Genomic DNA, 50,572 nt, shown 5'->3' with positions numbered 1-50,572 from the left:
GCTCGAGGAAGAAGGCATTGGCCGTACCAAAGATTGGGTGCTGCGTCGCACCGACAGCGAAGGCGTGCAACGCGACGGTGAAGACAGCTGGCACGGATTTGGCGACATGGCGCCAGGCTTCAACATGCTGGACCCGATCAAGGCGACCATCATTACCCCCGGCCTGGACATCGAAGGGCGCTTCGATACCACCGGCATTCCGGCCTCGATCGTATCGAAATACCTAGCCGAGCATGGCGTCGTGGTCGAGAAGACAGGTCTCTACAGCTTCTTCATTCTGTTCACCATCGGCATCACCAAGGGCCGCTGGAATACCCTTGTTGCAGCCCTTCAGCAGTTCAAAGACGACTACGACCGCAACCAACCCCTGTGGCGCGTGATGCCAGAATTTTGCTCCAAGCATCCGCGATATGAGGGCATGGGATTGCGCGATCTCAGCCAGCACGTTCACGCGCTTTATGCGAAATACGATGTCGCCCGCCTCTCGACGGAAATTTACCTGTCAGATCACCATCCGGCGATGACGCCCTCGGAAGCGTTCTCGCACATTGCGCGGCGCACGACGCAGCGGGTGGCAATCGACGACCTGCAAGGGCGGATTACGACAAGCCTGGTAACACCCTATCCGCCCGGGATCCCGCTTTTGATCCCGGGTGAAACGTTCAACGCCAAGATCGTCGACTACCTGCGCTTCAACCGTGAATTCGCACGCGAATGTCCCGGCTTCGAAACCGACATCCACGGCCTGGTCACGGAAATCGATGAAGACGGCGAGATCTGCCACTATGCAGACTGCGTGGCCGTCTGAACAGGCCCAGGCCTTCTGCTTTAATGAACAGGATACCCCCGGGCCGAGCCGTTGAGGTTTCAAATACTAGATGTATTCAACCTTACGATGGTGGACGGGACCTGCTTCCGGAACATGCATATTACTTAGCCGCAGGGTGCGGCCGCAGAACTCGGGTGATCATGTTCAGCTTTGGGCGGCGGTGACCCCGCCGCCGGGAAGGCGGGGCATAGCGCCCCTGCCAAGACTCAGCGCGCCGACAACAGTTCAGGCACGGACAGCAGGATGAATTCGTTGTCCGCTGCCTTGCCGATCTCGCGCCCGCCTGAGAAGGGAAGGTTGTTGTCATTGGCGACTAGGATATGCGTGTCGTCGACCCGAGCCACGTCCTCGATGGTGAAGAAGGGAAAGGTGAAGTTGCCCTTGGCAGGCTTCAGCCCTTCCAGGGCTTTGCTGTCGGGATCCGCAATATCCAGCAGGTTGACATGGCCAATGCGGCGGATGAAGCCATCGGCATCACGACTGGCGGTATCGATCAACACCACATTCTTGACGCGGGCGGCCTGCGGATAACAGGCGGACTGATCCGATGCACCCTCGGCGCAGGCGCGCGAGGCATCTCCCTCGCCATTGTCCCGCTCGATCACCAGGGCACGGCTGTTGTCGATGAAGTTGAAATCGCCGATGGCGGTTGCGCCTTCGGACAGGCGGAAGCGGAAGCTGTCGCCCGTCCAGTCCTGCGTCGCCGTGTCAAAGGTGATCACGCGCAAGAAATCACCCTCGGGCTGGCCGTCCCCACCCAGCAACGGCTTTTCCAGCATGGCCCACAGCATGCCAGTGCCAGGTTGCAGCGCCATGCCTTCATAGCCGCCGGAACGCTGCACGCGGAAATCCGTGCCCGGCTGGGCCGGCACGACAACGCCGGGCGTGTCAGGGCCTGCCAATGCCTCACCATCCAGCATAGTTTTGTGGACCGACAAGACACGACCGTCCCGCGCAACGCGCAGGATGAAGGGGCCGAATTCATCGCCGATCCACACCTCGTCGTTCAGATACTGGATGCTCTCGGGATCGAAGTCGGCACCAGTCAGATAGCGGCTGTCCGTCCCTTCGTTGGCAATGCGGAACGGCACCTTGCGGTCAGGATCGCGCAGGAACACGGTTTCCTGGCGTTGGACCCGGCCGGTGGTGAAATCGGGCTGCATCCGGTGGAAGAACAGCATCGCGTCCGGACTGTTGATCTTGCTGCCAAAGCCGTTATCCGTCAGCACAAACCAACTGCCATCCCTGTCCCGGTTCATGGCAAGTCCCGACATGCCCTGCACCGGCTGGCCGATAAAGGGCAGCGATACGCCCGTTTTGTGCCCGCCGTAGGCCTTGCCCACATCGCCCTCGACCGTCATGGGGTCTTCATTCCGCTGCTTGCCAGTGAACTTGCCCGCTACCCACAGATCTTGCGGCGCGTCAGTTGGCGGCGTCACCATTGTAAAGGCGGGCAGTATGGCGTGGCCCGCCAAAGTCGCGGGAAACACCTCTTCGGCCAAGGCAGGGGTGGCGGCAGAGCAGGCCAGGAGGGCAAGAATAAGGCGCATGGTCGTAGTCCTTCGTTTCGTCACGAAGCCGACCGGTTAAGGCGCGAAGATGACAACCATGCAGCAGGGATGTGGCAACCAGATGACGCCGCTCTGCCGCGCTCGACGAGGCGCTACGCTGGTTGAGGGCTCCGCACCTCGTCGGAAACTCCCTCGCGCCCGCCGACGCGCCCCCGGGCAACGAGTTTTCTATGGTGCCTGACCGATAGAGGCTCGGCAATATTCCGGGTGAGGCGACAACCACTACTTCGGAAACATATCTTCATGTGGCAATACGCCGGCCATGGTGGTTGTCGCCTAACACCCGACCACTGATCGCCCAAAAAGCTCAGCCAGATCCTTGAGATCCATTTCGAACGCTTCGAGAGCGGGCAGAAGATGTTCGGCCACGACGTCCTTCAGCCGCTCGCGCCAAGTCGCTTCGCGACTGATGAACGCCAGCAGATCGGAAATGTCGTTGCGTTCGGCCATCCCCACCCTCGACATCGGACTGCTATCTTCCAGCCGAGAGGCTGCCGCCCGAGCCTCCTGCGAATTGCAAATGAGCGTGTTACAATTCCTCAGCGCCGCTAATGCCCTTCTGGAGCTGGTTTTGAAGCGGTGAAAGTCGTTTTCGATCTTCAGAATCTGGGAGCGATGATGTTGCCGGACGAGAGCTTCTTCGATCCCGATGGCGACAAGGTTAAAGTCGAACACGCCTTTGTAGGACCGGCGACTTGCTCCCACAACTCGTTCCCGTTTGACCCACCTAAACCAGGCTGCCCCAAAATCTGCCGCACTTACCCAAGCACCCGTAACTGGGGCAGATTTCCGGGCATGATCGTTGCGTCTTCGACAAGGTCATATTGGCCAAGCCAAGCTCATGGAGCCGTGTATCCTGAGCAGTCACGTTCGCTTAACTGATCTCCAGGATACTGCTCCATCCTTCAGCCCGGCGCGCGTTTCAAGCAGCATTTCCTTTGAAGATTTCGCGATTGCTCTTGTCGATGAGATCGAACCCCGGTTCACCCCTCCCGGACTTTGGCCTAATCGCATTCAATACCCATTCAGGTGGAAAAACCAGCCGACACTGGCTACCCCTGTCCTGGATGTTCAAACGACAAGGAAAGAATGATGAAGCCGATGACCAAGACTGAGCTGCTTGCCACTCTGGCCGAAAAGTCTGGCATTGCGAGAAAGGATGTTTCTTCTATCCTTGATGCGCTGTCCGAGGTTGCGACTTCGATCGTGGCCGAAGGCGGCGCCCTCACCCTTCCCGGCTTGGGCAAGCTCTCCTGTCGGGATCGTCCCGAGCGACAGGTCCGCAATCCGTCAACAGGCGAGGCGATGACAAAGCCTGCCGATCGCGTCGTAAAGTTTACGGTGGCTAAGGCTCTGAAGGACAGCGTCAACTCTTAATCGCTGCCGACCCCGGACATGGCTTGCTCCCGCATGCAGTGGGGGCAAGCCGAAAAAGACAATGGGTCCATTCGGGCCCGTCCCGCGCAACCCAAGATGATTGCCAATAGGCATTGATGAATATCAACGGGTGTTATGGAATACCCGAAATATGACTTGCATCCTTCCGATTGTCATGCGGCCGATATTCCCTACCGAATTACAGCCCTGCAATGCAGGTCGGTGTAGTTCTTTTGCCCGGTACACCCGTTAATTCAGTACGTTGAACCCGACCGGTCGTTTACCCTGCCGCTTACCAACCACGCGGCAGTTGGCAGCTGCCCTGTCTACGCCAAGTCGCATGATCTCAACATAGCCGGAATCTTCCAAGCCAAAGCCACAATGTTTGTTCCAGATCATTCGACGGCGGACAGAGCATGAGGCATGGTTATGGAAAGCACCTTGACGACTGTCACCCAGAGGCTTGGCTGGCGCTGATCACGCCCCACTATCGCGAACCTTATACAACCGCTTCGCCGCGTTTTGCAGATGCACCCCCGCAGCGCGGGCCGCGCCTTCGGCGTCGCTTGCGGCAATCGCGTCATAGATGGCGCGATGCTCGCACTGAACCGCATCCTGCATCCCAGACATATGGTAGCGCGTATTACTGCGCGTGGCCCGGATGACGCGGCGCACCCCATAATCAAGGTGGCTGCACAGCGACACGAAATAGGGGTTGTGCGTCGCCGCAACGATCGCCTGGTGAAAGGCGAAATCCTCGTCATCGCCCAGCCGGTCGCTGGCGATAGCATATTCCATACCCAGAAGCTCGCGCCGGATATGTTTGAGATCGGCCTCGGTCCGATGGACCGCGGCGCTGCCCGCGGCGGCGACCTCGACCGCCATCAAAAGCTCCATCACCTGCGCAAGCGACTCGTCCTGCTCGAGGTCAACGGGATGCAGACGGAAGGCCCGGGCCTCGGCCTTGGCGGTCACATAGACGCCTGATCCGGCTCGCGCCTCGACCAGACCGGCCGACTTCAGATGCGACAACGCCTCACGCACGACCGGGCGCGAGACGGCATATTCCGCGCTGAGGTCGCGTTCGCTGGGCAGCCGCGCGCCCGGGGCGAACTCGCCCGCCCGCACCCGCGCGGCAAGGCGTGCCGCTAGATCATCGGGCAGGTCGCGGGCCTGCCGTCCCATTGCAGCCTTGTCCAGAGTTTCTTCCTTCAGGTGCCCGGCGCGTCAGCGGTTGAATTGGTCAGGCCAGTTTATCTCAGCCAAATATACATAATTCAAGAATTTCGGGTGCGTAGAGATACTGACGTGTCCAACCTTCTCGTTATAACAAATAACATCATTGACTGGACTGACCAATTTGTGGAATTGTCTGCTGCATCAAACGCGCATGCCGATGGAGGTGAAGCATGTCTGCTCAAGCCCTGGCAGCGCGTTCGGACCGTTCGACGCAAGGCAAGCCATCGTGCAGATAACATTTGATTTCGCAGGCAAGACCCTGCTTCTGACCGGCGCAAATGGCGGCATCGGTCGCGAGATTGCGGCGCTGTTTGCCGATGCGGGCGCTAACCTGGTGCTGGCCGACCGTGACCGGGGCGAACTGGCAAGCTTTGCGGCCGGTCTTGGCGGGGCAGGCGGCAAGCATGTGCAGGTGCTGGATGCGGCCGATCCGGCCTCGGCGCAGGCCTTGGTCGATGCGGCGTGCGCGACATTCGGGACAGTGGACTATGTCGTGCCCTCGGCCGGGATCTATCTGGCCGAACCCTTTGCCCGGATGACTGATGACCAATGGCGAAGGACGCTGTCGATCAACCTTGACGGGGTGTTCTACCTGCTTGGCCGGGTACAGGGCGTATTGACCGACCGCTCGGCCATCGTCAACTTGACCTCGCTGGCCGGCCATCGCGGGGCGTTCACCAATGCGCATTACGCGGCCTCGAAAGGGGCGCTGACCTCGTTGACGCGCAGCCTTGCGCGCGAGCTTGGGCCGCGCACGCGGGTCAATGCCGTCGCCCCCGGCATCATCGAGACGCCGATGACGCGCGAGCTGCTGCAGACGCGCGCCGACAGTTCCATTGCCCAGACACCGCTGGCCCGGCTGGGCCACCCTGCCGAAGTCGCGCGGGTCGTGGCCTTCCTCTGCTCTGACGCGGCCTCGTTCATCACCGGCGAGACTGTTCATGTGAACGGCGGCATCTACATGCTCTAGGCCGCACAGCCGGGCTTGAACCAGAAGGATAAACCCATGCCGGGATTGCTGAAAGACAGGCTCGTGCTGGTGACCGGCGCGGGACGCGGCCTTGGGGCGGCGATCGCGCGCGGAATGGCGCAGGCGGGCGCGGCGGTCATCTTGGCCGACCTGAACCCCGAAGGCATCGCTGCCGAAGTCGAAGCCCTGCGCACCGAGGGCCATGACGCCAGGGCCGAGGTCCTGAATGTCACCGACCGCGCCGCCACGGCCGCCTTAGCCGCGCGCATCCTGAAAGGCGATGGTGGGCTTGACGTGCTAGTCAACAACGCCGGTGTCGCCGGGCGGGCCAGCTTTGACGACCCCGCCGTGACCGAGGTCTGGGACCGGGTGATCGGCGTGAACCTTGAAGGCACGTTCAACACCTCGCAGGCCTTCGTGCCCGCGCTGATCGCGAAAAAGGGCAATGTGGTGCACTTGTCCTCGGTCGCGGGCTTCGTCGCCGGCGGCTCGACCGCCGGATATGTCGTGTCAAAAGGCGCGGTGCGATCGTTAACACAGGTGATGGCGCGCGATCTGGCGCCGCATGGCGTGCGCGTCAACGCCGTCGCCCCTGGCATCATGATGAGCGAGATGGCCGTGGCGCAACTCAACCGCCCCGGTGGGGCGGATTGGTTCATGAACCGCGTGATGATGAAGCGCATCGGCGAGACGCGCGAGATCGTCGATCCGGTCGTCTTCCTTGCCTCGGACATGGCCAGTTTCATCACCGGTGCCGTGCTGCCGGTCGATGGCGGCTTCCTGGCCGCCTGATCCTCCTTTCTAATCCGGACCCCTGACATGCCCATCCTGACCGACCTGACCCCCGCCGCACCCTGGCGCGAGATCATAGCCACACCCGAGGATCGCGCCGCGCTGGATCCCGGAACCGGCCTGACCATGCTGGCGCAGATGCACCTGATCCGCGCATTCGAGGAAAAAGTGCTGGAGCTTGCAGGTCAGGGACTGGTGCATGGCCCCGCGCATTCCGCCATTGGTCAGGAGGGCGGCGCTGTGGGATCAGCGTTGGCGATGCGCCCGACCGATCAGGTCAACGGCTCGCACCGCGCGCATCACCAGTTCCTGGCGAAGGCGCTGGCCTATGTCAGCGCCGAGATCGATCCGACAAAACCCTTCGGCGACGACCTGCGCGAACTGGCCAGCCGGACCCTGGCCGAAATTCTGGGTCTGGCCGATGGGTTCTGCAAGGGACGCGGCGGTTCGATGCACCTGCGCTGGGGAGACAGCGGCAACCTTGGCACCAACGCCATCGTGGGCGGCGGCGTCCCGATGGCGGCGGGGGCCGCCTGGGCGCACAAGCGGGCGGGCACGGGCGACGTGGTCTATACCTATTTCGGCGACGGCGCGGTCAACATCGGCTCGGTGCTGGAAACGATGAACCTGGCCGCCGCATGGAAGCTGCCGATCTGCTTCTTCATCGAAAACAATCGTTACGCGGTTTCTACCAATGTCGATGAGGTGACGGCCGAGACGCGCCTGTCCGCGCGCGGCCTGGCCTTCGGCATCCCATCGTTCAAGGTTGACGGGATGGATGCCCTGTCGGTCCATCTGGCCGCGCAACAGGCGAACGAGATCATGCGCGCAGGCAACGGTCCTACCATCATCGAGGCCGATCTTTATCGCTTCTTCCATCAGAACGGACCGCTGCCCGGTTCCGCCTTCGGCTATCGCAGCAAGGAGGAAGAGGCTGAATGGCGCGGACGTGACCCGCTGAACGCCATGGCCCGCGATCTTCAACAGCGCCAGATCATCGGCGAGGATGCGGTAACGCGGCTGCGCGCCAACTGCCAGCAGATGATGGAAGAAATCGCCGCGACCATGATCGAGACGGTCGAGGGCAGGAAGCGCATCCTTCCCGCCCTCTGGCCAGAGGAAAGCTTCCGCGACCACGGCCTGCGCGGCGATCTGTCCGAGATGACGGGCGCGCGCTATGCGGAACAGGCAACATTCACCGGCGCCATGACTGACGACGCAAAGTTCATCGACGTGGTGGCCGATGTCATGGAACGCCGCATGGCCCAGGACGACCGCATCGTCGTCATGGGCGAGGATGTGCACCGCCTGAAAGGCGGCACCAACGGCGCAACGCGGGGCCTGTCGGCACGCTTTCCCGATCGCTGCCTTGGCACGCCCATCTCCGAGAACGCCTTTACCGGCCTGGCCGCCGGTATGGCTGCGGATGGCCGCGTGCGGCCGGTGATTGAATTCATGTATCCCGATTTTATGTGGGTCGCGGCCGACCAGGTCTTCAACCAGATCGGCAAGTTCCGCCACATGTTCGGCGGCGACAGCGCGATGCCGCTGGTGCTGCGCACCAAAGTCGCCATGGGAACGGGCTATGGCTCGCAGCACTCGATGGACCCGGCAGGGATCTTTGCGACCGCGCCCGGCTGGCGGATCGTCGCACCTGCGACGCCCTTCGACTATGTCGGGCTGATGAACTCGGCGCTGCGCTGCGACGACCCGGTGCTGGTGATCGAACATGTCGATCTTTACAATTCCAAGGGCACGGCGCCCACGGATGACCTGGATTATTGCATTCCCCTAGGCAAGGCACGGATGGTGCGCGAGGGCGGCAAGCTGACGATCCTGACCTATCTGGCCATGGTCGAGAAGACCCGCAAGGTGGTCGAGGAACTGAGCGTCGATGCCGAGATCATCGACCTGCGGTCCCTGGATCGCGCGGGCCTTGACTGGGAGATGATCGAAGCCTCGGTACGCAAGACGAACAATGTGCTGATCGTCGAACAGGGCGCCATCGGGACATCCTATGGCGGCTTTCTTGCGGATGAATTGCAGCGCCGCGTCTTCGACTATCTGGATCAGCCCATCGCCCGCGTGCATGGCGGAGAGGCCTCGCCCTCGATCTCGAAGGTGCTGGAAGGCGCGGCCTGCGCCCGTCCGCAGGATATCGAGGCAGGCATCCGCGCCATCATGGCCGATCAGGGCCTGCCGCTGGCATAAGGGAACACGGACATGGCAATCGACATCACCCTGCCCTCGCTCTCGGCAGGCATGGAAGACGCGGTCATCGCGAAATGGCTGGTCGCTGCGGGCGATCCGATCAGCAAGGGCCAAGCCATAGCCGAGGTGGAAACCGACAAGGCCACAATGGAGCTTGAGGCCGAGGCCGACGGCATCCTTGGCCGCATCGACATTGCGGACGGGCAGCGCGCCGATGTGGGCCAGGTCATCGCGGTCGTGCTGGCCGATGGTGAAACCCTGCCTTCCGTGGGCGCCTTTGCCCCTGCTCGCGCGGCGACCCCGAGGACACTTACGGAAGATCCGGTGACCACTGCAACGGCAGCCGCCCCTTCGACAACCGGGCGCAAGCATGCCGCATCACCCCTGGCGCGGCGGTTGGCGGCCAAGGCAGGACTGGATCTTCAAGCCGTCACCGGCAGCGGCCCGCGCGGCCGCATCGTCAAGCTGGACGTGCAGCGCCTGCTAGCCGCGACCTCTGCCCCGGTTGCGGCACCCGCCCCCGCAGTCCAACCGCAGCCGCAGCCGCAAGCCGTCCCGCCCGGCATTGGCCCGCATGAGGCGCAGTCCCTGTCGAACATGCGCCGCACCATCGCCCGGCGCCTGGTCGAGGCGAAAACCTCGATCCCGCATTTCTACCTGTCGGTGGATTGCGAACTGGACGCGCTGCTGGCGCTGCGCGCCCAGGTGAACAAGGGCCGCGACAAGGCCGAACGCATCTCGATCAACGATTTCGTCATCAAGGCCGCCGCCCGCGCGCTGCGCAAGGTGCCTGCCGCCAACGTAGTGTGGAACGGGGACGAGATCCTGCAACTGGCCGATATCGACATATCGGTCGCCGTGGCGACGGATGGCGGGCTGATCACGCCGATCCTGCGCGGCGCCGACCGGATGAGCCTTGGCACGCTTTCCGCCGAGATGAAGGCTCTTGCCGCCCGCGCGCATCAGGGCAAGTTGCGCCCCGAGGAATATCAGGGTGGCGGCTTTTCGGTCTCGAACCTGGGGATGTACGGGGTCCAGACCTTTTCGGCGATCATCAACCCGCCGCAAAGCTGCATCCTTGCCGTGGGCGCGTCCCTGCGCCGTCCGGTCGGGCGCGGCGACCAGATCGTGCTGGCCGATGTGATGTCGGTAACGCTGTCGGTTGATCACCGGTCGGTGGACGGGGCGCTTGGGGCGCAGGTTCTGGCCGCCTTCAAGGACGGCATCGAAAACCCGATGAGTCTGCTGGTATAGGACCTTTAGTGGAGAACTGACATGGAACTGCAAGATCCCGGCCTGCTTCGGCAGGCAGCATTGGTGGGTGGCGAGTGGATCGAGGCAAATGGCGCGGGCATTGCAGTCACCAATCCCTCGACCGGCGCGCTGATCGGGTATGTCCCGCGTCTTGGACAAGCGGAAACCGCCCGCGCCATCGCCGCCGCCGAAACCGCGCAGAAGCTGTGGGCCAGGCGCACCGCCAAGGACCGCGCCGACACCCTCCGCGGCTGGTTCAACCTGATGATCCGGCACAAGGAAGATCTGGGCCGCATCCTGACCGCCGAACAGGGCAAGCCCTTGGCCGAGGCCGTGGGAGAGATCGCCTATGGCGCAAGCTTCATCGAATGGTTCGCCGAAGAAGCCCGGCGTGTTTATGGCGACACCATCCCCGGACATCAGCCGGACAAGCGCATCCTGGTGATGAAGCAGCCCATCGGCGTGGTCGCGGCGATCACGCCCTGGAACTTTCCCAACGCGATGATCACCCGCAAGGCCGGCCCGGCCTTTGCCGCTGGCTGCGCGATGGTGCTGAAACCGGCCTCACAGACGCCCTTCTCTGCTATCGCGCTGGCGGTTTTGGCGGAACGTGCGGGCCTGCCCTCAGGGCTGTTCAGCGTCATCACCGGATCGGCCGCGCAGATCGGCGCCGAGATGACCGCGAACCCCGTCGTGCGCAAGCTGACCTTCACCGGCTCAACCGAGATCGGGATCGAGCTTTACGCCCAAAGCGCCAAGACCATCAAGAAACTGGGGTTGGAGCTGGGCGGGAACGCGCCCTTCATCGTCTTTGACGACGCTGATCTGGACGCCGCCGTCGAAGGCGCGCTGATCGCCAAGTTCCGCAACAACGGCCAGACCTGCGTTTGCGCGAACCGCATCTATGTGCAGGACGGCGTCTATGACGCCTTCTCCGAAAAGCTGACGGCTGCAGTGGCCAGGCTGAAGACCGGAGACGGTTTTACCCAAGGGGTGAACCTTGGGCCGCTGATCGACCAGGCGGCGGTCGAGAAGGTCAAGGAACATATCGCCGATGCGGTGGCGAAAGGCGCGAAGGTCGCGCTTGGTGGCCAGCCGCATGCGCTTGGCGGAACCTTCTTCCAGGCGACCGTGCTGACCGATGTGACGTCCGACATGGCCGTTGCCCGCGAAGAAACCTTTGGTCCCATCGCGCCCCTGTTCCGCTTTGCGCATGAGGATGAGGTGATTGCCCAAGCCAATGACACCGAGTTCGGGCTTGCGTCTTACTTCTATGCCCGCGATCTGGCGCGCGTCTTCCGCGTTTCCGAGGCGCTCGAATATGGCATGGTAGGCGTCAACACCGGCCTGATCTCGACCGCCGAGGCGCCGTTCGGCGGGGTCAAGCTGTCCGGCCTGGGGCGCGAAGGCTCGCATTTCGGAATGGATGATTTCATCGAGCTTAAATACGTCTGCCTTGGCATCGCCTGAGCGTGAAGCGGCCCTGCCCTTTGAGGACAGGGCAACGCTCTCTGAAAACTTTATGCCGGACCAACTGAAAAGCCCCGCCATCGGCGGGGCTTCTGCCTGTCCATGCGCGGGGTGTCAGATCATCATGGTGGTGACGGTCATGGTCGTGAGATAAGCCTCGATCCCCTCGGACCCACCTTCCGAGCCGAAGCCCGAATCGCGCACACCGCCGAAGGGCGTCTCGGGCAAAGCCAGGGCGAAATGGTTCACACCCAGCATGCCGGTGCGCAGTTCCGTCTGGACCCGATGAGCCGTCGTCATCGACGAGGTAAACAGATACGACCCCAACCCGACCGGCAGGCGGTTCGCCTCGGCCAATGCCTCGTCCAGCGAGTTCACGCGGATGACCAGCGCCAAAGGGCCAAAGGGCTCCTCGTTCATCGCCAGCATGTCGGCTGTCATGCCCGACAGGATCGTCGGCTCATAGAAATAGCCGCTGTCTCCGATCCGCGCACCCCCAGTTTCAACCTTGGCACCCTTGCTGACCGCGTCATCCACCATGTCCATCACGGTCCCCAAGCCGCTGGCCGAGGTCAGCGGACCCATCTGGGTGCCGTCCTGCGTGCCCTTGCCGACTTTCAGTTCGCGCGCCTCTTCAGCAAAGCGGCGGACGAATTCATCATGGATCGAGTCATCGACGATGAAGCGCGTGGGAGAGACGCAGACTTGGCCGCAGTTGCGGAATTTCCACTGAACAGCCAGCGGGATGAGGTGGGCCAGATCGGCATCAGCCGCGATGATGACCGCGCCATGACCGCCCAGTTCCATGGTGACCTTTTTCAGCGCCTCCCCCGCCTGCGCGGCAACGATCCGGCCTACCCGGGTCGAACCCGTCAGCGAGACCTTGTGGATCTCCGGCGCCTTGATCAGCGTGTCGGACAGCTCCGATGTCGCGCCCCAGATGACCGAGATCGCCTTTGCGGGCAGACCGGCCTCCAGCAGCGCCTTGCCGATCAGCCATGCGGTGCCAGGCGTGTCCGAGGCCGGCTTGATGACCACCGGGCAGCCTGCACCCAGCGCGGGGGCAACCTTCTGCATGGTGTTCCATGCGGGAAAGTTCCACGGCGTAAACGCGGCGACCGGCCCGACCGGATGCTTCAACACCTGAATCTGGATATTCGGTGCGCGCGAGGGAACAATGCGGCCATAGACACGGCGGCCTTCCTCGGCGAACCAGTCCAGCAGATCGGCCGAACCCAGCCATTCGCCGCGTGCCTCGGCCAGGGGCTTGCCCTGCTCCATCGACATGACGCGGGCGGCGCTATCGGCCTGCGCACGCATGATGTCCGCAGCGCGGCGCATGATCTTCGATCGTTCCAGCGCCGAAAGCGCAGCCCATTCGACCCCCCCCTGTTCTGCGGCGCGGGCCGCCTCGAGCGCCTCGGCGCGACCGGCGCGCGGCGCGATGGTCAGCTCGCTGCCATCCGAGGGATCGGTCAGGCGCTGGGTTCCGGCCGAGCCTTCGCTACGCTCCTCTCCTCCGACGATAAGGGTTAGGTTGGGATACATCAGCTTCTCCTGCATGAATTCGGCGGCGTTCAACGCGCCGGACGGTTGCCTTCCAGAACCAGATCGGCCCCCTTGGCGGCCAGCATCATCACCGCCGCCTGTGTATTGCCCGAGACCATCTCGGGCATGACTGAGGCGTCGATCACTCGCAGGCCAGAGATCCCGTGCACGCGCAGTTCGGGATCGACCACCGCCATCGGATCGGTGCCCATGCGGCAGGTTCCCGCAGCGTGATAGATGGTCTGGCCATTCGCTCGGGCGAATTCCAGCCAGTCGGCATCAGTCTTGCAATCTGGTCCGGGGCTCATCTCGGCCACGCGGAAGGCGTCCATTGGGGCCTGCGCGATGATCCTGCGCGCCAGCTTCATGCCATCGACCATTGCGCGGCGGTCCTCCTCATGATCCAGGAAGTTCGGCACGATCGCCGGCTGGACGTCCAAGTCGGGCGACACTGCGTGGATCGAGCCACGCGACTGCGGGCGCAGTTGCGTCACGCCCAGTGTCATGCCAGGGAACTTGTCCAGCTTGCGCTCTGCCGCATTGGCATAGCTTGCGTGCATGAAGAAGAACTGCACGTCCGGCCGATCCAGATCCTCGCGCGAGCGCAGGAAGCCATGGGTAAGGCCAGTGCCATATGTCAGCACGCCGCGCCGCTTGAGCGCGTATTTCAGCACCTCCCCCACCAACCGGGGACCCCGCGTCAGTTCGTTCAGGGTGACGGGCTGCGAGACGCGCCAGTTCATCCGAGTGCAGAAATGGTCAAGATAGTTTTCCCCGACGCCGGGCAGTGCATGGACCGGCTGGATGCCCGCCGCCGCCAGGCGCGCCGGATCACCGATCCCCGCAAGTTCCAGCAGGTGCGGCGTCTGGATCGAACCTGCGGCCAGGATCACCTCGCCCGCGCGGACCTGGTGGCTCTGGCCCTGGTGGGTCAGCACGACGCCGGTGGCCTGCCTGCCTTCCAGCAGAAGGCGGGTCACCCGCGCGCCGGTCAGCACGATCAGGTTCGACCGCTTGCGGGCGGGGGCCAGCCAGGCGCGGTCGGCGGAATAGCGTTCTCCACCCGCCTGGTTCACCTGATACCAGCCGACGCCCTCTTGGCTTTTTCCATTGTAATCGGGGTTGAACACCTGACCCTGCGCCTCGGCCGCTGCAATGAAGGCGCGGCCGATGTCGTTTTGCTCGACCACCTCATTGATGGGCAGCGGGCCATCACGGCCGCGCAAGCCGTCGGGGTCGGGCTTGTCCCAACGCTCGATCGCCTTGAAATAGGGTAGCACTCCCTGCCAGTTCCAGCCGGTCGCGCCACGTTCCTGCCACAGATCGTAATCCTGCGGCTGGCCACGGACATAGATCATGCCGTTGATCAGCGTCGAGCCGCCCAATCCCTTGCCGCGCGGAATGGCGATGCGGCGGTGGTTGGTCGCAGCTTCCTCGGTGCTCCAGAAACCCCAGTTATAGCGCCTGTTCACCAGCAGCTTGTAGAACCCTGCCGGAACGCGGATCCACGGAGAACGCGCTTCGCCCCCTGCCTCGCAGAGCAGCACCTTGTTGCGGCCCGAACGGGACAGGGCCTCGGCCAGGATGCAGCCTGCGGTCCCACCGCCGACAATGATGAAATCGAACCGCGCATCCTGCGGAAGGGCGTTTGCCATCTTTTTGACTCCGTGGCCTTGTTCTTACGCGTCGGGGACAGACGTCACGCCCATGTGCCGGGCCATCAGGCGGATCTGCTGGCGCAGCATCGGGCGGCCGAAATGGATCCTCGCGCCCGCTGCACGCGCGGCCGCCAAAAGGGGCGTGACCTCGGGCTCCATGATCGCCTCGGCGACGATCTGGTTGCGGTGGAAGGCTAAGTCCGACAGGGGCAGCGCGTCATCGGCGCGCAGGCCAAGCGAGGTTGCGTTGACGATCAGGTCGCGGCGCGCGGTCTCTGGCGCACCGGGGGCAATGCGGATCGAAGGGTATTTGGCCATCACCCGTTCCGCCAGATCGCGCGCCTTGTCCTGCGAGCGGTTGACGATGGTCAGGTGCGCCACCCCGGCCTCGGCCAGGGCGAAGGCGATCGCCGCCCCTGCCCCGCCCGCGCCCAGCAGACAGACATCCATGCCAGCCACGTCGATCCCGTTCACCTCGAGTCCGCTGACGAAGCCCTTGCCGTCCAGCATCGCGCCGATCAGCCGCCCATCGGGATCGCGGCGGATCGCGTTAACCGCGCCGATGGCTGCGGCATCCCCGACTGTGTCGTCGCACAGCGCCAGCACATCGGTCTTGTGCGGAACGGTGACGATCAGCCCGCCAAGGTTCTCCAGACCGCGCAGCATGTTGATGAATTGCGAAAGGTTCTGGGGCAGCACATGGAAGGGCACCAGTACCCCGTCATGGCCGACCGAGGCAAAGACATTGTTCATCTCCTCCGGGGTCTTCACATGCGAAATGGGGTTGGCGATGATGCCGTAAAGCCTGGTATGTCCGGTAATCATGGCGGCCCTCAGGTCATGTAAAGACCGCCAGCCACGTCGATGGTCTGGCCGGTCACAAAGCTGGATTCGGTCGAGGTCAGCCATAGCGCGACATCCGCCACCTCTGCCGGCTCGCCAAGGCGGGCCATGGGCGTCAGCTTGACCTGCTCGGCATTCACCTCGGGCGCGACTCCGGCAACCATGGGGGTCGCGATGCGGCCCGGCGCGAGGGCGTTCACCCGGATCGCATAGGGGCCGAGTTCCGCCGCCAGATGCTTGGTGAAACCGATAATTGCTGATTTCGTCGCCGCATAATGGCAGGCAACGATGGGCGAATAAGTCTTGCCCGCCACCGAAGAGGTGTTGACGATCCAGCCCCGCCGCGCGGCAATCATGCCGGGCGTCAGCGCGCGGATGGTGTTGAAGCTGCCGGTTAGGTTCACATCGACGACGCGGCGCCATTCTTCGGGCGCCATCTGCCAGACCTTGTGCGCGACGCCGTCATGCTTGGGCGAGATGCCCGCATTGTTGATGACGGTGTCGAACTCGAGTCCTGTGGCCGCAATCGCCGCGAGCAGCGCGTCATAGTCCGACACGTCGCAGGCCATCGGCACGGCGCGGCCACGGCCAAGGGCGTTCAGCGCCGCGCAGGCAGCGGCCACGTCATCGGGGTTCAGGTCGCAAATGCCAACGGTCGCGCCGCGCTCCACAAAAGCCTGCGCAATGGCCCGCCCGATGCCGCGCGCAGCGCCGGTGACCAGGACATTGCGGCCCTGATGCGACGGGCGGAAGCGGATCGTCTCGGGGGTGATTTCGGTCAGTTCCATAGATCAGATTCCTAGATAGGCGCGGCGGACATGGTCGTTCTTCAGCAGTGCCTCGGAGGTGTCGGCCAGAACGACCTGCCCGTTTTCAAGCACATAGCCCCGGTTCGCGACCTTCAACGTTGTGAAGACGTTCTGTTCGACGAGCAGCACAGTCGTGCCGGTGGCCGCGATCTGGCGCACCACGTCGAAAACCTGCGACACGACGATGGGCGCCAGTCCCAGCGAAGGCTCGTCGAACATCAGGATGCGGGGCTTGGCCATCATGCCGCGCGCGATTGCCACCATTTGCTGTTCGCCCCCCGAGAGCGAGGCCGCATTCTGGTCAAGGCGTTCGCGGACGCGCGGGAACAGCGCCAGCACCTCCTCTAGTCGCTGTTCCTGATGCTCGCGGGCGGCCTTGCGATAGGTGCCCATCTGTAGGTTTTCCCGCACGGTCATGTCGGGGAACAACTGTCGTCCCTCGGGGACCAGGATGATGCCCCGGTCCACGACCTCATGCCCAGGAAGGCGGGTGATGTCTTCGCCAAGGAAACAGATCTTACCCGCACGGGGCTTGATCTGACCGACGATGGTGCGCAGCGTGGTCGTCTTGCCGGCGCCGTTGGCGCCGACGATGGTGACGATTTCACCCTCTTTCACCTCAAGGCTAACGTCCTGAAGGATCGTGGTCGGACCATAGCCCGCATCGATGTTCTCAAGCGTGAGCATGGGCAAACTCCTTGCCAAGATAGGCTTCCACAACATGGGGATCGCGCACGACATCCTGCGGACGGCCCTCGGCGATCACTTCGCCCGAGGCCAGCACGATGACGCGGTCCGACAGCGACATGACCGCCTGCATGACATGTTCGATGGCGATGATCGAAACGCCCGTGTCACGGATCGACAGCATCAGGTCGATGGCGCGACGCACGTCCGTCTGATTGATCCCGGCCATCACCTCGTCCAGCAGCAGCACGCGCGGCTGCATCGCCATGACTCGCGCCACCTCGAGCCGCTTGAGGCCGCCGATGGTGAGCCCGCGCGCCTCGGCGTTCAGCAGCGGGCCAAGGCCCATGCGCCACGCGGTTTCGCGGGCGGCTTCCCGCGCGTCCCTCTCGTCGTGGTGGCGATAGAAGGCGCCGACCATGATGTTTTCCTCGACCGTCATGGCCGCGAAGGGCTGAACGATCTGGAAGGTCCGGCCCATGCCCAGGGCCGCGAAATCAGCGGGGTTGGTGGGCTGATGGAACTGGCCATCGACGCCGCGCAGGCTGACCTTGCCTTCGTCAGGTGTCATAAAACCCGAGATCATGTTGAACAGCGTCGTCTTGCCCGCGCCGTTCGGGCCGATCAGGCCCAGCACCTCGCCTTCGCGCAGAGTGAAGTTCACGTCTCGGGTGACATGGAGTCCGCCAAAGCGCTTGTTCAGGTTCTCGACCTTCAGGATGTCCTGGCCGATGCCGGGACGGTCGGGGTCGGGGGCTGCGACGGCATTGGCAGGGGCGACGATCGGGCCGGTCTCGGTCTGGCCCGGCTCAACGGCGGCTTTTCCGCCGTTGCGGGCAAAGCGCCTGATGGCGCCCATGATGCCGTTCGGCATGAACAGCACAAAGGCGATCAAAACGATGCCATAGACAAAACCGTGAAGGCCAAGTGCGGACGCCCCCAGCGAGGCGCGCGCCCATTCGGTGATCGGCACCAGCAGTGCCGCACCCAGCAGCGGACCCGCCACCGTGCCGATGCCGCCGATCAGCGCAAACATCGCGATCTGGATCGAGAAGGCCAGCGAGAACATCGCGGCAGGCTCGATGTAGGTCAGATACATCGCGTGGAACGTGCCCAGCATCGCGCAAAGCGCCGAGGAAATCGCAACTGCGACCAGCCGGACCCGCACGGTCCGCACGCCCGCCGCGCGGGCCGCCGATTCGCGTTCGCGCGTCGCGACCAGATAGAAGCCAAGGCGCGACCGGCGGATTGCCCAGGCCACGGCCAGCGTGATCAGCAGCATGCCGAACACGATCAGCAGCGACGGCCAGCGCTCGCGGAAGACCATCCAGGTCCAGCCCAGACGCAGGTCGATCATCATGCCCGTGGCGCCGCCAGTCATGTCCTTGAAGTGCAGCGAAAGGACGCGGATTACTTCAAGAAAGGCGATCGAGGCCAGCGTATAGAACGGACCCTTCAGCCGGAAACAGGGATAGGAAATCACCATGCCGACCACGGCGGCAACCGCCGCGCCGACGAACATGCCGATCCAGGGCGTGACGCCCAGGTTGAACAGGATCACTCCGGTATAGCCGCCGATGCCATAGAACACCGCATGGCCCAGCGACAACTGGCCGGCAAAGCCGCCGACGATGTTCCAGGCCGTCGACAGCGCGGCGAACAGGCAGATGGTGATGAAGACATGCGACACGAAGGCGTTGTCGATGCCCAGCGGGATCAGAAGAAGCGAGGCCAGAAGCACCCCGAAGGCGACCTGCGGCCAGCCGATACTGCGGGTATTCATGCCGGTCTGGCTGTGGATGTCGCTGATGCTCATGTCGTTTCCTCAGGACAGATGCGAAAGGGTCATCCGCTTGCCGAACAGACCGGAAGGCTTCAGGATGAGGATGAGAAGGAAGATGCCAAAGACCACGGCCTCGCGCAGGTCCGAGCCGATGTAGAAGCCCGAAAGCGAATCCACGAGGCCGATGACCAGGGCGCCGAAGAACGCCCCCGGGATCGATCCCAGACCACCCAGGACCACGACCACAAAGGCTGTCAGCACGAAATACGTCCCGATATTGGACGAGGTCGGGTAAAGCGGCGCGATCAGCACGGCGGCCAGTCCCACGCAGGCCGCCCCAAGGCCGAAGCTGAGGATATAGATGCGCGGTACGTTGACGCCCATCAGTTCGGCTGCGACGCGGTGCTGTGCCACGGCGCGGATGGCGCGGCCGGTCTGGCTGTTCTTCAGGAACAGTTGCAGTGCAGCGACCAGGATGATGGCGGCAATGAAGATGTAAAGCTGGCCGGACAGGACGCGCACGGGGCCGATCTCAATCGGAGTGCGCAGGCCGAAGTTCGGCGTGTTGGCGATATCCGCGCCGAAGATCAGCAGGGCAAGGTTTATCATCGCGGTCGAAAGACCGACGGTCGCAAAGATCTGGACGTGATCGTCCTCGGCCGACATCAGGGGCTGGATCAGCACCCTCTGGGTCAGGGCGCCCAGAAGAAACATCATCGGGACGACGATGATGACGGATGCATAGGGATGAAGCCCCAGCCGCGTGGTTATCAGCCAGGTCACGAACATGCCCGCCATCAGGAATTCGCCGTGGGCGAAGTTCACCACTTTGACAATGCCGAAGATCAGCGTCAGGCCGATGGCGACAATTGCGAACAGCCCGCCAAGCATGAGGCCGTTCAAAAGGACTTGCAGAAAGGTCGTCATTACAGGCTTCCCCCGGAAAGGGGGGCGGCTGGAAGGGGCCGCCCCGGCATCATCATTCGGCGAAGCGCATTTCCGCGACCGCGGCGCCTTCGGGATAGACCGTGACCAGCTTGCCGTCCTGCCACTGCATACCCATCATGCTGGCCCGTTCGTTCTGGTTGGTTTCGTCGAACTTGATGCCATAGCCTGCGGCAGTCGTGCCCTCGGCCACGTCGATGGCCTTGACGGCAGCGACGATCTGGTCGGGTTCGAAACCCTCGCTCTTGTCCAGCGCCTCAAGCACGGCCTTGGCGCCGACATAGTTGTTCAGCGAATGGCCCGAGCGCGGCTCGGTCCCGTATTTCGCCTTGTAGGCCTCGACAAACTTGTCCAGGCCCGGGGTTGCCTCCTGGTTCACCTCGAACTGGGTGAAGTCCACGTCATAGACGCCCTCGATCACGTCATGGCCCACCGCATCCGCCGTCGGCTGCATTGAATAACCGCCGCCGCCGCCGATGATCGCCAGCGGCTTGTAGCCCGCCTCGTTCGCCTGCTGGAGAAACAGGACCGAGTCATTCTGGTACGAGGTCTGCAGGACCACATCGACGCCCTTCTCGCGCAGCTCCAGCACCAGCGAGGACATGTCGACGGTGTTTGCCGGATAGCCCGACTTCAGCACCACGTTTAGGCCGGCATCCTTGGCATGCGCATCCTGGTGGCCGGCGACCGAGGTGCCGTAGGACGAATCTTCATAGATGATGCCGATCTTCAGATCCTTCGGATCCTTGCCAAGGCCCGGGGCGATGGCGTTGGCCAGCATCTCGATTGAGTCCTTGCCCATGTTGGCCGCCGTGGGGTTGGTGCGGAACAGGTAGGTCAGGCCACGGCCCGTCACCTCGTCGGCGACCGCGCCCAGTTCGAAATAGGGCACCCCTGCCAGTTCGCTGACCTGCGAGGCCGCAATTACGCGGGCCGAGGAATAGGTGCCGAAGATCGCCTTCACGCCCACCAGCGAGATCAGGCGGCGCGCTTCGCCAGTCGCCTGGTTGTTGTCCACCGCATCGCCGCGCTCAAGCACGACCTGCTCGCCCTGGATACCGCCGGCGGCGTTGATCTCGTCCACGGCCAGTTCCAGGCCGCGGGCGCTTTCCTCGCCCAGCAGAGCCAGCGGGCCGCTGATCGGGTAAAGCGAGCCGAACTTGACATCGGCGAAAGAGGGCGATGCAAGGGCAAGACCCACGGCCGCGCTTGTCAGGAATTTCGTCAGTTTCATTACTCTCTCCCTGGTTTGGTTCAGTAGTCCAGCGCCTGCTTGCCGGTGAAGCTGGTGACAGGCGGATAGGCGCGTTCGTCGGTCACGACGTCGATGACGGTCAGGACATTGGACGAAAGCGCCGTTTCAAGCGCGGCCGGAAGATCGGCCGGGTTGTCGATGCGGATCCCCTCAACGCCGCAGGCACGGGCGATCGCCGCGTGATCCACAGGCTGGAAATGCACCACATCGGTATGCGCGCCAAACAGCGTCAGCTCGGCATGTTTCTGATAACCGAGGATCTGGTTGTTCAGCACCACGACCACGACCGGTAGGTTCATCCGCTTCGAGGTCTCGATCTCACCCCAGACATGGGCAAAGCCCCCGTCGCCGGTCAGGCAAACGACCGGCGCGTCGGGCTGAGCGGCCTTGGCGCCAAGGGCATAGGGTAGGCCCCAGCCAAGACCCGCCAAGCCGCGCGGCGTCAGCACGCGCTGACCCGCCTTGCGGATGGTGATACCGTCGGCCACCCAGATCGAGGAATAGGACGCATCCGCCACCACAATCGCTTCGGACGGGATCAGCCTGTCGATCTCGGCCACGACGCGCTCGGGGCGCAGGGGGCTTGCATCCGATGCGCGGCGTTCGTCACGCACGGCTGCTCCCTTGGCCAGACCTTCGGCGATCTGTGCCTCGACGCCCGGACGGGCAGCGGCCCGCGCCGACAGGTCGGTGCCCTTCAACGCGGCCACCAGTGCCTCAAGCCCAAGACGCGCGTCGCCCACAAGGCGCAACGCCTCATAGTTGCGGCCGACCTCGTTGCCATCGATATCCAACTGGATAAAGCGCGCTCCTTCCGGGTAGAGCTTCCAGCTATCGGTGCCATTCTGGTTGGTGCGGTTGCCGACCAGCAGGACCACGTCGGCCTCGCGCACCATGGGCGAAAGCTCGGCCGCGCGGGCGCCGGGACCCATGAAATAGCCCGCGATGCCCAGCGTCAGCGGATGGGTTTCATCAACCGAACCCTTGCCCATGACTGTGGTCGCAACCGGGAAGCCCAAGTCCTGCAATTCCGCCAGCGCGGCATAGGCGCGCGCACTGTGGACGCCGCCACCGGCGATGACCAGCGGCCGTTCGGCCCCTGCCAGCAGGTTTGCAGCTTGGTCCACGCGCGCGGGATCGGGTGCGACCGGATCCAGCGGATAGCGGCCCAGCGACGCCTGGCGTGGCGTCCTGTTCACCCCTTCGCTCAGCTCGTCCAGGATATCCAGGGGCACCAGCAGCACGGCCGGACCCGCGCGCCCAGTCGCGGCGGCGGCAAAGGCCAGATCGACGTAATCCTCGATCCGCGAGATCTCGGTCACCCGGCGCACCCATTTGGCCACGCCACTGAACAGGGCCAAATGGTCAAGTTCCTGAAAGGCGTTCTTGTCGGTGTGCAGGCGGCTGACGTCCTGGACGATGGCGACAACCGGGATCGAGGCCTTCAGGGCTTCGGCCAGGCCCGGCACCAGCAGCGTTGCCGCTGGGCCATTCTGCGCGGTGACGACCGCCACCTGGCCCGAGACACGGGCAAAGGCATCGGCCATGGCCGCTCCGCCGTTCTCGGTTCGGTAGCCGACCTGGCGGATGCCATAGTCGGGCGCGGCCAGGAAGAAGGCCGAGGGGATCGACTGGCCGAAGACCTGCGTCACGCCATGGCGCTCCAGCGCTCCTGCCAGAAGATGGGCGCCGCTCCGGTTCGAACGATGTGCTGCGTCTTTCATTATCTTATTCCTCGGTACAGGCGGAGGTTTTCAGGATGATCTTGCCGGTATGGGCCGACGCCTCGAGATGGGCATGCGCGGCCTGCACATCGGTCAGGTCAAAGACGGAATCGATGGCCGGTCGGGCGCCCTTTTCCATGATCAGCGGGATGACCTCGGCCTCGACCGCGCGGGCCAGCGCGGCCTTCATCGGGATCGGCCGCGCCCGCAGGGTCGAGCCGCTCAGCGTCAGCCGCTTGAACAGCAATGGCCCCATGTCCATGTCCGCGCGCGCGCCCTGCTGGAAGGCGATCTGCGCGATGCGGCCGTCGTCGGCCACCAGCTCAAGGTTGCGTTGCATGTAGCTGCCGCCGACCATGTCCACGACCACCTCGGGGCCGCGGCCATCGGTAAGGGCACGGCCCTCGGCCACGAAATCCTGCGTGCGGTAGTTGATAGAGGCCGACGCGCCAAGCGCGACCGAGGCCGCGCATTTCTCGTCCGAGCCGCAGGTGGTGATCATCCGCGCGCCGATCGCGCGGGCCAGCAGCGTCGCGGTGACGCCGATGCCCGAGGTGCCGCCATGCAGCAGCACAGTTTCGCCCGCCTTCAGGTTGGCACGCTGAAACAGGTTGCTCCAGACGGTGAAATAGGTCTCGGGGATGCCGGCGGCCTCGATCATCGACAAGCCGGCCGGGACGGGGATGCAGACATCGGCTTGGACCACGGCTTCCTCGGCATAAGCGCCGCCCGCGACCAACGCCATTACGCGGTCGCCGGGCTGAAAGCGGGTCACGTCGGGGGCGGTCTCGACCACCTCGCCCGCCAGTTCCAGTCCCAGCACATCGGTCACGCCAGGCGGCGGCGGGTAGTTGCCGGAGCGCTGCATGGCGTCCGGGCGGTTCACCCCGGCCGCGTGAACGCGTACGCGCATCTCGCCCGACTTCAGCGCGGGCAAATCTCGTCGCACCAGTTCAAGCACCTCGGGACCGCCTGCGCGGGGCGCAATGACGGACAAAGTCCCGGCTTCAAACATTTTCCTCAACCTCCCCAGGGAAAAAGCATCACCTTCAGCGCCGCGCCCTTTCGGGCTAGCGCGAACCCATCCTCGGCCTGCCCCAGCGGCAGCCGGTGGGTAATCATCCGGGCGTAAAGCGCGGGGTCCGCGGCCAGGCACGCGATCGCCTCGGCGAAGCCCCGCGGTGTCGAATCATGCGCGCCGCGCAACTGTTTCTTGCCGCGCACAAGCTGGTTCAGGTCCAGCGACAGCGGCTCGGCATGGATGCCGACAACGGTCAGCACGCCCCCCGGACGCAGAATTGCAAGCCCCTCGGCCACGCTGGCCGGACGCCCCGTCGCCTCAAGCACGACATCCGGCGCGACGTTGAAATGGTCCTGCACGGCCTCGGCCAGCTTGACCTGCGCCAGATCGGCAACCGCCGAAATGCCCATGTCGCGGGCCAGCGCCAGCCGTGCATCGTCGCGAAAGCCCGCCAGCAGCACATTGGCGCCGCGGGCACTGGCAACCAGCGCAATCCCCATGCCAATGGGTCCGGGACCAAGGACGACCACCCGGTCTCCTGGCGCGACCTCTGCCACATCGACCGCGTTGATCGAAACTGCCAGCGGTTCGGTCAATGCCGCCACGTCCAGCGGCAGGCCCGCGGGCAGCGGCAGCGCGTTCGCCGCTGGCATCCGCACGCTTTCAGCAAAGCCCCCGTCGCGGTGCAGGCCGATGATGCGGCGTGCCTCGCATCCGCCCGGACGCCCGGCGCGGCAGGTGGCACATGCGCCGCAGGTCACCGTGGGCCAACAGACAATGCTGTCCCCTACGGAAACTTCGGTAACATCAGGGGCAATGGATGCGACGATTCCGGAAAATTCATGCCCCAGCGTCAGGGGCAGAAAGGGCGCCATGAATCCATAGGACGGATCCCAGGCATGGGCATGCAGATCGCTGCCGCAAATCCCGACTGCGTGCACATCCACCCGGATCTCGCCAGCGGCGAGCAGTTCTGGCAGGTCAATGCTGACCAGTTCGGCCCCAGGGCCGGGTATGTTTTTGCGCAGCGCAAGCATGTAACCCTCCATTGGTGCAACTGCCTCCTCACAGCTAGCCTGCACCATTAGTTATCGTTATAAGCCACATGTTATAACGGCAAGTCAAATGCAATCCGCCTTCCTGGCGGCAACCGAGCAGAGGGAAGTTTGGAACCAACAGCAAGCGAGTGGATAAAACCTATCCAAAGGCAGAGCCTCAGCGAGCGTGCCTATACCAGCCTACGCGAGGCGCTGATGGAGGGCCGGATGAAGCCGGGGGACGAATTGCCCCTGCGGCCGATCTCGAAAAGCTTCGGGATTAGCGCGACCCCAATGCGAGAGGCCCTGCTGCGCCTGGTCACGGAACATGCGCTGGAGATGGACGGGCGCGGCCGGATCTCGGTTCCGCATCTGACGCGCGCGACATTGATCGAGGTTCGCAAGATCCGCGGCTTCCTGGAGGGCAACGCCGCACGCCAAGCCGCCATCGCCGCCTCGCCCGAGGCGGTTGACGCGCTGGAACAGCTCCATGTCGATCTTGGCGCGGCCCAGGACGAGGGCGACTTTTCCCGCGCCATCGGCCTGAACACCAAGTTCCACCTGAAGCTGTGCGAGATCGCGGGCCTGCCCGTGACCCATGAGGTGGTGTCGAACCTTTGGGTCCGCTGCGGGCCGCTGTTGTCGCATCTATACGACGCGGGCCTGCCGCCGAACTGGGACCCACACCCTCATCTGCGCATCGTCAAGGCAATTCGCAGCAAGGATCCCGAAGGCGCCTATGAAGCGTTGAACATGGACATCGAAGGGGGCGGCGCGGGGCTTCTGGCCCATGTCTGCGACTAGGCGCCAGCCGGGACGCATCCTGCGGCCTTCAAGCCGCATGGATCGGTGACGAAAAGCGCAGGCCGACCGAAATGCCCGCGCATCCACCCCGCCGCTATCCACGCAGCGTGTCGGCGATCATCCCCAGCGGATGGCGCAGGCCCTTGTCACTGAACCGCTCGGCCTGGCAGCGGCAGGAAAACCCCGAGGCAAGGACCGGCGCCCCGCCTTCGACATGATCGCGCCATGACATGTCGTAAAGTTTGCGCGACATGGCCTGATGGCGTTCCTGATGCCCGAAAAGCCCCGCCATGCCGCAGCAGCCCGAGGCGGCAGGCGCGGCCTTCATCCCGATAGCCGCAAAGACCTGCGCCCAGAGCGCGCCTGCGTTCGGCAGCGCGGTCTGTTCGGTGCAGTGCGACAGGATCCGCGCCGCGGCTTTGCCTTGCACCCGCACCTGCGGGAAACGCCTCCCCGCCGCAATCTCGGCCGCCAGGAATTCCTGTCCCAGCATCACAGGCGGCGGTGTCAAGCCGGCCTTGGGATAATCCTGGCGCAGCATCATGACAAAGGCCGGATCCAGCCCGATCATCGGCAGGCCGGTCGCGGCGCCCTTTTGCAGCGCCGCGACCTGCCGCCCGGCCATGCGCCGAAAAGCGGATTCCGCACCCATGTTCTGCGCGGCCTTGCCTGCGGGCCGCATCGCCACCAGCAACGGGTGATAGCCAAGGGCGCTGAAGCCCGCGATGGCATCCTGCGCGACCTTGGCATCGAACAAGGCGGTGAACCAGTCCTGCCACAGCAGCACCGCGTTCCCGGGCAGCGGTCGGTCCAGATCGGCCAGCCGCACGCGATGCGCGGCAGCGACCGGGCGGGCCAGATGGGCGGGCATGTCAACGGTCTTCAACGCGCGCTCGGCCAGCCGCCGTGCCAGCGGCCAGACAGGTCGCAGCAGCGGGGAAAGGGTGACAGCCAGCGGGCTGAGCCGTTCTGCCGCCAGCACCAGCCGATCAGACAGCGGCCGCGCATTGCGGCTGTAGTGATCTGCATAGAATGCCGCCCGCATTGATGGGATATCGACCTGCACCGGGCAACTGGAGGCGCAGGCCTTGCAGCCAAGGCAGGTGTCCAGCGCCGCCATCAGATCGTTCTCGGGCGCGGGCTGTCCCGCATCGCGGGCGACCTTCCAGGCCCGCAGCGCGTCGGCCCGTCCTTTTGGCGAATGGCGCAGGTCGCCTGTCGCCTTGAACGAGGGACACATCGGCACCGCCGCCTGATAGCCGAGGCACTGCGCGTTCCCGTTGCAGCGGAAAGCCTTTTCCAGCGGGTTGCCAAGCCTTGCGTTGAAGGGCCGGAAGGGCGTCGTCACAATCCCCATGAGCGGGCGGTCCAGCGTGACCAGCTTGCCGGGGTTGAACTGCTCGGCGGGATCAAAGGCGCGCTTGACGGATTGCAGCGCAGCATAGGCCCCCGGCCCGATCCATTCGGGCAGATAGGCGCCCCTGACCCCCTTGCCATGTTCGCCCCAGAAGATGCCGCCGTATTTCCGCGTCAGCGCGAAAACCGCATCCGAAACCGCGACCAGCTTGGTCCGGTCGGTCGTTTGGTCGATGTTCAGCGCCGGGCGGATGTGCAGGCAGCCGACATCCACATGGCCATAGATGCCGAAGCCCAACCCATTGTCCTTCAGCACTTGCAGGAAATCATCGACGAAGGCGGGCAGGTTTTCGGGCGGGACCACGCAATCCTCGACAAAGGCGATGGGGCGCGCGGGACCGTCCACCTTGCCCAGAAGCCCTACCCCGGCGGAACGGATCGCCCAAAGCTCGCGGATCTCGGCCGGGTCGCGGGCCTGGTGCAGGGCGATCTGGCCCGGAAGGCTGCGCAGCCGCTCCAGGCAGGTGGTGATGCGGGCCTGCATCTCGGCTGCGTCATGGCCGTTGAACTCGATGAAGACATAGGCGACCGGGCCTTCGGGGCGCAAGCTTTCGGGCAGGCGGGCCAGGATGCCCGCGTCCTGCGCAATGCGCTGGACCCATTCGTCCATCACCTCGATCGCGGTCGGATCGTCCGCCAGCAGCGGCGTCGCCGCAGCCAGCGCATCGCGGAAACAGGCGAAACCAGCAACGATCAGGCGCTTTTCCGGCTCGATCCGGCGCAGCTTGACGCGGATGCGGGTGATCGGTCCCAGCGTGCCCTCGGCCCCCAGGAACAGCCGCCACCATTCGAAACCGCCCGCCTCGGGACAGGCGCGTTCAAGATCATAGCCGGTGAAGCGGCGGTTGAGGCGCGGGGTCGCGTCGATGAAGGCGGCCCGACCCTGCCGCGCGGCATCCTCGGCCGCGGCCAGCATCGGCGCGGCCCAGTCCGGCGCAGGCGCAAGGCTGGACAAAAGCCCTTGCGGACGCGCGATCTCCAAACCTAGGATGTTGTCCGAGGTCTTGCCATAGACCCGTGACCCCTTGCCCGAGGCATCGGTCGAAACCATGCCGCCGATGGTACAACGCGTCGAGGTAGAGGTTTCCGGCGCAAAGAACCAGCCGTGCGGGCGCAACGTGTCGTTCAGCTCGTCCAGTACCACACCCGGTTCGACATCGGCCCAGCCTTCGGTCGCGTTGATCTCCAGCACCCGGTTCATGTGCCGTCGCATGTCCAGGATCAGCCCTCGGTTCAGGCTTTGCCCGTTCGTTCCGGTGCCGCCCCCGCGTGCCGTCAGCGCGACATCGGCAAATGCAGGGGCCTCCAGCACGGCCAATGCGCGCACCACATCCTGTCCGTCACGTGGCGCCGCGATCAGGTCGGGAGTGATCTGATAGACCGAATTGTCGGTGGACATGGCGGCGCGCAGGGCGTGGTCCGTCTCGATCTCTCCCTGGAAACAGGCGGCACGCAGGGCATCGATCAGGGATTGGCTGGGTGGACTGTCAAGCATGGCGGCCTTTCGGGCTTTTCCCTGTTGAAGCACGAAAAGGATGTTCATAAAAATAGAATGTAATGAAGATAAATTCTAAGAACACGAATCTGAACCTGCGTCATCTGCGCGCCCTTCATGCCATCCGGGCTGAAGGGTCGTTTGGCCGCGCCGCCGACAGACTGGGCGTCGTGCCCTCGGCCCTGACCGAGACCATCCGCCAGCTTGAAGAAAGCGCAGGCGTGCCGTTGTTCGACCGCCGCATGCGCCCGCCACAATTGACCCAGGCTGGTCTGGAGTTTCTGGACGACACCCGCCCCGCCCTGGAGGCGCTGGACCATGCGCTGGAACGGTTGCAGGAAAATGCGGATCTGGGTCGTGGGCGGCTGGCGCTTGGCGCCTCGCCCTCGACCATCGGGGATCTGGTCGCGCCCGCGCTGCGCCGCTTTTGCGCCGATCATCCGGCGATCGCGGTGCGCCTGCACGACGGTCCGGCCGAGGCTCTGGCGCGGATGGTCGCGGATGGCGACCTTGACTTGGCAATCGCGGGTTACGCCAGTTCCTCCCCGATGTTGGAAATCCGAGAAATTGCGCGCGACCCCTTTGGCCTTGTGGTTCCCGTGGACCATCCGCTGGCCCGGCAGGGCCGTCCGCCCCGGCTGGCCGAGATCGACCCCTCCACGTTGATCCACCTGGACGAAGGCACGGGCACCGCCCGCCTGCTGGCCGATGCCCCCGACCTGCCCCCGGCTCTGAAAAGCGGGCCGCTGCGCGTTGCCTCGACCTTCGGACAGCTTTGCCTGATCCGTGCAAGCATGGGGGTCGGGCTGCTTCCGCAAAAGGCGGCCCTGCTGTTCGACGATCCACGGGTGGTGTTCCTCAGGGTCGCGGACCTGCGGCTTCAGCGGCGGATCTCGATGATCTGGCCGGCGCGGCGGGCGCTGTCGCATGCGGCGGTGCGATTCATGGCGCTGTGCGAGACGATGCTGGGGGCCTTGCCGGAAAATCACGCAGAGGTGGAGTAGCCAGCACCAAAGCTTCGGCTTCATGTGCACGTCGCTGCCGCCCGAAAAACAAGCAGACCTGCCGCATTGCCAGTTCACGAACCAGGATGGTTTCATATCCCTTGGAGCGCGATCCTCCTGCTGGAGCCTCAGCTGTCAGCACCTCCTCCCGGCTGACACGGTCCGTATCTCGCTTGGGACCCTTGGCCGACGTTTCCCGCTTGGCTTGCCGGGTTCGCGGTTCGTCGCCTTTTCCATGCCGGACAATTTGAACGGCGGCCGCCGCGGCAGGTTCTTCAATCGCGCGATCTCGTCGAGCAAGTCCTGGTTCTCAACCTGCAGGGTAGCACGAGCCATTTCGGTCTTTTCGAGCTCGTCCCGCAGCTCGGCCACCTGTGCCTCGAGGGCCCCAAGCCGCTGCGACAGATCGACAACGAGCCGGCGCAAGGCGTCGGGAGGCAGCGTCTCAGATCCATCGTCCGAAAGCGGGCCCATGCCCTATGGAATCAGACATCTGCCACAGGCGCAACGATCATGCCCGAAAATCTGCCCCAGTTATCCCCTGCCCCTGTCTAAAACTATCAACCAGACAAGTGATCTTACCCTCATGTCCGCAATTTTTTTCTATAACGAGGATTACCGGCACACCTTCTAGAGTAGCCTACAAAATATCAAAGACCTCCCTGACGGCGTTAGCGACGTCGGGGACAAGCCAGTGGCCAACGGCCTGCAAATAGCTGGAGCAGTCAGGAAATGCTGAATCCTTGGGCTAACCGGACCTAGCGACACTTGCCGCAGAAGCATCTTCAAATGACCGTTTTATACACCCAAATAACATTGTAAGCCGGCGCATTGTGGCCATGGAAGACGGCGCGCGCCAGGCCTGTGGAGGCTCAACGGCTGTCGATCAAGCCGGTGTTCTACCGGGATCCCGCAGCCACTGATCCGATCTACGCGGACCGTTCAGGCAAGAGTGTCATGCCTTGATTTTTGACCTTGTCGATGACGCACCGACGACGTTCACCTCGTTTAGCCTGGGAGCCCGCGCAGATTTTCATGGCCTCCTCGATGCGGATGCCGTGCCGGTCCCTGACAGTCGCGGCGCACTGGCGTATATACCAGGCGGCATAGGCTGGCTGCGAGAGGATGATGAGCAGAACGACGAGACCCTTCATCCGAGCCCTCCCGGTGTCTTGCTCCACATCGCCCACTTGTGGACAACCTTCCTTTCAGGAAGTGGTCTAGGACGAAAAGCGCTCCTGCGACGGCATTGCATCGCTGCTCCTACCGCCTTCGGCACGCGAAAGCCTCGCAATTGCTGGAAAGCCGAGCATGCTTCGTGGGTGTCGGTTTCCGTGGCAGCCTTGAATACCAGCCTGGTTTTGGACGTGAGGTTCTGCAATGCGTGCTCTCCTCCCGGCCCCTTCTGCTGCTCCCCTGCCCTCTTTCGTTGGTGGCTCCGTAACCGGCCGGCCAGTATAGTTTCGATCGCCGACACTGCCGGTGCGCTGCTGAACCAGCTTGATCCAGGCACGGTCGCCGCTCTTCAGGCAGCGACCCCTGACTGAACCCTGCACGACGCGTATATGGAACTCGCTCGGCGCGTCGAGGTCTTCGACGTCCTGGCAGACAAGGTGCGCAAGATTTCCGATAAAACCGAGTCCGGTGAGGATCAGTTCACCCTGGACATTTGGGTGGCAACAATGGCCCGTCTCTAGACCTCACTATGTTCGAGACCAGCGGGCCGCCGTGAGCGAGGGGCTTAAGCAGTCGCTTAGAGCATTCTAGGAGAGAAAACCGCAGCCAATGGGGCTGCCTGCATGAGGTCGGCCTGCGTTGGGTCAGCAAGGGGAAATGCCCCCTCCTCCCTCAACTGCCGCTGTCGATCGCGGCGAACGTTGTTTGCAGGTTGCCCGCGTTCAAGGTGTAGTGGGAATTCCCACCAAGTAGAACGGTGGCCTTCCGCTCCGCATCGCATGCATTGAAGGTGACCTCAGCTCCTGTCTCACGTCTCGCACTGCAAGAACGTGGCCGACTTAGCAGCGCACGTTGCCTGATTAGCAATGACGATCCTCAGTTCGACCAAGAGCGGCCTACTAATGACCGAGAGAGCGCTTGGCTTTCCACTGATGCTCGGTTGCGATCTCCGCTCAAGGTTTGCCTGAGGTCCCGGACAGGCGCTCGAAAGCAGTCACGGGGTTGCGGGACCTGAACGGGATCATCAACCCGCTTCCCACGAGATCCAGGCGGCCGCTGATCTCGCCATGTGCGAAGGGTCAGAACCCTGCAAAGCAATCGTGGATCCCGGACTTCGGCATCACGTAGGACGCTTTACGCCCGGAGCAACGGTCTCCGGTCCCGCAATTCCTGTCCCTGCTCCGACATGAACTGCCCTGGCAGGGTTCTAAGCTTGATCTGCGTTCGCAGACCGACGCCCCCCGCGCCTGCGTGATAAGCCGTCACTGAACCAAGCCGCCATGAGAAAAACCGGGAACAGCGCGTGTTGTCGTCCGCAGGTCCGGCGCAGCTGAAGCGGTCATGGGATCAGGCACCCCGGATTATCGTGAAGCCTACAGTCTCGCCGAACAGTTTGCCCGCGGGCAAGATGAATAGAAGTCGAAGTTTAATGGTGAGCCTAATGACCTGCAATTCCCCGCATCAGCTAATTGGTTCATCACGGAATGTGGCGACATCACAAGTAGGAACAACCAAGCGACATGGCCCATGAGCAATTTTCGGAAGGCGGTAGCCAAGATGGTCACCAGGGCTGTCGTCGGGCGCATCCCGGCTGACTGTTTGTTTCTGTACTCAATGGAACACCGTCTCTGCCAGGCGGCGTTAGCTCGGCGAGGCGCGCAGCCGGATCTCCGAGGCTACATTTGGCCTGTCAGCCGCGGTCCCGCCCGGCAACTACGCTAATTTCGTTTCGGTGCAGGAAGTGTCGATCTCGAACGCAATTTGCCCGCGGGCAAACTGTTGGCCACGTTCTCCACTACGACGTGCTGCAGATCACAGGCAGACTACCACCTTGCCGGACGCAGCTGTGGGGATTGTCGGCTCGCGGAGTGTCATTAGTGGATGGTCAGCCAGGCGGACGACCACACAATGAGCGCCTGCACCGTTTCAGAGGCTTGTTTTCTGGGAAGTTAACAGTCTGCCCGCGGGCAAGTCATTGTCCGGAGAAATATGCCGATGCCAGAAGGCCACCTGACAGACCGACACAAGTCCCAAGACCGGATGAGGGCCACCAGGCACATTTAGCTTCGGGGCCTATATAGACTTCCGACTGGACGCAGATGACACGGGGCGCCGTCATGTTCCGTCGTCGGCGAATGTCGCTCTTGCGATCTCCGGGACGGGGAATTGCCGGTTGAGGCGCAGACACTGGAGAACGTGGCTGAAGCCGATTACCTCCGGTTCTATTTGAGTGAGCGTGTCAGGGCGCCGGAGCCTGATCTCCCTGTACGGGGGTGAGCACGGTGAAATGCTGCCGGATGGCCGTTATGATACTCCGGTGTTTCCAAAGCGGTTTCAACCTTTTCGAGCGTGCCTGTTCGGCAACTGCGGAACGGCTATGTCCCGTTTTGGGAGACGCGAGCAGCCGAGCACATGGGTCAAGAGATGGAACATCGCGTATGGCGCGACATCCGGTCGAGCAGCGCTATCGGGTCGAAGCTGGATCGTCGCTTGCCGGCCACCAGGCTTTGATAGTATGCGCGCATGTTTCGGACACGGCCGTGCAGCTGTACCATGATTAGAATGCTGATGGCTGAAGCTCGCTCTCCAAATTGTACTCGGGCAACTTCCAACAGGCTTCTGTCGATCCCGATCATGGGCGCGATCATCTCAGCGTGCTTCGACACGTCGCCCCAGTCACGGAGCGGTTGCGTAGCAAAACACATGGCTTCGCTGCAGGTGGTCTCTATCTTCTCCAGCAATCTTGCTTCGTTGCACTGCGTACTCTCGGTTTGCGATCGGATATCTTCGTCTGCCAGTGCCGGCTTCTTATCAAGGTCTTCTGTTTGGGACATTGATTGGTGACGGTCATTCTGACCGCCAGCGACGGCCAGATCTTCTGCCAGCAGGGCAGGGGCCTCGGGGTCATTCGAACAATCCTCTGACAGCAAGTGAGCGTCAAGGTCTCTTAGGATCGACTGAAGATCCCTCGAGTCATGCTTGCGTCGTAGTGCCTTCCGGATTTCGGCTGTGTCGACGTCAACTTGCCTGCGGGCATCGGCCTCTGCAAGGCGGGCAAGGATCAACGTCCGAAGGTGGCGCTTGAGGGCTTCTTCCTCCCGATGGGCGGACAGCAGGGAGGTCCATCTCTCAATCCCTAAGATCATGGGACTGAGGTCGAACCCAAAAGCTTCCAGCGACCCGTCGACAGGATTGCGGGTGGAGAAGCGCTTCCTGTTGGGGCTGTCCGTGCGCCGCACCAGTCCGGCATCGATCAGGCGGGCGGCGTGGCGGCGAATTGTCTTCTCGCTTAAACCTCCCAGGCGCCGCTGAAGCTCCCGGTTGGAGGCGAAGCAGGTGTGGCCCTTTCCGGGCCTCAAGAACCCGACCATTGTCTCCAGGGTGCGAATTACTTCGCTCTTGATCCCGATCGAGGCGGCTGCTTCTCGAACCACCCTGAATGCGGCCCAGACGTCCATGTCCTTACGCGCAGACAAGGGGGAGCCGATCGCCGATGCGTGCATCGGCGTGATTGCTTTCACATATGTCATGGTCCTATCGCTTGGGCGACCGCAGCCCCATACGTATCCGATCCCTGGCCGCTTCCTCACGGAAACGTGGGCAAAGTTATTCCGTCAACCGAATCGGTTGTTCTTGACGGATCGGAGGAGAGGGAATAGACCTGAGGGTGCGAATCTACAGATCAGGGCTCTCCGGGGGGATACTTCGGGGGGCTCTTCTTTTTTACGGTCTCCGTTGCTCTCCTTTCTTGTTCGGGTTGACAGAAGGGGAGGGGCTCAGCCCTCGCCCCGGTTTTTCTGCCACTGTTCGTGAAGAAGGCGGACGGCGTCGTCTGCGTTCTCTTCGAGCCACTGGCCGAATTCAGGCTGATGATGAAGGGAGATATTCAAGGACAGTAGCCTGTGGCTCCTCTTCATGTTTCCGATATGGCGTCCTCCGATATCGAAACGCCGAGGAGGAGGACCGGATTGCCCACGGGCAATCTGTTTTTCTTCACCAGATGCCATAGATGAAATCTGTTCATTACCAGAAACTTGGGCTGATCTCTTAAAGTTGTCTGGACCTTTTGCCCGAGCAAGTTCCAGCAGATGGGCAAACCGGGCGTTGCTGGTCAAGGACGTCCAGTTTGGACCGGTAAAGTCGAGAAGGGCTGCCAGATCGACAGCGTGATCACGGGCCAACAATGCCAGTTCAGTCCAGGGCCGGCGACCCACGTCGGGGGCAGGGCCTACAGCGGCCAAAACCGCCTCAGGGATGTTTTCGGCCACGGTTACCATGCGCGAGACTGCGGCCGCGTCGATCCCGAGCGCGTCCTGGATCACCTTGGTGGAGAAGGACCCCTCACGCAGCGCCAGGACGAACATGGCCTTCTCTATGAAAGAGGGGTCAACCCGGAGGTTGTTTTCTTGGCCTTGGGCAATGATTGCTGCTTCGTCCTCAAGGCTTCTGATGATCGCCTTGACGGTGAACCCCGGCCCAAGAGAGCGGATGGCAGCGAGGCGCCTGCGACCATATACGATCGAGAACCGGTTCATACGGCCCCTGATCGGACGCACCAAGATCGGCACTTGCTGGCCGTGGTCGCGTATGCTCTCAGCCAGCTTCCGGATACTTTCGGGATCAAACTCCATCCGGTCTTTCACACCGCCCTGATCGATATGGGCGGGGTCCAGCTCTCGGATAGCGTTGGCTGAAACCGAGCGCATAGACTCGCGCAGGGAGGTGATGGCAGGAGCCCCTGTCTCGCGGGAGGCAGGCGAGGCGTTGGCAGGATCAGGGGAGGCCTGTTCGATCGCGAGATCGAGGATGTTCTTGCGTCCCATCATCGCCCCCAGGCTTTTTGGATCAGGCCCTCAATCTCGTCACCGACAGCGTTCGCGCTCTGAACGGCGCGATCGAGCGTCTTCTTGACGAAGTTTGAAGGTTCAACCTCGTAGACCGTCTGCTGCGTCATACCGGCATCGCTGATTGCCGTGGACTTCAGCATCGGCTCGACCAGCACCTCTCCGCCCAGGATGGCGCGGAGGTAGGAGGCCATCTGAGTTTGAGGACCGTCGGAAGGCTCGTAGCGGGTAAGGAGGAATTTGACGAAGTCCCAGCTCACCGGCATTCCACTATGCTTCTCGATGGTCTGGACGAGCTCGCCAGACATCTTGAGGAACTGGGACATGGAAGCGATGTCGAGCATGCTGGGGACCACCGTCACCACGAGAGCCGTAGACGCTGCCAGGGCGGACAGCGTCAGAAAGCCCAGCTGCGGCGGGCAGTCGATGATCACGAGGTCATATTGATCCTGGACGACGTCCAGCTGAATGGCAAGCCGCTCCTCGAAACCGGGCGTGACACGCTTCTGGAGCGCATAGGCCGTGGTCGTCTCGTATTCCGACAGAACAAGACCGGCGGGCACGAGGTCGAGATTGTGGAAGTAGGTCTTGAGGATGACCTCCTCGATCGAAACCTGGTCATCGTCGTAGCGCAAGGCGTCGTAGATCGTTCCGCTTTCCTGAAACTCGAGTTCGGGCCTATAGCCGAACAGTGTCGTTAAGGAAGCCTGGGGATCGAGATCAACAGCCAGAACTCTGTAACCTCTGAGTGCATACCTCTGGGCAAGGTGTATCGCCGTGGTGCTTTTGCCCGAACCCCCTTTAAAATTGACCACGCTCAGGACCTGAAGCCGGTCCGACGGTTCCCTTCGGCCGGGCCGAAAGCTTGAAGCGTTCTTGCCGGTCCGGAACATGTGATCCCGGATACCGTCCATATCCTCGGCGGAATACCAGCGGTAGCCGCGGGCATCGACCTTCGCCGGAGGGAACTCTGGGTCTTCATTGCTCCTGATGCGGAGGTTGGAGGGGGAGATGCCGGTGAGGTCGCACATCTCGCGGGCCGAGAAGAGCCTGAGGGTCTTACTGCCTTCGGGTTTGTAGGCGTTCTTCATTTGCCGGTCGAGCGAGTCAGCCAAGTTGTCGGCGAAGGACGTGATTCGCACGGCATCGATGGCGCGACGCTCTTGAGAAAGGCTCATGTCGTTCATACTACGTGCCCTAAAACGGTCCCTGAGTAGGGTTCATCTCAACATCTTGAGGGGGTAAACGGCCGATTGACAGGTTTCGTGCGTCAATTGAAGATGCCCCCATTAACTTGACTGGTGCCACGCAACATATTTTTCGGCAATCATTTTCTGCATCAGTTTGTGAATTGCCAACGCAGTGAGTTAGCGCCTGACCATGAGCATTCCGTTCAGATGCTTGAATCTAATGGATAAAACATCATCATTCAATGGGAAGGGATCTTCAAGTGTGACATTGCCTACAGCCTCTGGAGGAGAATGCACGTAATCCATCATCCGTTCTGCGACTCACATCCTTGTCCGGCGAGACCGACAGCCCCACCGACTCGAGCTTCGGGCTGTCAAGCACACCGGGCAGGAAGCGGACGTGCAGCGAGCGACCCGCGCGATCTAGGATGCGGGGATCACGACCCTCTCGAAGGCTGACAATGCTTTGGAGGGTGTCCAGCGACCATCTGGCGGCGCAGCGCCATGTCGCCACCTGAACGAGAAGGCAGGGCGAGGCAGAGGAGGGTCTCGCTAGAGCCTTTGCTGGTGCCGAGCTGGAGCGCGCCGAGCCCATGCGGTTCTCTCCTGGGCGCCCAAACTCATCATTCATATCCGCGATCAGTCTAGACCCTGGAAAGCAAGGGTCGAGACTGGAAGCGCTTACAGCGAGACTTCGACTGCCTGGTCCCGCAGCAGGGCATCCACAAGGCAGGAACAGTCTGGCTGGCCGGACCCCGTCGCTCTTCGCTAAAGTGGTTGCTGACACTGGTGCGGGAGAGATTGAACTCGATCCGCCGCGCCCTGCGTTTCTTCGCGACCTTGACGAAGCCTGCAGCGGGGTAGACTTCACCCGAGGTGCCGACCGCCATGTAGATCGAGACCCGGCTCATCGCAGCTTCGATCTCCTCGAGATACATGTGCGTCTCGACGTTGCTGCCGGGAACGGCAATGTGTCATTGGCCCTTGCACGCCGGGGCGCGGCGGTGGTGTCCACCGACTATGTGCCCGCCCTCCTTGAACGCGGGCAGCGGCGCGCCGAGGCAGAGGGCCTGCCGCTTGCCTTCCAGGTGGCGGATGCCGAGGCGCTGCCCTTTGCGGATGGCAGCTTCGATGCGGTCGCCTCGACCTTCGGGGTGATGTTCGCCCCGACCAGGACCGCGCTGCGGCCGAGATGCTGCGCGTCTGTCGCCCCGGCGGCCGGCTCGGGCTGGCCAACTGGACCCCCGACAGCTTCATGGGCGAGGTGTTCCGAACGTTGGGGCGCCATCTTCCTCCGCCTGCCGGTCTGAAGCCGCCGTCCCGCTGGGGGGACCGCGCCTGGATCGAGTAGACGTTCGGCCCGACAGCCACCTCGCTCAACTTCACGCTGAAGTCCTTCGTTTTCCGCTATGCTTCTGCGCAGGACTTCCTGGATGAGTTCCGCCGCTTCTATGGTCCCATCCACAAGGCTTTCTTGGCGCTTGACGCGCCAGGGCAGCAGGCCTTCGAGCACGACCTGCTTTCCCTCATGGCCCGCTTCAACGATGCAAGGGACGGTACTCTCCGCCTGCCGTCCGAATATGAAGAGATCGTGATCACCAAGGCCTGAACGGTCATCGCGGGCCTGGCCCTGGGCGTTGCAGGGCCGACGCATCCCCCGACTGCCCGGCGCGCCGTGACAAGGACGTCGCGCCGGGACACTGATGGCTGCGGCGGTCAGGGACGCGCTTCAAGGATCAGCTTGAAGGGCGTCTGCGTCGCCTTGCGGACACGGGAAAAGCCCGCATCGCGGCAAACCTGTGCCAGCCGAGCCTCGCCAGCCTGTGCGCCTAGGACATGCGTTCCCTTTTCCCAGATCGCATGAGCGCAACACAGCCAGGTGGAACCGGTATGATAGATCCGGCCGATCGGGTTCAGGTTCTCCTCGACCCGGTCCGATGCCGCAGGCTCGACCAGCATCAGGGTGCCGTCCGGGGCCAATGCTTCCCGCGCGCGGCGGGTGGCCTCGACCCGCCCTTGAACCTCGGCGTTCGGATGCCTGACCGGCCGCTCGTGCCTTCGCATCCATCGCCCGCTTCAAGCGGACGATGGCTTTTCCTTATGTCGCATCGACCTGCGCGCCTGCGGGTTGCGTCCCGCTTCAGCCGATGATCCGGTTGAAGGTGGCCGAGGGCCGCATCACGGCCTCAACCTTGGCGGGGTCGGTGTGGTAATAGCCGCCCAGGTCGGCCGGCTTGCCCTGCCCTTCCGCCAGTTCGGCTACGATCGTGGACTCGTTTTCGACCAGGGCCTTCGCGATCGGGGCGAAGTGACGGGCCAGTTCGGCATCGCCCTTCTGCTCGGCCAGGGCCTGCGCCCAGTAGAGCGCGAAATAGAAGTGGCTGTCGCGGTTGTCGGTCTGGCCGACCTTGGGCAAGGGCGAACGGTTGTTGTCAAGCACCCCCTGGGTCGCCACGTCCACCGCCTCGCCCAGGACGCGGGCCTTCGCATTGCCTTTGGCCTCGGCCAGGAACTTCAGGCTTTCCCCCAGGGCGCAGAACTCGCCCAGCGAATCCCAGCGAAAGTGGTTTTCCTCCATGATCTGCTGGACGTGCTTGGGCGCCGATCCCCCTGCCCCCGTCTCGAACAGGCCGCCGCCGTTCATCAGCTTCACGATGGACAGCATCTTGGCGCTCGTTCCCAACTCCAGGATCGGGAACAGGTCGGTCAGATAGTCGCGCAGCACGTTGCCGGTGATGGCGATGGAGTTCTCGCCCTTGCGGATGGTTTCCAGCGTCAGGCGCGTCGCCTCGCGCGGGGCAAGGATCCGGAACCTGTCCGACACGCCCTCGGCTTCCAGGATCGGCTTGACGTACCTGATCAGCTCTGCGTCATGGGCGCGGGTCTCGTCCAGCCAGAAGATCGCCTGGCAGCCCTCGGCCTTCTGGCGCGAGATCGCCAGTTTCACCCAGTCCTCGATCGGTGCCTGCCGGGTCGAGGCCGCGCGCCAGATGTCGCCCGCCTCGACCTTGTGCTGGTGCAGCACGTCGCCATTGGCCAGCACGATCCGCACCGTCCCGTCATGCGGGATCTCGAAGGTGGTCGGGTGCGAGCCGTATTCCTCGGCCTTCTGCGCCATCAGGCCGACGTTCTGCACCGTGCCTGCCGTGGACGGGTCCAGCGCGCCGGTCTCCTTGAAATAACGCACCGACTCCTCGTAGACCGCCGCATAGGAGCTGTCGGGGATCACGCAGTTGGTGTCCGCGGCCTTCCCGTCCGGGCCCCAACCCTTGCCACCTGCGCGCAGCAGCGCCGGGATCGAGGCGTCGATGATGACGTCCGAGGGGACATGCAGGTTGCTGATGCCCTTGTCCGAGTTCACCATGTACATCGGTGGACGGTCAGCCATGACGGCGTCGATGTCGGCCAGGATGTCCTTGCCCTCGGGCATGGCGGCCACCCGTTCCAGCAGGGTGCCGAGGCCCGAGTTCGGGTCCACGCCCGCCGCCTCCAGCGCCGCGCCATGCTTGTCGAACACCGGCTTCAGGAACTGCTTCACCGCATGGCCGAAGATAATCGGGTCCGAGACCTTCATCATCGTGGCCTTCAGGTGGATCGAGAACAGGACGCCATCGCGCTTCGAGGCCTCGATCTGTTCGGCGAGGAACGAATCCAGCGCCTTGGCCGACATGAAGGTGGCATCCACCACGCTGCCCGCCGGATAGGTCACGCCGTCCTTCAGAACGGTGACCGAACCGTCACCCGCCACCAGTTCGATGCGCGCCTTTCCAGCCTGTTCGCCGGACAAGGTGGCCGAAATCTCGTTCGAGCGGAAATCATTGCCGGCCATGGTGGACACGCAGGTCTTGCTGTCGGCGGACCATTTCCCCATCGAATGCGGGTTGGCCTTGGCATAGTTCTTGACCGCCACGGCGGCACGCCGGTCCGAGTTTCCTTCGCGCAGCACCGGGTTCACGGCCGATCCCTTGATGGCGTCGAAACGGGCACGGATCGCCTTTTCCTCCTCCGTGGCCGGCTCCTCGGGATAGTCGGGAATGTCATGGCCCTGCGACTGCAGTTCCTTCACCGCCGCCACAAGCTGCGGGACCGAGGCGCTGATGTTGGGCAGCTTGATCACATTGGCCTCGGGCGTTTTCACGAGTTCGCCCAGTTCGGCCAGGTCGTCGGACTGGCGCTGTTCGGCGGTCAGGCGTTCGGGAAAGGCAGCTTTGATCCGCCCGGCCAGCGAGATGTCGCGGGTTCCCACCGTCACTCCGGCAGCCGAGGCGAAGGCGCGGATGATCGGCAGAAGCGAGGCCGAGGCAATCTGCGGGGCTTCGTCGACCTTGGTGTAGATGATGTCGGGGTTGGGCAGATCAGCCATGTCTTGAACCTGTCTTGCTTACGTTGATACCAGCGTGTCCCGGCCTTAGCAGAGGATAAGGGCGGCGTCAGTTCCTGAGTGTCGCCGCACGGAAGTTATGAGCGAGCGTTGTCACCCGGACGCAGGACCGTGGATCGGCCCGCAGCGCGGGCCGTGTGGAAAAGAGGATGCCGAGGGAAGCCATGCTGACGTCCTGGACCTTACGGCAAGACGTCTGCAAGCATCTTGATGGATGTGCTCGCCAGAAAGATCCCGAACGCCTTGCGCAGGTGCGACGGTGCGATCGTATGAGCCGCACGGGCACCCATGGGCGCGAACCACATGCTGGTCACGACGATCGCCAGCAGAGCCGCGAGGTTCACATAACCCAGCGACAGCGGCGGCAGGCCCTCGCGGCCGAAGCCGTTGAAGATGTAGCCCAGCGTTCCCGGCAGCGCGATGATCAGCCCCACGACCGAAGCAGTCCCTACGGCACGGCGCACGGGATAGCTGAAGACGCTGAGGACCGGGACGGTCAGCGTGCCACCTCCGATGCCCATCAGCGTCGACAGGGTGCCGATCCCGCCAGCCATACCGGCCTGCACCGGCTTGGCCGGCAGGGCCGCGAAGGGATGCCAGCCTTCGCGTGTGAACAGCATGTAGGCGGCGACGATTGCGGCAACCATGCCGAAGACGGCGGTCAGCAAGGTGCCAGGCGCAAAGCGCGCGATCAGGACTCCGACAAGAACGCCTAGACCCACAAAAGGAGCCCAGAAGCGCAGCAGCGTAGCATCCACGGCGCCCTTGGCGCGATGCGTGCGGATCGACTGGAGAGAGGTCGGGATGATCGTCGCCAGCGAGGTGCCGACGGCGATATGCGCGCGCAACGCCATGTCCACATCAAAGGCCGCAAGCACATGATAGAGCACCGGCACGATGATGATGCCGCCCCCGACGCCGAGAAGCCCGGCAAGGAAGCCAGAGATGCAGCCGCTGACGGCAAGCACGAAGGTGAAGGTGGTCACGAGGGTCAAAGACAGGGGCATTGCGCTCTCCGGCGGGAAGAAGCGGCCCCCGAAGGGGCCGCGACGGGGATGTCAGACCACCTTGACGGTGATGCTGTCCACGCCCTCGACATGGCCGGTCATCACGTCGCCCCGGACCACGGCACCCACGCCCGCCGGGGTGCCTGCGAAGATCACGTCGCCGGGGCGCAGTTCGAACAGGCGCGACAGGTAGGAGATCATTTCCGGCACCTTCCAGATCATCTGGTTCAGGTCGCCTTCCTGGCGCGGCTCTCCATTGACCTCGACCCGGATCGCGCCCTGCGTGGGATGACCGACCTCGGACACGGGATGGATGGCCGAGCAGGGCGCCGAGGCCTCGAAGGATTTGCCGGTCTCCCAGGGGCGGCCCATCTTCTTGGCCTGTCCCTGCAGGTCGCGCCGGGTCATGTCGAGACCCACGCCATAGCCGAAGACGCAGTCCAGGGCCTTGTCCAGCGGGATGTCGGTGCCACCGGACTTGAGCGCCACGACCAGTTCGATCTCGTGATGTACGTCGCTGGTCTCGGTCGGATAGGGAAAGTCCTTGCCGGGCGGGACGATCGAGTCGGGGTTCTTCTGGAAGAAGAAGGGCGGCTCTTTATTCGGATCGTGGCCCATCTCGATGGCATGGTCCGCGAAGTTCCGGCCCACGCAATAGATGCGGCGCACGGGGAACAGCTTGTCGCTGCCGGCCACCGGGATCGTGGGGATGGGCTCGGGCACGAAGACATAGTCCGCCATCTTGGTCATCTCGTTCATCATCTCGCTCCTGCGTAGTATTCGATGCGTTTTTCTGCGTTTTCCACGATCGCCGACAGCACCATTGCCGCGGCGAAGAGAACTATCGTAAGGGCCCAGAACCGTTCCATGTCGAAGCTGCGGGAATACAGTTCGAACAGTTCGCCGTATCCGATCACGGCGACAAGGATCTGGCCAATGACGACCCCCTTGACCCCCCGGATCACCCCGATGCGGATCCCGGCAAGGATCTCGGGCAGCGCCGAGACCAGGATGATCTTGCGCATGATCGTGGCCTGCGACGCGCCATAGGATCGCGCCATGTCCACCAGCGATGCCGGCACCTGCATGACGCCCGCGCGGGCATCCAGGACGATGATCCAGACGGCGAACAAGAAGACCGTCACCACGATCGTCGCCTCGCCCATCCCGAACAGGATCATCAGCACCGGCACCAGAGCCGACAGCGGCGCGCTGACGAAGATGTTCACCCACAGGCCGAAGATGTTGTCGATGATCTTCACCCGGCCCATCATCACGCCCAGCGGCACGCCGATGCCGATCGCCAGGGCCATGCCGATCACGAAGGACCGGATCGTGACAAGCGTGGCGTTCTGCCAGGAGTTGGTCTGCACCAGGTCGAAGCCTGCGGCGATGATCGCGCTCATCGGCGGGATCAGGAAGATCACGTCAAGCTGGCCGACGATTTCCCAGATCAAGGCCCAGACGATCAGCGAGGCCATCATGGGAATGCGGTAACCGAACAGGGTCATGGCCGGTCACTCCGCATAATGGCGCAGGCCCTGCCAGATCTCCTCGACCACGTCGAGATAGCCTGGATCGCGCCGGATGTCGTCGGGATTGGCGGTGCGGTCGATCCTGGGGTCGATGATGTTCGACACCCGGCCCGGCCGCGGGGACAGCAGCACGATCCGGTCCGAGACATAGACCGCTTCCTCGATCGAGTGCGTGACGAAGATGAAGGTCTTGCGCTCCATCTCGACCAGGCGCAGCAGATCCTCCTGGAACTTGCGGCGGTTCTGCTCGTCCACGGCCGAGAAGGGCTCGTCCAGCAGCAGCACGTCGGCATTCACCGCAAAGGCGCGGGCGATGCCGACCCGCTGGCGCATGCCCCCCGACAGCTCGTGGGGATACTTGTCCTCGAAGCCCTGAAGCCCGACCTCCTCGATATAGCGCCGGGCGATGCGGTTGCGCTCGGCCGCGGCCATGCCTTTCAGTTCCAGCCCGAAGCCCACGTTGCGCAGGACCGTGGCCCAAGGCATCAGCGCGAAGTCCTGGAAGACGAAGGCGCGTTCCGGCCCCGGCCCGGTGACGGCGCGGCCGTTCACGATGATCTGCCCCGAGGTCGCCGGCACCAGGCCTGCGATGATCTTCAGAAGCGTGGTCTTGCCGCAGCCCGAGGGGCCCAGCAGCGTCGTCAGCTTGCCCCGTTCGAATTGCAGGTCGATGCTGCGCAACGCCTCCACGCTGCCATAGTGCTTGGAGATCGCCTCGACCCGGACGACGGGATCATGGGTGACGACGCTGGCGGGATCGAAATCTTCCTTCGCAAGTGCGTTGACGGTCATTTCAGCTCCTCCTCTTTTCGGGGCGCATGACATTGGTCTCGAACCACTGCAGCAGGGCCAGCGTCACGGTGGACGCCGCGATGATGGCGGCGACGGCCGCATACATATGCGCATAGTTCGCGACGGAACGGTGGTATGTGATCAGGTCGCCGATCCCCGTGGGGGTGATCAGCAGTTCGGCCAGCATGACGCCGATGAAGCCTGCAGCCACGCCCAGGCGCAAGCCCGCGAAAAGAACAGGCGCCGCGTCGGGAATGATGATCTTGAAGATCTGCTGGCGCCGCGTGCCCTGGAACGACCGGCACATGTCCACCAGCGAGGGGTTCACATGCCGCACCGCCTTGTAGGAGTTCAGAACGATCACGGGCAGCGCCAGCATGATGACGGCCAGCGTCTTGGCCACAAGACCGATGCCATAGACAAAGGTCACCAGCGGCACCAACGCGGCCATGGGCGCGGCCTGCAAGACGATGAAGACAGGGGCAAGAAGCCATTCCACCCTGTCCGACAGGCCCATGACGATGCCCAGCGTGATCCCCAGCAGCGCCGAGACGGCAACACCCAGAACCAGCGGCTGCAGCGTCAGGAAGAACGCCCGGATCATCGTCCCGTCCCCGACCATCTCGAAGAACGCCGCAAGCGTGTCGAGGAAGGTGGGGAAGGCAAAGCTGATCGGGATGCGGCCGGCGATCTCCCATGTCGTGAAAAGGACCGCAAGCGACAGAACCACCCAGAAGGACCGGCGCCGTTCGGCGAACAGGCGCAGTGCCTCTCTCGTGGTGGCCGCCGGGGCCACCACCTTCACATCCTGTGACATGACGCTCATTTCACTGAGTTCCGATCTTGCCGAGTACGCCGTTCAGGGCGGTCAGATCCCAGAAATCCTCGACCTTCAGGTCCTCGGGATTGCCTTCGAGTGCGCCCGACGCGGTGTAGAAGGCAAAGTCGCTGCGCGCGGCCTCTTCTCCGCCGCCGTTCATGGGAAGGGCATCCTTCATGCCCGAGTAGTACGGCTCGATCTCGGCCACCATCTCGGGCGTGGCGTCGGGCAACAGGTTGTACTGCTCGCGCAGCTTGGCGACGACCGTGGGATCGGCGGCGATCTGACGCCAGGTCGTCACGACGGCCTCGACAAGTTTGGCGACGTCCTCGGGGTTTTCGGCAAGGTACTCCGTGTTGGCGAACATCGCCTCGTCGGTCGCCTCGACACCGTCCAGCGGCAGGAAGGTGAACTCGTCGGGCGCCTCGGCCTCGAGAACCCGCTTGCCCGAGGAGTCGACGATGGTGGCCTTGACGTTGCCTTGCAGCAGCGCGCCGGTCCGCACCTCGGCCCCCGGGACATAGGCGACGCTGGAATACTTGATGCCGTGCTTGTCGGCCATCATCTGCATGATCGCCTCGGTTCCCGAGCCGCGCGAATGGACGGCGATCTCCTGACCGTCCAGGTCGGCCCATTCATCATAGAATTCGGTATTGACCACCGGATACATCTGCAATTCGCTCAGTTGCAGGAAGATCCTGATCGGCGCCTTGACCTTCTGCAGCAGCGCGTAAGGCCCGCCGATGCCGATGTCCGCCTGGCCGCTGACGACCGCCTGCGCGGCGATGTCCTCGCTTTTCAGAAAGGTCGTCTCGATCTCGACGCCCTGTTCCTTCGCGCGCTCCATCGCGATGAGCAGCCCAAGGGTTTCGACGGTGGCGATGTCGCCGAAGGCGACGCGCATCGGATCGGCGGACGCTGCTGCTGGAATGGCCAGGGCCAGGGCCAGAGCGGAAACAACGGCTCGCGACTGCGTCATGTCAGCAAGAATTCCCATCTTTTTTCCTCCCCAAGATCGGGCTCCTCCAAGCCCATTGCAAACCAATGCTGCATTGATATGGATGTTGGATCAATGGTTTTTTGAGATCGTTCCCGCGGCTTTAAATATTAAAGTTGGCAATCAGCATATTAACCCATACATTCGGGGAAGCTGCATGAGTTGACATCGTCAACGCAACGTTCGATTATGAACCAATATTATGATTGGTTTGAACATGCAGCAGATCTCGGTGTCGCCTCTCGACAAACTGCGCGCTTATCTTGAAGGCGCCGATCTCGGCGACGACGGCCGCCTGCCCCCTGAACGGGAATTGGCAGAAACCCTGGACATGGGCCGCACAGTGCTGCGCAAGGCGCTTGCAACCCTGCAAGGGGAAGGGGTCGTGTGGCGCCATGTCGGCAAAGGCACATTCATGGGCGAACGGCCAATTGACAGGGTAAGCGACATCAACGCGCTTGTCTTGCGCACCAATCCGACCGAAGTCATGGCGGCACGCCTCGCCTTTGAACCGGAAATCGCGCGTCTCGCCGCCGTGAATGCCACCGGCGCGCAGATCAACGAACTGCGCGCCTGCGCCCAGAAATGCCGTCAGGCACCGACATGGCGTCAGTACGAGCATCATGACAATCGCCTCCACCGTGCCGTGGGCGAAGCGACGCAGAATTCCCTGCTGCTTGGCTTGCTCGACACGATGACGACCGTGCGCCGCGCCGTGACCTGGGGCCGTCGCCGCGACAACCCGGGCAGGCCTCCACGCGACCACCACAGCTTCGAGCAGCATGACCGCATCGTGGAAGCCATTGCAACACGCGACGGTCAAGCAGCGGCAGATGCGATGAGGACGCATCTCCGGTCCGTGGAGCAGAACCTGCGGGACAGCCTTGGGTATTGAGTGATGCTTGGAGTGAACCCCTCGGGCTGGACCACATCGCACCATCTGAACTAAGCCGCCTTCTGGGCGAACAGGGTTTCGAACCCTTCGGGGGTTTGGTAGCCGAGGGCCGAGTGCAGTCTTTTCGAGTTGAAAATCTGCTCGATGAACATCGGCCAGCGGGCGGCCACATCGGCGAAGGTCTCGTATCCGGCCCGGTAGACCTCCTCCACTTTTAGGGTCTTCATGAAGCTCTCGGCCTGCGCATTGTGATAGGGGTTGCCGGCACTGCTCATCGAGCCGCACAAGCCCGCAGCCTCAAGAGCAACACGATAGCGCTGAGAGGCGTATTGGCAGCCCTGTCCGTATGATGGATGCAGCCCTTCGGAGGGTTTCTGCTCATAACGGCCGCGTGCAAGGCAGCAAGCGCCAGTTCCGTATCCAGGTGCCGCGACACTTGCAGTTACCCACAAATGCCTGGGTTGGTTACGATGCGTGCGCCTTCAACGAGATCAGCGAGGCGTGCGAAGCCGCGCCAGATGACGGTCGTGCCTGGTGGTGGATCGGCTGCACGGTCGAGATATCCCCCGAGACGGGCAATCGCTCTGACATAGAAGTGGAGGTCACGCGGATCGTCGCGTTTTCGGTCCGGCGTTGCACGTTCGAGCAAGCCCCGTTCGGCTTCGGTGAAGACGGCTGCTGGCGTTGCGCGTTGCGTGCCGCGACTGAGCATCGTCAGCCATGACACACGCCAGGCCACGATGCAGCACAGGGCGATGCAATTGGCCAGGCGATCGGCGGTGGCGAGGCGGATATCCTCGATCCGGCAGCCGGTCTTCAGGGTTCTGAAGAAAGTCTCGATTTTCCAGCGCAGCGCATACCATTCGAGCTTGTGCACGGCCTGCGCATGACTTTCCACCGGCAGGTTCGTGATCAGTTTCCAGAAGACGGGCGGGCGCCCTTCCGGCGGATCAAGCTCCTCGGCATGGATGATCTGAAGGGTCTGGTGTTGGTATTTCCGCTGCTTGCCGATCGGCGGGCGGACGGTCATCGTAGCATGCCGGATTGTCAGCACCGCGCGATGGGCCTGACCCTGTGCATCCCGGAACCCGATCTCGTGGGTGCCGCTGGCTTGGATCTGAGCCATCACCCTGGAGATGGTCGTATTGCCGTCCTCTGCCAGGCGGCCAACGCAACTGCGCACCAGAAAGCCAGTCCCGAGTTCTTCGGCCAGACAGTAGAGTTCGTAAATATCGCTTTCCCGATCGCCGATATGCACGCAGCGCTCGGGCGCTCCAGCCCGTTTGGTAGACAGGCGTAGATTGTCGAGCCAGCGCATGCTTTCCTTTTGCTCGATCGGAACCCGGGTCGGATTGATCCGACGCTTGAGCGCGGCGGTCCCCTTGAACTTGGACCGCGACCAGAACTTGGCAGCGGTCAAGCCGAGCGGCAGGCCGTCGGGGGTGACCGCCAGGCTGGCATGCATCAGCAAGCCGCAGACCGCATGCTTCTGGTAACGCCCTTCCTCCAGCTTGCGGCCGGTCGATATCTTCGTGAAGCCGATCTTCTCCGGCGCCGAGCGCTTGAAGGAGAATTCCGTGGTGTCCTGCAGGATCAGGATTGGGCCATCGGTGGCCCTGATCCGCAATGCGGAGGCCGCGAAATGACCCTCCATGATCTTGTCTTCACTGACATTGCCATTGGAGAAGAGGCGGTAGGCGGCCTTGGTGTTCGACCAGTCCTGAAAGGCCGTGGGCAACGATTTGCCCGGTCGTTGCCCGAGCGCCTCAAGCATTGCTCCAAGCCGCCGGTTCAGCCGTTCGTCTCCCAAATCACAGCCGGCCGTTTCCGCGTCCACCCAACTCTGCCCCATATCCGCACCTGTTTGACTGAAGGTGCCAGACAAGGAATCACGGCAGACTCCTCAGGATCAAGACCTCTCTCAGGGCCAAAGACATTTGTGGGTAACTGCAAGGCCGCGACAGCGCATACCCTATGTCCTTGCGGCTGCAGGCATCCAGGATGACGGCCAGATAGCAAAAACCGATTGCGACACGGATGTAAGTAAAGTCTCTGGTCCTCAGGCAGCTGACCCCTTAGAGGAGGAGCGCGATCATGAGCCGCGGCCTCGGCAGGGGGCTCCCATCGGCCCGGGGTGTCGGGTTGGTATGGGCCAGCTTGGCCGTCCGGTAGACAAGGGCTGCTCGTGCTCTGAGGCGCCGCGGGGTCCTCAAAGGAGGAACGACGGACCTCTCGGACTGCCGGGACAAAACCCGTGACAGATCCCCTGAAATATGGCATGGTGGGGGGTGTAGAGATGGCAGGAAATGCTCAATGTCTACACTTGTGGAATGGAGTGCCCGATGGCCCTTCGAGACACGCCCTCGACCCCCGCAGACCCAGTGCGCCCCCGGCGGCAAGCGGCTCTCGCCCGCGTCACAGCACGGTTCTGGCAAACAGATCAGCAAGACCCGCCCGGGCCGGTCCCGCCGCAGCCGGGAGACGGCCACCACGGAGGGCAAGTCCGTCTCCGCGCGGCTTTCGCCTGCCGAGGGTGAGGCCCTCGAAGCGCTGAAGGCGCGTCATGGCTTTGGTTCGAACTCGGACGCTCTGCGGGCCTTGGTGCGGGCCGCCTCGGGCATGCTTGAGGCGGATCCGGCAACGGTGGGCGGCCTCGAGGCGATCCGGGCCGAGCTGCACGAGATCGGCGTCAGCGTGAATGCGATTGCCCTTGCGGCAGGCCAGGGCCGGATCGATCCGAGCCACGAGCACTGGGCGGCACTCAGTGCCTTGCGCCAGACCCTGCCGGAGATGCGCGCCGATCTGCGGGCAGTGGTGGACGAGCAGCGCCGGCGCGGCATCCGGCTCTTTATGGCATGGAAGGAGGCGGAGCATGGCGAGCCTCTCGGATGATCTGATCGGCGAGATCCGGCTGCGCCGCGCCGGTGGCCGGGTGCCGCGCGACAGCGGGTTCGGCAAGACGAAGGGGCGACGCTCCGGGTCAGGAGGGTCGTCCTTCTCGGCGCGGGCACGCAATCTCTGGCGGGTGGGCCAGGGCTCGAACGCCGCAGTGCTGAAGAAGATCGCGCGGGGCGGCACGCAAACGCCGATCCGGCTCCAGGCGCAGCTCCGGTATCTCTTCACGAAGTCCGAGGCCGTGTTCGGCAACACCATCGGGCTTGATCCCGACGCGGAGGGGCTGACGGCCGAGCAG

44 protein-coding genes are annotated in these 50,572 nt (G+C 63.3%); 14 read left to right on the top strand and 30 right to left on the bottom strand.

What is annotated here, in order from left to right; translation table 11 throughout:
• Positions 1-808 (top strand): Orn/Lys/Arg family decarboxylase (locus tag RAH32_RS18620; protein WP_489681615.1); only part of this gene is annotated, 808 nt, incomplete at its 5' end.
• 227 nt (positions 809-1,035) lie between these two features.
• Here RAH32_RS18620 and RAH32_RS18615 read toward each other — a convergent pair.
• On the bottom strand, positions 1,036-2,379 hold the full coding sequence (locus RAH32_RS18615) for an esterase-like activity of phytase family protein (RefSeq protein WP_306609929.1): 1,344 nt from the start codon (positions 2,377-2,379) through the stop codon (positions 1,036-1,038).
• A 297-nt stretch (positions 2,380-2,676) separates the two neighbouring features.
• Positions 2,677-3,075 (bottom strand): hypothetical protein, encoded by a 399-nt coding sequence (locus RAH32_RS18610; protein WP_306609928.1) that lies wholly within the window; start codon positions 3,073-3,075, stop codon positions 2,677-2,679.
• A gap of 414 nt (positions 3,076-3,489) precedes the next feature.
• Between RAH32_RS18610 and RAH32_RS18605 the strand changes: the two genes are divergently transcribed.
• Complete coding sequence (locus tag RAH32_RS18605) at positions 3,490-3,777, top strand: HU family DNA-binding protein (protein ID WP_306609927.1); 288 nt, start codon at positions 3,490-3,492, stop codon at positions 3,775-3,777.
• 477 nt (positions 3,778-4,254) lie between these two features.
• Here RAH32_RS18605 and RAH32_RS18600 read toward each other — a convergent pair whose 3' ends face one another.
• On the bottom strand, positions 4,255-4,962 hold the full coding sequence (locus RAH32_RS18600; RefSeq protein WP_306609926.1) for a FadR/GntR family transcriptional regulator: 708 nt from the start codon (positions 4,960-4,962) through the stop codon (positions 4,255-4,257).
• Positions 4,963-5,242: 280 nt separating this feature from the next.
• Between RAH32_RS18600 and RAH32_RS18595 the strand changes: the two genes are divergently transcribed.
• From RAH32_RS18595 to gabD, 5 genes are read left to right on the top strand one after another with little or no spacing between them, the layout of a single operon-like run.
• Positions 5,243-5,986, top strand: a complete 744-nt coding sequence (locus RAH32_RS18595; protein ID WP_265501994.1) for an SDR family NAD(P)-dependent oxidoreductase — start codon at positions 5,243-5,245, stop codon at positions 5,984-5,986.
• 36 nt (positions 5,987-6,022) lie between these two features.
• Entirely contained in the window at positions 6,023-6,778 is a 756-nt protein-coding gene (locus RAH32_RS18590; RefSeq protein ID WP_265501992.1) for an SDR family NAD(P)-dependent oxidoreductase, read from the top strand.
• A 27-nt stretch (positions 6,779-6,805) separates the two neighbouring features.
• On the top strand, positions 6,806-8,989 hold the full coding sequence (locus RAH32_RS18585) for an alpha-ketoacid dehydrogenase subunit alpha/beta (RefSeq protein ID WP_306609925.1): 2,184 nt from the start codon (positions 6,806-6,808) through the stop codon (positions 8,987-8,989).
• Between the two features lie 12 nt (positions 8,990-9,001).
• Complete coding sequence (locus RAH32_RS18580) at positions 9,002-10,243, top strand: dihydrolipoamide acetyltransferase family protein (protein WP_306609924.1); 1,242 nt, start codon at positions 9,002-9,004, stop codon at positions 10,241-10,243.
• Positions 10,244-10,264: 21 nt separating this feature from the next.
• Positions 10,265-11,713, top strand: coding sequence for an NADP-dependent succinate-semialdehyde dehydrogenase (gene gabD, locus RAH32_RS18575; RefSeq protein WP_306609923.1), 1,449 nt, complete (start codon positions 10,265-10,267; stop codon positions 11,711-11,713).
• Between the two features lie 114 nt (positions 11,714-11,827).
• On the opposite strand, the gene RAH32_RS18570 is transcribed toward gabD, so the two are convergent.
• From RAH32_RS18570 to RAH32_RS18520, 11 genes are read right to left on the bottom strand one after another with little or no spacing between them, the layout of a single operon-like run.
• On the bottom strand, positions 11,828-13,261 hold the full coding sequence (locus RAH32_RS18570; RefSeq protein WP_306609922.1) for an NAD-dependent succinate-semialdehyde dehydrogenase: 1,434 nt from the start codon (positions 13,259-13,261) through the stop codon (positions 11,828-11,830).
• Positions 13,262-13,290: 29 nt separating this feature from the next.
• Positions 13,291-14,916: a GMC family oxidoreductase gene (locus RAH32_RS18565; RefSeq protein ID WP_306609921.1), complete on the bottom strand. Its 1,626-nt coding sequence runs from the start codon at positions 14,914-14,916 to the stop codon at positions 13,291-13,293.
• A gap of 24 nt (positions 14,917-14,940) precedes the next feature.
• Positions 14,941-15,744: a shikimate dehydrogenase family protein gene (locus RAH32_RS18560; RefSeq protein WP_306609920.1), complete on the bottom strand. Its 804-nt coding sequence runs from the start codon at positions 15,742-15,744 to the stop codon at positions 14,941-14,943.
• Positions 15,745-15,752: 8 nt separating this feature from the next.
• Positions 15,753-16,550, bottom strand: coding sequence for a 3-oxoacyl-ACP reductase FabG (fabG, locus tag RAH32_RS18555; RefSeq protein WP_306609919.1), 798 nt, complete (start codon positions 16,548-16,550; stop codon positions 15,753-15,755).
• A gap of 3 nt (positions 16,551-16,553) precedes the next feature.
• Entirely contained in the window at positions 16,554-17,258 is a 705-nt protein-coding gene (locus RAH32_RS18550; RefSeq protein WP_306609918.1) for an ABC transporter ATP-binding protein, read from the bottom strand.
• Positions 17,245-19,074 (bottom strand): branched-chain amino acid ABC transporter ATP-binding protein/permease, encoded by a 1,830-nt coding sequence (locus RAH32_RS18545; RefSeq protein WP_306609917.1) that lies wholly within the window; start codon positions 19,072-19,074, stop codon positions 17,245-17,247. The genes RAH32_RS18550 and RAH32_RS18545 overlap by 14 nt, the downstream gene beginning before the upstream one ends.
• Before the next feature lie 9 nt (positions 19,075-19,083).
• Positions 19,084-19,968 (bottom strand): branched-chain amino acid ABC transporter permease, encoded by an 885-nt coding sequence (locus tag RAH32_RS18540; RefSeq protein ID WP_265501982.1) that lies wholly within the window; start codon positions 19,966-19,968, stop codon positions 19,084-19,086.
• 52 nt (positions 19,969-20,020) lie between these two features.
• Positions 20,021-21,220: an ABC transporter substrate-binding protein gene (locus RAH32_RS18535; protein ID WP_265501981.1), complete on the bottom strand. Its 1,200-nt coding sequence runs from the start codon at positions 21,218-21,220 to the stop codon at positions 20,021-20,023.
• 20 nt (positions 21,221-21,240) lie between these two features.
• Positions 21,241-22,965 (bottom strand): acetolactate synthase catalytic subunit, encoded by a 1,725-nt coding sequence (locus tag RAH32_RS18530; RefSeq protein ID WP_306609916.1) that lies wholly within the window; start codon positions 22,963-22,965, stop codon positions 21,241-21,243.
• 4 nt (positions 22,966-22,969) lie between these two features.
• Positions 22,970-23,980 (bottom strand): NAD(P)H-quinone oxidoreductase, encoded by a 1,011-nt coding sequence (locus RAH32_RS18525; RefSeq protein WP_306609915.1) that lies wholly within the window; start codon positions 23,978-23,980, stop codon positions 22,970-22,972.
• Positions 23,981-23,985: 5 nt separating this feature from the next.
• Positions 23,986-25,023, bottom strand: coding sequence for a zinc-dependent alcohol dehydrogenase (locus RAH32_RS18520; RefSeq protein WP_306609914.1), 1,038 nt, complete (start codon positions 25,021-25,023; stop codon positions 23,986-23,988).
• Positions 25,024-25,152: 129 nt separating this feature from the next.
• Here RAH32_RS18520 and RAH32_RS18515 point away from each other — a divergent pair, with 129 nt between their 5' ends.
• Positions 25,153-25,827 (top strand): GntR family transcriptional regulator, encoded by a 675-nt coding sequence (locus RAH32_RS18515; RefSeq protein WP_306609913.1) that lies wholly within the window; start codon positions 25,153-25,155, stop codon positions 25,825-25,827.
• A gap of 94 nt (positions 25,828-25,921) precedes the next feature.
• Here the strand turns inward: RAH32_RS18515 and RAH32_RS18510 are convergent, their stop codons facing one another.
• A complete protein-coding gene (locus RAH32_RS18510) occupies positions 25,922-28,738 on the bottom strand; it encodes an FAD-binding and (Fe-S)-binding domain-containing protein (protein WP_306609912.1) in 2,817 nt (938 codons plus the stop codon).
• 62 nt (positions 28,739-28,800) lie between these two features.
• Between RAH32_RS18510 and RAH32_RS18505 the strand changes: the two genes are divergently transcribed.
• On the top strand, positions 28,801-29,742 hold the full coding sequence (locus RAH32_RS18505) for a LysR family transcriptional regulator (protein WP_306609911.1): 942 nt from the start codon (positions 28,801-28,803) through the stop codon (positions 29,740-29,742).
• Between the two features lie 135 nt (positions 29,743-29,877).
• On the opposite strand, the gene RAH32_RS18500 is transcribed toward RAH32_RS18505, so the two are convergent.
• The 5 genes from RAH32_RS18500 to repA all read right to left on the bottom strand — a co-directional run bounded on the left by RAH32_RS18500 (position 29,878) and on the right by repA (position 36,949).
• The gene (locus tag RAH32_RS18500) at positions 29,878-30,216 is read right to left on the bottom strand and encodes a hypothetical protein (protein WP_306609910.1); all 339 of its coding nucleotides are present in this window, start codon (positions 30,214-30,216) and stop codon (positions 29,878-29,880) included.
• 455 nt (positions 30,217-30,671) lie between these two features.
• Positions 30,672-30,896, bottom strand: coding sequence for a hypothetical protein (locus RAH32_RS18495; RefSeq protein WP_306609909.1), 225 nt, complete (start codon positions 30,894-30,896; stop codon positions 30,672-30,674).
• Positions 30,897-33,335: 2,439 nt separating this feature from the next.
• Complete coding sequence (repC, locus tag RAH32_RS18490; RefSeq protein WP_306609908.1) at positions 33,336-34,448, bottom strand: plasmid replication protein RepC; 1,113 nt, start codon at positions 34,446-34,448, stop codon at positions 33,336-33,338.
• Positions 34,449-34,694: 246 nt separating this feature from the next.
• On the bottom strand, positions 34,695-35,744 hold the full coding sequence (repB, locus tag RAH32_RS18485; protein WP_306609907.1) for a plasmid partitioning protein RepB: 1,050 nt from the start codon (positions 35,742-35,744) through the stop codon (positions 34,695-34,697).
• Entirely contained in the window at positions 35,741-36,949 is a 1,209-nt protein-coding gene (gene repA, locus RAH32_RS18480; protein ID WP_306609906.1) for a plasmid partitioning protein RepA, read from the bottom strand. The genes repB and repA overlap by 4 nt, the downstream gene beginning before the upstream one ends.
• A gap of 596 nt (positions 36,950-37,545) precedes the next feature.
• On the opposite strand from repA, the gene RAH32_RS18475 reads away from it, so the two are divergent.
• Complete coding sequence (locus RAH32_RS18475; RefSeq protein WP_306609905.1) at positions 37,546-38,262, top strand: class I SAM-dependent methyltransferase; 717 nt, start codon at positions 37,546-37,548, stop codon at positions 38,260-38,262.
• A gap of 164 nt (positions 38,263-38,426) precedes the next feature.
• Entirely contained in the window at positions 38,427-38,561 is a 135-nt protein-coding gene (locus tag RAH32_RS18470) for a hypothetical protein (protein ID WP_306609904.1), read from the top strand.
• A 107-nt stretch (positions 38,562-38,668) separates the two neighbouring features.
• On the opposite strand, the gene RAH32_RS18465 is transcribed toward RAH32_RS18470, so the two are convergent.
• The 8 genes from RAH32_RS18465 to RAH32_RS18430 form a co-directional block, all read right to left on the bottom strand.
• Positions 38,669-39,016, bottom strand: a complete 348-nt coding sequence (locus tag RAH32_RS18465; protein WP_306609903.1) for a hypothetical protein — start codon at positions 39,014-39,016, stop codon at positions 38,669-38,671.
• Positions 39,017-39,092: 76 nt separating this feature from the next.
• Positions 39,093-41,315, bottom strand: a complete 2,223-nt coding sequence (locus RAH32_RS18460) for an NADP-dependent isocitrate dehydrogenase (RefSeq protein WP_306609902.1) — start codon at positions 41,313-41,315, stop codon at positions 39,093-39,095.
• 200 nt (positions 41,316-41,515) lie between these two features.
• Positions 41,516-42,340 carry a sulfite exporter TauE/SafE family protein gene (locus tag RAH32_RS18455; protein ID WP_306609901.1) on the bottom strand — a complete coding sequence of 275 codons (825 nt, stop codon included), beginning with the start codon at positions 42,338-42,340 and terminating at the stop codon, positions 41,516-41,518.
• A gap of 51 nt (positions 42,341-42,391) precedes the next feature.
• Entirely contained in the window at positions 42,392-43,081 is a 690-nt protein-coding gene (locus RAH32_RS18450; RefSeq protein ID WP_306609930.1) for a fumarylacetoacetate hydrolase family protein, read from the bottom strand.
• Between the two features lie 17 nt (positions 43,082-43,098).
• Positions 43,099-43,851 (bottom strand): ABC transporter permease, encoded by a 753-nt coding sequence (locus RAH32_RS18445; protein WP_306609900.1) that lies wholly within the window; start codon positions 43,849-43,851, stop codon positions 43,099-43,101.
• Between the two features lie 6 nt (positions 43,852-43,857).
• The gene (locus tag RAH32_RS18440; RefSeq protein ID WP_306609899.1) at positions 43,858-44,667 is read right to left on the bottom strand and encodes an ABC transporter ATP-binding protein; all 810 of its coding nucleotides are present in this window, start codon (positions 44,665-44,667) and stop codon (positions 43,858-43,860) included.
• A gap of 1 nt (position 44,668) precedes the next feature.
• The gene (locus RAH32_RS18435; RefSeq protein ID WP_306609898.1) at positions 44,669-45,484 is read right to left on the bottom strand and encodes an ABC transporter permease; all 816 of its coding nucleotides are present in this window, start codon (positions 45,482-45,484) and stop codon (positions 44,669-44,671) included.
• A gap of 10 nt (positions 45,485-45,494) precedes the next feature.
• On the bottom strand, positions 45,495-46,484 hold the full coding sequence (locus RAH32_RS18430) for an ABC transporter substrate-binding protein (RefSeq protein WP_306609897.1): 990 nt from the start codon (positions 46,482-46,484) through the stop codon (positions 45,495-45,497).
• Between the two features lie 217 nt (positions 46,485-46,701).
• On the opposite strand from RAH32_RS18430, the gene RAH32_RS18425 reads away from it, so the two are divergent.
• The gene (locus RAH32_RS18425) at positions 46,702-47,379 is read left to right on the top strand and encodes a FadR/GntR family transcriptional regulator (protein WP_306609896.1); all 678 of its coding nucleotides are present in this window, start codon (positions 46,702-46,704) and stop codon (positions 47,377-47,379) included.
• 50 nt (positions 47,380-47,429) lie between these two features.
• Here the strand turns inward: RAH32_RS18425 and RAH32_RS18420 are convergent, their stop codons facing one another.
• Together RAH32_RS18420 and RAH32_RS18415 are read right to left on the bottom strand one after the other, a co-directional pair.
• Positions 47,430-47,654: an integrase core domain-containing protein gene (locus tag RAH32_RS18420; RefSeq protein WP_306609895.1), complete on the bottom strand. Its 225-nt coding sequence runs from the start codon at positions 47,652-47,654 to the stop codon at positions 47,430-47,432.
• A 167-nt stretch (positions 47,655-47,821) separates the two neighbouring features.
• Entirely contained in the window at positions 47,822-49,231 is a 1,410-nt protein-coding gene (locus tag RAH32_RS18415) for an IS4 family transposase (RefSeq protein ID WP_306609894.1), read from the bottom strand.
• A gap of 461 nt (positions 49,232-49,692) precedes the next feature.
• On the opposite strand from RAH32_RS18415, the gene RAH32_RS18410 reads away from it, so the two are divergent.
• Together RAH32_RS18410 and RAH32_RS18405 are read left to right on the top strand one after the other, a co-directional pair.
• Positions 49,693-50,271, top strand: a complete 579-nt coding sequence (locus RAH32_RS18410; RefSeq protein WP_306609893.1) for a DNA mobilization endonuclease VirD1/MobC family subunit — start codon at positions 49,693-49,695, stop codon at positions 50,269-50,271.
• Positions 50,252-50,572 (top strand): hypothetical protein (locus RAH32_RS18405; protein ID WP_306609892.1); only part of this gene is annotated, 321 nt, incomplete at its 3' end. The genes RAH32_RS18410 and RAH32_RS18405, both read left to right, overlap by 20 nt.

This window comes from Paracoccus yibinensis, from assembly GCF_030846195.1.
Lineage (GTDB): Bacteria > Pseudomonadota > Alphaproteobacteria > Rhodobacterales > Rhodobacteraceae > Paracoccus > Paracoccus yibinensis.
Note: the sequence above shows the minus strand (reverse complement) of the source record. Positions and strands in the feature narration are given on the sequence as shown.

What these genes read in the sequence shown, in the direction of transcription:
- RAH32_RS18615 (WP_306609929.1), bottom strand. Translation starts at nt 2,379, where the DNA reads ATGCGCCTTATTCTTGCCCTCCTGGCCTGCTCTGCCGCCACCCCTGCC.
- RAH32_RS18605 (WP_306609927.1), top strand. Translation starts at nt 3,490, where the DNA reads ATGATGAAGCCGATGACCAAGACTGAGCTGCTTGCCACTCTGGCCGAA.
- RAH32_RS18600 (WP_306609926.1), bottom strand. Translation starts at nt 4,962, where the DNA reads ATGGGACGGCAGGCCCGCGACCTGCCCGATGATCTAGCGGCACGCCTT.
- RAH32_RS18590 (WP_265501992.1), top strand. Translation starts at nt 6,023, where the DNA reads ATGCCGGGATTGCTGAAAGACAGGCTCGTGCTGGTGACCGGCGCGGGA.
- RAH32_RS18585 (WP_306609925.1), top strand. Translation starts at nt 6,806, where the DNA reads ATGCCCATCCTGACCGACCTGACCCCCGCCGCACCCTGGCGCGAGATC.
- RAH32_RS18580 (WP_306609924.1), top strand. Translation starts at nt 9,002, where the DNA reads ATGGCAATCGACATCACCCTGCCCTCGCTCTCGGCAGGCATGGAAGAC.
- gabD (WP_306609923.1), top strand. Translation starts at nt 10,265, where the DNA reads ATGGAACTGCAAGATCCCGGCCTGCTTCGGCAGGCAGCATTGGTGGGT.
- RAH32_RS18570 (WP_306609922.1), bottom strand. Translation starts at nt 13,261, where the DNA reads ATGTATCCCAACCTAACCCTTATCGTCGGAGGAGAGGAGCGTAGCGAA.
- RAH32_RS18565 (WP_306609921.1), bottom strand. Translation starts at nt 14,916, where the DNA reads ATGGCAAACGCCCTTCCGCAGGATGCGCGGTTCGATTTCATCATTGTC.
- RAH32_RS18560 (WP_306609920.1), bottom strand. Translation starts at nt 15,744, where the DNA reads ATGATTACCGGACATACCAGGCTTTACGGCATCATCGCCAACCCCATT.
- fabG (WP_306609919.1), bottom strand. Translation starts at nt 16,550, where the DNA reads ATGGAACTGACCGAAATCACCCCCGAGACGATCCGCTTCCGCCCGTCG.
- RAH32_RS18550 (WP_306609918.1), bottom strand. Translation starts at nt 17,258, where the DNA reads ATGCTCACGCTTGAGAACATCGATGCGGGCTATGGTCCGACCACGATC.
- RAH32_RS18545 (WP_306609917.1), bottom strand. Translation starts at nt 19,074, where the DNA reads ATGAGCATCAGCGACATCCACAGCCAGACCGGCATGAATACCCGCAGT.
- RAH32_RS18540 (WP_265501982.1), bottom strand. Translation starts at nt 19,968, where the DNA reads ATGACGACCTTTCTGCAAGTCCTTTTGAACGGCCTCATGCTTGGCGGG.
- RAH32_RS18535 (WP_265501981.1), bottom strand. Translation starts at nt 21,220, where the DNA reads ATGAAACTGACGAAATTCCTGACAAGCGCGGCCGTGGGTCTTGCCCTT.
- RAH32_RS18530 (WP_306609916.1), bottom strand. Translation starts at nt 22,965, where the DNA reads ATGAAAGACGCAGCACATCGTTCGAACCGGAGCGGCGCCCATCTTCTG.
- RAH32_RS18525 (WP_306609915.1), bottom strand. Translation starts at nt 23,980, where the DNA reads ATGTTTGAAGCCGGGACTTTGTCCGTCATTGCGCCCCGCGCAGGCGGT.
- RAH32_RS18520 (WP_306609914.1), bottom strand. Translation starts at nt 25,023, where the DNA reads ATGCTTGCGCTGCGCAAAAACATACCCGGCCCTGGGGCCGAACTGGTC.
- RAH32_RS18510 (WP_306609912.1), bottom strand. Translation starts at nt 28,738, where the DNA reads ATGCTTGACAGTCCACCCAGCCAATCCCTGATCGATGCCCTGCGTGCC.
- RAH32_RS18505 (WP_306609911.1), top strand. Translation starts at nt 28,801, where the DNA reads ATGAAGATAAATTCTAAGAACACGAATCTGAACCTGCGTCATCTGCGC.
- RAH32_RS18500 (WP_306609910.1), bottom strand. Translation starts at nt 30,216, where the DNA reads ATGGGCCCGCTTTCGGACGATGGATCTGAGACGCTGCCTCCCGACGCC.
- RAH32_RS18495 (WP_306609909.1), bottom strand. Translation starts at nt 30,896, where the DNA reads ATGAAGGGTCTCGTCGTTCTGCTCATCATCCTCTCGCAGCCAGCCTAT.
- repC (WP_306609908.1), bottom strand. Translation starts at nt 34,448, where the DNA reads ATGACATATGTGAAAGCAATCACGCCGATGCACGCATCGGCGATCGGC.
- repB (WP_306609907.1), bottom strand. Translation starts at nt 35,744, where the DNA reads ATGATGGGACGCAAGAACATCCTCGATCTCGCGATCGAACAGGCCTCC.
- repA (WP_306609906.1), bottom strand. Translation starts at nt 36,949, where the DNA reads ATGAACGACATGAGCCTTTCTCAAGAGCGTCGCGCCATCGATGCCGTG.
- RAH32_RS18475 (WP_306609905.1), top strand. Translation starts at nt 37,546, where the DNA reads ATGCGGTTCTCTCCTGGGCGCCCAAACTCATCATTCATATCCGCGATC.
- RAH32_RS18465 (WP_306609903.1), bottom strand. Translation starts at nt 39,016, where the DNA reads ATGCGAAGGCACGAGCGGCCGGTCAGGCATCCGAACGCCGAGGTTCAA.
- RAH32_RS18460 (WP_306609902.1), bottom strand. Translation starts at nt 41,315, where the DNA reads ATGGCTGATCTGCCCAACCCCGACATCATCTACACCAAGGTCGACGAA.
- RAH32_RS18455 (WP_306609901.1), bottom strand. Translation starts at nt 42,340, where the DNA reads ATGCCCCTGTCTTTGACCCTCGTGACCACCTTCACCTTCGTGCTTGCC.
- RAH32_RS18450 (WP_306609930.1), bottom strand. Translation starts at nt 43,081, where the DNA reads ATGGCGGACTATGTCTTCGTGCCCGAGCCCATCCCCACGATCCCGGTG.
- RAH32_RS18445 (WP_306609900.1), bottom strand. Translation starts at nt 43,851, where the DNA reads ATGACCCTGTTCGGTTACCGCATTCCCATGATGGCCTCGCTGATCGTC.
- RAH32_RS18440 (WP_306609899.1), bottom strand. Translation starts at nt 44,667, where the DNA reads ATGACCGTCAACGCACTTGCGAAGGAAGATTTCGATCCCGCCAGCGTC.
- RAH32_RS18435 (WP_306609898.1), bottom strand. Translation starts at nt 45,484, where the DNA reads ATGTCACAGGATGTGAAGGTGGTGGCCCCGGCGGCCACCACGAGAGAG.
- RAH32_RS18430 (WP_306609897.1), bottom strand. Translation starts at nt 46,484, where the DNA reads ATGGGAATTCTTGCTGACATGACGCAGTCGCGAGCCGTTGTTTCCGCT.
- RAH32_RS18425 (WP_306609896.1), top strand. Translation starts at nt 46,702, where the DNA reads ATGCAGCAGATCTCGGTGTCGCCTCTCGACAAACTGCGCGCTTATCTT.
- RAH32_RS18420 (WP_306609895.1), bottom strand. Translation starts at nt 47,654, where the DNA reads ATGAGCAGTGCCGGCAACCCCTATCACAATGCGCAGGCCGAGAGCTTC.
- RAH32_RS18415 (WP_306609894.1), bottom strand. Translation starts at nt 49,231, where the DNA reads ATGGGGCAGAGTTGGGTGGACGCGGAAACGGCCGGCTGTGATTTGGGA.
- RAH32_RS18410 (WP_306609893.1), top strand. Translation starts at nt 49,693, where the DNA reads ATGTCTACACTTGTGGAATGGAGTGCCCGATGGCCCTTCGAGACACGC.